Below are 57,671 nucleotides of genomic sequence, written 5' to 3' on the forward strand. Positions count from 1 at the left end.
GCATAACGATAAGGTGACCAACGCCTATTGACTTCTGCCTTCGGATCAATAACATTCCACCTGCCTATCTCAGCATCATAGAACCTCGCTCCGTAGTCGTACTGGTATTTACAAATTTTATCCGAAATTATTTTCTTATTCTTTTTGGAGTTTTCAACGGTAAAGAATCTTCATTGGTCTCATATATAATCTTAAGAATTTTTCCGTTATTTAAGCATTGTTCAATTTTAGATATTTCGGGCTTCAAATCAGAAATTTCAAATAATTTATATGCTTCCAGGCCGTATATCATAGGTAAATTACCATGATCAATATGTTCTAAATAATAAATTACTCTACAAATCTCTCGTCGGTGATTTTTTGCAAAGTCAGACATTGATATTTTAAATAGTTTCTTAAAATCCCGTTGAATATCATCTTTATCTGGAATAAAAAACGATGCTAGATACATTTTTATAGCTTTCTTATCTGAATTATTTCTTATTAGCCTGTCGCTAATTATTATATTAACATCTTTATCAATTTTATTATACTCAATGCCGATTTGCCCATCTGCATCTTTTAGTAAATACACTTCTTTTTGATTTTGCCATAATAAAATCAAAATACTACTTATTAAAATCAGGCTTTTCATCTCGTTTAATATATCTTATAAGTATAATATTACTTTTATTCGCTTCAGAATTATTTTTTACTCTTTCAGTGATATCAGAAACAAATCGATCCCTACCTTTATTCCCTTTATCGGCGCCAGACAAAGTACAGCATCCAAGAGACCCTACAACTCCACGTCGCCCTTCCGAATTTGTATATGTCCCGCCAACATGGACTTGGATATTACGCCTACCATCTACCTTATCATTATTTTTATTATTTCGATCTCTCAGTTCAAGGCGTCCCCCAGCTTTACCATCCGTCCTCATTACTCCTTGGTATTCGCCGACACTATTTTTTGGTTCAAATGCCAAATTGTCAACTCGATAGGCATTTTTATCATTACCAGCAAAAGTTCCCTCTGGATCTTGAGCAGCTTTTGGTGAATCGCGAGTTACCGAATATTCAGAAACGGTAGATGAAACATCATCAGCAATTGTCATTTGATATAAATTGATTTTTTGATTATAATCAAGCCCAAAGGATTCTGAAGCCACTATTCTAATATAATCTTTACCTATCTCATTCGATGTAATTGTAACTCGTACTGTATCTCCTCTCGGATCAACATTTATAATCGGATTATTAAGAACATAATTGTAAGGAGACCATCTTTTGTATTTTTCAGCCTTCGGATCCAACACGTTCCACCTGCCTATCTCCGCGTCATAGAACCGAGCACCATAATCCAGCTGTCCTTCCAAGACATAAGAACCTCCCAAGGCATGCGTACCCAGATTCAGATCACTCTGCATCTCCTTGCCATTATAAAGATACTTATTATTTACACTCGTTGCAATAGATCTGGTCTTGCCGAACGGATAATAATCCTGCTTCTGAACCACAGACGGAACGGTTGAACTTCCTTCCCGCTTGATCACAGAACGGACATTGCCCAGATGGTCAGCCAGATTATAATGGTAACTGTAAATACCTTCACTGTTCAGCAAAAATCCTTCTTCTGTAGCGATACGCTCGATCTTGGTTACTGCTGTCCCCACTTTACTGTATTCGATACCACCAACATAGTCCTGCTCGGTATCAATACCGTTTACACTGGCCTGCTTTTTCAGTTTAGTGCCTATTGCGTCATATTGGTAGCTGACGGAACGGCCTCCTCCTGTGGCTGTTTTGGGGAGATTGAGGTGATTATAGGTAAAAAGCATATCCGTACGGTCCTTGGTCGCATTGCCGTTCAGGTCATAAGTGAATGTTCCTGTAAGCCCGCCTGTAAGACTCAACAACCTATTGCTCTTATTGGTATTATTGTAGGTATAGGTGATCGGACTTCCGGTATCGCGGATCAGTGTTCTGATATTGCCCATATCATCATAGGTCAATGTCTCGCTCATCACCGTACCGGTACTGATTCCCTTCTTCAATCTGTTTAACCCATCATAAGTGTAGGTAAACGTACTATTTGTCGTAGCGGCATGGCCCCATAACTGCTGCGCAATATTACCGTTGTACTGCGCATTGGAAATGACAGCTGTGCCTGCACTGTTCAGGTTGTAGTTCAGCACATAGCTGAACTGGGGCGATGTGGCTTTGGTAGTCCAGCCACGCTCGTTGTAACCGTAAGCTACACTGCTCAGGAAATTGGTACCACCGTTTTCACTGTGGATACTTTTACTTTTCAGCTGCCCGATTTCGTTATAGGCCAATTTGCTCTGTAAAATCTCATCCTGTGTATTGACTCTTTTCTTAGTGGTCAACAGTCTGCCAACATGATCATAGCTATTGGTCGTCAGGATCGTAGTTACCTGTGCGGATCCATTGATTCGGTGCTGCTTTTTACTGCTCACCAGGTCTCCCGGGAAATTGTAGGTATTGGTCACCCTGTCAACTCCTCCCAAATGGTTGTCTGAAACTGTTTCCACAGCACGTCCACGCCTATCATAATAGTTCACCGTCAATAAGGGCAGTGTGCCGTCGTCCTTACGTACTCTTGATCCGGTCTGTAAACCTTTGACCATATAGGTACTGTCCAGACCGGTTGTAGCCGCCAGTACTGTAGTGGTTTTATAACTGTAGTCATCGTAGTAGTTGACCGTTAGCTCCAATAGCTGCGTAGCTGTACTGGGAAATGAACTATTGGTATATGAGGTACCGCTACGGGTCTCCCACTGCGGGGCAACGCCATCGGCTAAAGCCTGTACCTGTGCTCTTGTCGCTTGATCTGCTGCTGTATTGGTATAGATACCTGTACTCGTCACGCGCTCAAAGGGATCATACTTGACATAGCTCCACTTTTTGAGTGCGCGCTGCACGGCATCCTGGCTCAGGATAAGCTGGTCATTCTTGTTGTATACCAGATACTCCCAACCTTTGCCCGGGATCTTCTTTTCAATGAGCCTTCTTCTGCCATCATACCTGTACGCATAGAGCAGCTCGTTGAAGTCTGTACTGTTATCGGTAACTGCCGTGGCTGTATATCCGGGAGGGATCACATAGCGCAGATCGCCAAAGTCATCGTACACATAATGGGTCTCCAGCTTCTTGGTGCCGGTTTCCCAGATACGTTTTAACACAACACGGCCTTCAAAGTCTTTATATTCTTCTACACTACCCTGTTTTCCCGTGGTATTCACCCAGTTCTCGTCTTTGATAACGGTCTTATACAGTTTGCCCGCAGCATAGAAAGCTGATGTGGCTCCGGTACCGGCAGTGTTGATGTTCCACATCCTGACGTCGTCTGCTGCATTGGTACCATACTCGCTAACTACAGTATGGCCTGTCGTGGAAGTGGTCACAACTGCTGTTCTATCAGCTGCTGGCTGCCAGCCTAATCCGGGAGACCCCTGCTCGGTAATCCGATTTAAAGGGCTGTTTTCAAAGACTGTGACCGCGTAGGGATGATCTGTTTTTTTGACATGGACATCCCAGGTATTGGCCGCAGCATAGTAGGCCTGCTGGTCTGCACCGGCAGTGGTCTTGAATCCACCGTCCTTAACCGTGTTTTTTGCATACGGCAGATATTTCATGCTTTCTCTGCCAAATCCGTCATAGGCTATGTGCTGGACAAGGTCATTTTTTAACGGACTGCCCTGCCAGTCAACAATCTGCATGGGTCTGCCCAGACCGTCAAAGTAACTCACTTTGATATTCACACTGTCAACAGGCTTGCCTGTTAAGGCCGCTGTGGTTTTATAGTTTGGATTTCTGACGGTACGCTCAATGATATAGTTCTGCTCGGAACTGCCGATAGCTGCAGCAACAACCGCAAAGTTGATAACTTTGGTACTGGAGCCTGCGGCATTGTAGGCTGTGACCGTATAGTTCGTCGCTACTTTGGCTGCTGTAGGTATTCCGGAGATCTTACCTGTGCTCTGGTCAAAAACCAGACCTGCCGGAAGTGCGGGACTGATGCTGTAACCGATACCGGACCAGGATCCACGTAACAGATGATTTTGCGTATCGCCGATATATAACCGCGTGCCATAATAAAGAACACCTTCCGGTCCCTTAAATGTTGAGGATAACGGACTGCCGTTGTCGCTGCCAGCAGCTCCGGTCCCCGCATAAATGCTCACTGCTCCTGCTGGGGTGATCTTACGGACCACATTGCTGGCATCACTGACGTAGACATTGCCCGAACCGTCCACCGTAACACCCATCGGATTGGTGAAGCCCGTGGCAAAGGTCGTAACAACACCTGCCGGGGTGATCTTGCGGATATTGCCGATCACATATTCGGCAACATAGATATTCCCCGATGCGTCGATTGCCAACCCTTTCATCCCGTTGAAACTCGCTGCTGTACCGGTACCGTTGACCGTACCCTGGCTACCGCTGCCGGCAAAGGTAGTGACTACGCCTGCTGGGGTTATCTTACGAATACGTAGGTTTCCTTCATCGGAAACATAGATATTGCCAGAAGCATCCACGACCATCCCGGACAGCGCATTGAAACGCGCGGCAGTACCTGTTCCTTCAGCATAGGCTCGGATACCCACGCCCCCTGCAAGTGAGCTGACTACGCCTGCAGCGTTGATCTTGCGGACAACAAAATTACCCCGGTCACTGAAATAAAAATTACCAGATGCATCGCGGGCGATACCATTGGGGGTGTTGATCGAGGCTCCCTCGCCTGTGCCATTGACATGGGCAGCGGTACCGCTGCCAACGAAGGTGCTCACAACTCCTGCTGGGGTAATCTTACGGATACGGTGGTTATAATGGTCGCAGACATAGATATTGCCCGAAGCATCGGCAGCCATTCTCCCCGGAAGATTAAACCGAACTGCAGTTCCGCTACCATTGACGTAGCCACTGCTACCTGATAATCCGGCTACGGTGAACACATCTCCGTTGGCATATACAGCGCCTCCACTGTTACTAGGTACATAACTGATGCTCTGACCAACCGATATGCTCGGAGGAATGGTATAATTGATAGTGGGAAGTGCAGGCAGGGCCAGCGGCGCTACCATAAAATTTGCTGACTGGAGCATCAACGATTTTAAACGGATGCTATCGACCTGTGTACTGTCAATGTTTTGGGAATATGATCCCCCGACCTGAATCAGCGACAAAAAGAAGAGTAGGCTTTTGGTTATTCTTTTCATAACGGTTCTTGCTTAATTGGCACGGTAATGATAATCCATAGCTCTGGTAACATCCTTAAACTGATCTAACACTGCTTTTAAACGCTGCATGCCATCGTACTGATAATACTCAGTCACCCCTCTTGCATCGCTCTTGCTGGTCATACCGACCAACGGCTTATACGTGTAATTTGTAACCATAGCTTTGGAAAGATTTACATGGTTGCGAAGTTTTGTCGCTGCATTTTTGATCAACGTTTCCATAACAGCTTCGGTATGATTCGGATTATTCAGATTATCTATCTCAGCCTGAGTAAGTACAATCAGTATTTCGGAATAGGTAGCATTCGTAATCTCAAGAATAGGATATTGATGATTATAGCCCCATATATAAACTTTTATGGCACCATCTAAACTTTTTACTTCTCTTGGATTACCTAAGTTATCATAAGATAAAATCTCCATTAACTTATATATTGGGAAATTATAATTAGAGATATATTTTCTAAATGGGAGTGGTCTATTTGAAAATAATTTAAAGGTATTTCGTTCCAGATTTTTAAGGAGATTACTGCTATAGCTTACTATTTGAATTGGTGTTTCAACTTGATGATGATTAGCTTTATTTAATTTTTTAATACCTTCTAATTCTTGAGGCTCCAAATTTCCTCCAATTAAAACAAGACTATTTATATCATCTGGATAATAATAATTTGTTAAGTCGACACTACCATCACTATTATAAAATTTTACTGATGAGGGAGATATAACATAGCTACTGTTATAATTAAACTTAGTTCTTTTTACAATGTTATTATCTAAATTAAACTGTATTTCTGATATAGAATCTAATCTAGATGCACCACTTTCTAAATTATAATTAAATGCCCGAACTGAATTCCAAGGTAATCTCCAATCACTGTCATTCGTGCTACCTCCTTCAACTAACTCTTCCACATACTTTTGATATTGAGAATCTGACGTGACAATGCGTTGTCTACGATAATATGTGATTTGAGGTATCAACTCACGCTTTAAACCAATATACTCATTACTAACACTTTTAACAGGTTGATAGATATTAGAACTTTTAATGTAATCTGTCTTGTTTAATAACAAAGAGGTGCTGTAAAAATTTGGAATAAATGTATCAAAATTATATGTCTCATTAGTTCTATTATCGCTAAAATATTCATTACGGATTTCATATAAAGGTAAAGAATAGCTGTAAACTGTCTTACCAAGATTATTATCAGCAACATCTTTGATGTACTCGGTCACTTGACCATAATATACAGGTTGTCTGTAACCAATATTAATATAACCTTTGGGCTCTGAAAAAAATTCTCTATAACGATATCTTTTTGCTTCAGTTATAGTAGCCGATTGGTTTGCATACATAAGTATTCCATTAGGACTAGGTATTTCAGAGACTAGAAACGATACCATATAATCACTTTCTTGTGGTAGCCATAATAATGAACCTACACCGTTTTCTGTATAACCATATTTATACTCTTTAACAAAATGATTTGTACCATCACTATTGTTTATCGTTTTGATTCTCAAGCCTGGTCCGTACTTATTTGTGCCATAATGATTATAAACATTTGCCTCATATGTAAAATCTGAAAAACCACGACTTGGATATTCAATTCTTTTTAACATCCCTATCACTTTTTGTGAAAAATCAGGTTGTCTTCGAATATCACTACCTAAGGACACATAATTACTAACATTATAAGGATATTGAAAATGACTGATCTTGTTAATAGGAATAAGGTTACTATTAACATTTGTATTTGCATAACCCCAATAATCTTTACCATAACAATACTCCAGTAAACTATTTCCATTTGCATTACCACTATAATAATCAAATAAAAATCTTTCTGGATAATTATTTAAATTATCTCCAAAAAATGCAATCTCTTTTATTGAAATACCTTGATTATTTGGGACTGTAAAATTTTTTCCAATTACATCTTTATAAAAAATTTTTATTGATGAAATATTGTGATTTTGAATAGATTTCAAATTGATTTCAGATAAACTGTAATTATTTGTATTATAAATAAATTCTGCAGAACCATTGCTAAAGTCGATTGACGAGACATAGTAAACAAATGCAAAATCATTTTTAATTGTATTTGAAATTTTAAGAACATATTCGCTATTTGGCTGCGGGGACGAATTAGTTTGATTAACTCCGTACTCATACCAATAATCTCTTAAAGTAGCTGTAGTTCCATAGGATAAATTTCCTGCTAAAGAGCTATTATCCGAAGTTTTAACATTACCATATTTAAATCGTATATATTCTTTATTTGGCGTTTCTATTTTGGCTAGGTACCAAGACATAATACCATCATTAGTTCCTTGATAGTGCTGAGCAGCACCGAAAGTTAAATTTGATTCAACAATAGATCCAAAAGTATAACTAACCCCGTCCTGATCTATTATACTAAAAATATTATTTTGATATGTAACTTTGTAAGGAAAATAATTCAAAAAGGTTATGCTACCATTCGTTCTGATGACAAAAGATGTTGAAATGTTTTTAAAGTTTATATGGTAAATATCATATTCAGTATCTAATGTATTTCGATAAGGGTTCTCACCTGCTAATTGAAGACGTCTCTCAAATTTTTCTCCTCTAGTATACTGAGCATCGGAAGAAATTGGATTAAAATAATCTATATTTTCTTCCATAGCATCCGCAGATCGTTGTGGTTTTAAATCTGAGATACCTTTAATTTCTCTAGTAATTAAACCATAAGCATCTAATTGCCAATTCAGACCAATCTCGGAGAAATTCAGATCTACTTTTCTGCCCGAAGCATGATATTTTGCTGCGATAGGCAATTGATACTCTTTGAGATTAATGCTGATTAACGGGATACTTATTTCGGGCAAACCTGTACTATGATTAACAGGATATTCTCCAAATTTCATAAATGAGAAAGCTTGAGGAGATGGTGGAATATATTTAGAATATTGTGAAAATGTAGCTTTATTTATTAGAAATAAAAGAAAAATAAACAAATAATACTTAATATGTTTCATACTTTATACACATTTAAATAAAAGTTATATAATATAATTAACCAACCACATCATCAAAATGATAAGCAACTGAAAATAAATATTTAATCTAATCTTAGATTATTGGGAATGGCTTGATTAATAATTGGTTCTGAAAATCAAATATAAAAAAAGTATTTAAATTATTATCTAAGTTTATAATTATTTTTCCATTACCTCAATAATAATCAAGACTATATGTATCAATTAGATAAATCCTGAAAAGTTCTTAATTTACTTAAAGTCAAAATTGTCTTGATGATCAAGCATAGTAAGACGTATCCCCTAGTTCATAAAGTCCAGCCATAGAATTGGTATAGGTAAATCATAAGCTCATGGTTTATCACATCTTGCCATTTTTTGATACTTCAACTCCACTTTCAAGTTTCAGAATTTACAGCTATCAGTAATAATATTTCTTTATGTACATAAAATATTGATTTTCTAAGTTTTAAACCAAAGAGAATGGATCTGAGTAATTGCCGTTTGAAAACAGAATTAAATTTATATCAAATATTATATTCTCTTTATAAACAACTGGAAGTCAATTAATAAAATAGTTTGAGAAAAGCAACTTAAGCTGGTTATTACTTATTCAAACAAGAATCTGACAACCACTAATTTGATCTAAAAATTACATATATTTGCTTTATTAATTATATCCATATGAGAAGTATTATCTTGATCGTTACTGTATTCATGACCAGTTTTTTTTCCTGTTCGGAATTTGTTGACTACCCTTTGGAGAAAAAGAGTGTCAATCTTATCGGGCCTAAAAGTGATCTGATCACGTTGGATACAACACTAACTTTTCTTTGGGAGAAACATATCGATGCCACTTCTTACCGTTTGCAGATTGCTACGCCTAATTTTGAATCTATTGTACGCCTTCCTATTGATTCAGTTATAACAAAAGATTATGTTGAATTAACGCTTAAACCGGGCACGTACGAATGGCGCGTCCGCCCAGAAAATCGTGGTAGTGTCGGCATTTATATCTCTCGTAAGTTGGTCATTCTCGATAAAAAAGTTGATGAAAAGTAAAGCGACTACTTATATCTTAATAGCTGCTGTTTTGGGTGTCTGGGGGTTTATCTTGACGAAAATTTTCAGCTCCCTATCCGACAATTCGGATATGCCCGTTACGGCTAAAAAAACATTCAAGGAACAACCTGTGAATCTGTCTTTCTATAGCAGTAAAAAAACAGGAACCTTGCTTTTGGATTATGCTGACCCGATGTTGCACGATCTAGCTGTGCGTACAGCGGACCTCCCGATAGAGCCTTCCCGACAGAATTCAGTAACTGACTACATCCCTCCTGCACCAGTGGAGATGGAACCACAGATTGATGTGCAATACCTTGGTTTTATTGAGAACCTAGAGGATAAACGTCCGACAGCCATTGTCAATATACAGGGCATGCAGTACATGATGAATAAGGGTGAACAGCAGTCAGGTGTGCACTTGGTGAGCATTAATAAAGAATATTTAAAAATAAAAATTGGGGATAAGACCAAAACCATCTATAAAAATGAAAATTAAGTTACTCTTCTATACGCTATTACTTTCTTTCAGTAGTCCGGATGCTTATTCACAAAGTAAGGATCTTCCAATTTTTACACGCTTCACCATTATTAACGAGGATGGCACTAAACATGTCTTTCATGCGGATAATTTGAAGTACCGTGCCGTCAGCGAAAAGACCTATACCTGGTACTCCACGAATATGCTGCATACGACCATGGGTGGTTATTCAGGAAAGCTCCTCTATGGACAGTTTACAACTTTTTTCCCTAATAAAAGCTTATCTGAACGGGGAAATTATGCTTTTGGTATGAAAGATGGTATCTGGAAAAGCTGGTATGAAAACGGTAATTTAAAAAAGGAATCCCAATGGTTAGCGGGCATCGAAGAAGGTCCTTTTATCGAATATAATGAACAGGGAAAATGGCGCAAACGTGGTCACTTTAAAGATAACCGTTTACATGGTATTATTGAGGAGATCCAAAATGACAGCATCAGCCTAAGCTATTACGCTTATGGGAATGCCATTACGAAGGATGAATACCTTGATAACAATATCTTTCGGAAATCCGGAAAATTAATCGGTAATAAGATCAATCAGTGGTTCAGAAAGAAGGATAAGCAGGAAACCGCTCCTACAGCTAGCGAATAATTATGCTCCGTTCATCTGCCCTGTATCTTGTACTGGTTATCTCATTCATCGTTTCCTTAATTTTAGGAAGCATGATTTATATGGCTTATTTTTTTCGCGATCAGGAATCACGTTTCCATAGACAAGATATGCTCCGCCAACAGATCGATGCAGGATACCAACTCGCTTCTTCCCGGGATTTCCCATCTGTACGGGACAGCATGTTGAATCATGTGCTCATGGAGGGCGATGCAATCCAATTGTCGCGTTATGAATGGGGTCTTTACGATATTGTTTCTGTAAAATCACAGATACAGCAAGATAGTATGCAGCAGGTCGCTATGATTGGTCAGCTTCTTACCGATTCGACCGTTCTGTATATTGTTGATGAAGACCGACCTTTGTCAGTCAGCGGAAAAACAGTGATTAAAGGCAATACATTTTTACCAAAATCCGGTATCCGTCCTTCTTATGTTGACGGCGATTATTTTCAGGGCTATAAAGATATTATTGAGGGTAAGATGGGCGACAGTGACCGCAAGATGCCATCAGTGGTAGAAAACCGGTTACAATACATTCAAAGTCTGCTTGTGTTTGACAGCCTTCCCTATCCTGAACTTCCTGGGGGCACTATAAAAGCTGCTTTTTCCGCTGGAACGCAAACTTATCGTGTTTCAGGGTCATCCTTTATACAAGATAGTTTAACCGGCAATATTATTGTCGTATCCGATACAACCATTCGTATTTCATCATCCAGTCATCTGGATGATATTATCGTGATTGCTCCAAGTATCCGTATCGAAACCGGTTTTAAGGGAAATGCGCAATTTTTCGCCACAGATTCGATCGTCCTAGAGGAAAAAGTCAACCTGCTTTATCCATCAACAGTTGGATTAATTTCTGAGAAGGACAGCAATTCAAAAATCAGCATTGGTAAACAGTGTGAACTTTCAGGAACGGTTTTTCTTTATGAGAAAGAACGATCTGACATCCCTCCGATTGCCAGTTTTGGAAAAGACTGTCGCGTTGAAGGAGATCTCTTTATTACCGGTCTATTAGATTATGCCAAGGGTTTTCAGGTCTCAGGTAAGATCGCCTGTTATCGCTTTCTGTATAAGAGTCCTTCGTCTCTCTATGAGAATTTTTTGGTTGATGTGACTTTTGACCGATCAAAACGTTCGCCTTACTTCATCAGCTCGTATCTGCAAAATAACGATAAAGGGAAAGTGTTTAATAAACCGATTAAATGGTATCATGAAATTTAAACTGAACCATACCGTCCGTGCCTCCTCTCTGGTTGAAATCTTGATTTCAATGGTTATTCTCTTGCTTGTTTTCGGGATTGGAATGATGATCTTTACGAACCTCGTCCGTTCATCTAAAAGTAAACAGTCTAAAGTGATTGCCCATGAGATGGCTGTACTAACACATCAGGCGTTAGGGGAAGATCAGGAACAGCAATTTGAGAAAGCGGGTATTTATTATACGGTAGAGCAGGAAGATTTTTCGACCTATTCCGATCGTGTACGGATTAAAGTGACAGCACAATTATCCGACAACGGAAAGATAATTGATAGTTTGATAGTGATAAAGGAACTGGAACATGCAAACTAAAAAACTAAAGGCCTTTACACTTATGGAGCTCAGTATAGCGATGTTAATTGCGGCAATCTGTATCGGGATGGCATTTTATATGTTCCAGTTTTTCCAAAGGCTCTATTTAAGTCAGCAGCGGGAAAAGCAGGAACAATTCAGCTTCAGTCTATTCCAGCATTTGCTAAAAAAAGATATGGATCAGGCCCAAGCAGTTTTTTATTCGGAAAACGAACTGCAACTCTTGGACAGTGCTGGAACTGTACGTTATGTTTTCAGTGAAAATTACATCGCACGGGATCATTACCAACAACAAACGGATACTTTTAATTTCAAGACATTGGCTATTGATGGTCTATATCGCAATACCTCACGCCCAAGTCCAACCTGTATCGATGAATTTCAGGTAACGGTGATTTACGATAAAGAAGAGCATAGCTTTATCCTGGATAAAAAATATGCTGCTCAACAATTGATGCAGATTGCGAATACTAAACAAGATTAAAAACAAGTTGTTATGCCACAAATTGACATATCAAAATATAAAAAAAACAAAAAGACCCCAGCTTCTAGTTCTGGAGATCAGAAAGATTTTGATCTGATGGGTTTTCTGAACCGTGATATCTCTTTTGGGAACGGACAACTTTCCGATAAGAAAAAGGAAGAGTTTTATCTCGAGTTCAGTACATTACTGCTGTCGGGTGTAGATCTTAAAACGGCCTTTGATCTGCTTTTATTAGACCATAAAAACAACAAAGACGGCAAAACATTCCATGCCATCAAAGAAGCTGTTTTAAAAGGTGAAAGCTTATCTGAAGCGATCCAAAATAGCGGACGTTTCAGCAGCTATGAGTACTTCAGTATCCGAATCGGTGAGGAAACAGGAAAATTGGGTGAAGTGATGAAAGAATTAGGTTCTTTTTACAAAAGTAAGATCAGTCAACGTCGTAAGATTGTTTCTGCCCTCACCTATCCAGCGATCGTCATGACGACTTCATTGGGGGCTGTTTTCTTTATGCTAAAGTTTGTGGTGCCGATGTTTGCCGACGTTTTTACCCGCTTCGGAGGAGAGCTTCCTGCTATTACGGCACTTATTTTAAATATATCGCTATTTTTAGACCGTACGTTCTGGTGGGGTGTCCTTATTGTACTGGGGATATTTCTGTTTTTCTACGTCAATAGAAAGAAGTTATGGTACCGAAAATGGTCGTCCATCATTCAGCTGCGTTTACCATTATTTGGAGATATCATTCGCAAGATTCATCTTGCCCGATTTGCCAATACGATGCGCTTGCTGGTCAGTACCAATACACCATTGTTGCAATCTATCCAGCTTGTACAGCAGATGACCGATTTTTATCCGATTGCACACTCACTTCAGGAGACCGAGCAGTATATCTTACAGGGAGAATCGTTACATGCGTCACTCGCTAAATTCCCCTTTTATCCGGCCAAGACTGTTCAATTGATCCGTGTTGGAGAAGAAGTTAACCGACTTGATTTCTTTTTTGAGAAAATTTCTAGTCAATTGACTGAGGAGGTTGAATATAAGACATCAACCTTATCCAGTTTACTGGAACCCTTTATTATTATCTTTTTAGGCTTGGTTGTGGGATTGATTTTGATCGCTATGTATCTTCCAATGTTCCAAATGAGCAACAGCTTTTAGACTAAAAAAAACGACATAGAATCTTACTGGGCGCGCTTAAAAATATCCGAGATCGAAATGCTGGTTTTAAAATCTATTAAGTCATTTGCTGTTTATTAATTAGAAAATGTTAGGCTCGTCCCTTAGTGATTATTCACTAATGTTTTAAATCCTAGGTCCCCTTCTATAACTTTCTTTTGATCGGGGCTAACTTTCTTTGTGTCCATTTTAAGATTAACAGCAGATAGATATCCTAAGGTGGTTATTTTCTCCAGTTCACTGATAGACTGTACGATGGCACGATAATCTCCTTTTATGGTCAGCGTCTTATTTCGTACCGCAGTAGTATCGCTCTGCAGCTGTGCTCCTTTTGCTGGACGATTGTTGAAATAGACCTGTATTGCAGGACTGTTGACAGCACGGCTTGCGTTAGATAGAAAATTATCATTCCAGCTTGTCGAATCTGTTTGATATACCTTTGCCAGGCTATCCATTATTTTTGCTTTACTGACAAGTTGGTATTGCGCATTATGACTCACATCATTGCCGACCTGTGCGGACAATTGCTTGTTGATCTGATAGGCATTGTACGTTTTCTGAAAGGCAAGAATCCATCCCAAGAGCAACATCAGTACTACTCCTGCATAAAGCAATTTGTTCCGCTTTTTATAATCAATTTCCTTCCACTTGATCATTGTATTCTATTTTTAACGTAAAAGCTTCACTTGTTTCGCCTACCTGTTTACTCCCGTATTCTTCGATATTAACTTTCTCGATCCATTTATAGTCTTTTAGACCCCGAATCCATTCATTCAAAATATTTAAGGACAAACAGGTGCCTTTTATCAATAGCACCTGCGGATACTGTACAGTTTTGTTTCCACTTACTTTTTGCTGTGGATTAATCTGTATCTGTGTCAAATTGATCGAACTGAAATTACGCATTGAAGCGCCGATCTTATCTAATAGAAATGCTTTTGAGACACCTCCATTCCAGCCGATCTGCGTAATTAGTTCTTCATTTGTTTTAATCTCCTGTTCGATCTTACCTAAATCCTTAACCGTTGACTGCTGTGTACTGACCCGATTGCCCAGGCTCTCATTTTCTGTATAGTACATATTGAACAGCAACGCATTTACCATCAAAAGAAAAAAGAATACACCTATAAATATTAAGAGGTTTGTTTTAAACTTCTTTTTTTCTATTGCCGTTACAAAGGCATCTTTAACCGTCGGTTCTTCAAGACTATAATCCTGCAGATCTTTAGCCATTAAAGCGCTAAACGCGGCAGCATAGGCCATGACATATTCCTGCTTGATGGGCTGGTCACCAACTTTAATAGCGAATGTACTCGTATGTGTGTCACTGTAAGAATAGTGTTTCCACGTTTCTTTGTCAGTATCAATTTCGATAAAATGCTTGTCCAGTGTATAGCGATTTTCATAACTGTTGAGCTGGGCTAAAATATGATCCAAGATAAAGGGACCTATTGATACCGATATGATGGTAAAGCCTTCTTGTAGGAAACGCTGTATTAAGTTGCCGACATAGTCTTTCCTCACAAATGCGTACCAAGAGCGATCTTTGCCCTGCATCTCCTGCTTGAAAAAACGCTCAGCATCGTAACTTGGGAAAATATTCTTGATGGATTCGTCATCGACAATCTGACCTGTATATTCTTTGAAAAGTACCTGACGGCTATCAATATGTAAGGACACCGGAACAAGCTTATCTTTTACTGTGGACAACTTTTCCCAACCCAGATAAGTTACTGTATTTTCAATTTCCAGGCTATCTTTTGTGCGCTGTATGGTACAGCATCGGAAAATCTCCTGATCACCTTCCTGGCGATAGGATATTCCCAAATACTGCGATAACTGGTAAAATTGCTTCAGGCGCTCTAGCATGTTCTTGTTTAATAAATAATCGTAGCCTTAATAAACACAACCGAAACTACTTTTTTCGTTGTTTTCTCGCGGCTACTGAATAACCATTTCAGAATCGGAATGCGCGATAAAATTGGAATACCACGCCCGCTGTTGCCGTTTTCTGTCCGCTCAATACCACCCAAGACAATCATATCTTCATTACGTGCACGGATGATGGATTCAAATTTACTGTTCGAAGTTGGTGGCGGTTCATTTTTCGCTACTGTACCAATGAAATCTGATATATCGACATTAATTTTTAGCGTAATCTGATCATCTCCGGAAATGACAGGCCAAATATCAATTTTTAAATTTGCCTCCACAGATTTGAACTCGTCTGTGGTCACCGTTGTTGTTTGTAAGGAAGGAATTATATTTTGTGTTTGAACTTTGTAATATTGTTTGCTTCCTATACTCAGACTAGCGTGGTGGCCATTTAATGTTGAAAGCTTTGGTACCGACCGCAATTCCACATTTTTATTTTCTTCCAATGCCTGCAAACGGACATAAAAATTAGGTGTTACCTTTCCAATATTAAAGGAATTGTTCTTCCCTAATTGCGATAGAAACCGATTGATGGATCCGGAACCAAATACCATTCCATCAGCTATACTTCCGCCTACTTTTGGAATGGAATCTGCCACACCCATGCTGATCCCTGTTTTTAAAGTATTCCCTTTTTGAATATCCAGCATGGTGACTTCAATCAGTACCATCGGCACCATCTTATCCAGTTTTTTAATGTACTGTTCGATCTCTCGGATCTGTGGTCCAGAACCTGATAACAGAAGCATGTTTTGTTCCCTGAATTCTTTAATCTCGACATCTTTACGCCAGTCCATCGGAATCATGGTCATCATGGTGTCAAGGGAACGGTGCTGTAAATGGATAATCTTGTTTTCACGTAGCCCTTCATTACGACGATTACCAATCAGGTACATTCCGTCATCAACCTTATAGGTATAAGGTGTCCCTTGGAAGATCGAAGTTAAAAACTGGTCAAATGAAATATCTTTTACACTCGTCGTGATACTACCATCGATTTGGCTGTAGATAAAATAATTTACGTTTGCTTCTTCTGAGGCACGTTTAATCAATTCCAAAATTGGAGTATTGGATGCCTGAATAGTAAACAGTTTTCCTTTACCGTTTTGGTTTTTGCCATACATCGCATAGTTTCCGGGCTGACCGCCCATTTGCTGTCCCCCCTGCATACCATTCATATCTCCCATACCGTTGTTCATGCCATTAGCTCCATTGTTCACATTCCCTGGACGGAAACGAACATCTGTCTGCTGGTCATCATTGATGAACAATTCTTCGCCTGGGATCAGCGCTTCAAACACATATACCTCGTCATTTGTCTTCTTATACTTCAGACCGTTTACATAGGCCAATTTTTCCAATGCCGTTTCAAATGGCGCTTCCGACATGAAGCCTGTTATTGTCTTTTGCAACAAGTTGGTTGGTACAATAAGGTTTTTACCCGAAAATGCACTTATCCGTTGCGCTACTTTAGATAAAGTATCATTTTGAAGATCGTAGCTCAATCCATTATTTTGCGGATTGTACTGCACTTTCACTTCTTTGGCTAGATAAACCGGACGTGCGTTCGGTAATTTATTAATTGACATAATCGACCCTATCACATTAATATCCAATCCATATGTCTTTGCAAGGAAGAACAAAACATTCTTTGCTGTTTCACCTGTGAAGTTATTCGCAATGCTGAAATTAACACTTGGATCAATGTTAATATTCAGATCATTGGACTGCGCCAATGCTCTGAGGAATTCCTGTGCAGATACCCCCGATACCGACAATTTTACTTTTTTCTCTAGCCCCGGCACTGTCATGGCCAATGCATCAAGTCGCTGCTGTACACGTTGAAAATTTTCGTCAGCCGTCTGTGCCATTCCTTTTGTGAATGCACATAAACTAACCAAAATAGTGATTATAATAATTTTAAAATTCATGTTTAATAATTGAACAGAAGCGGATAGATTTCTTCTAATGTGGTTTGCTGCTGGGCGAATAATTCAAATGCATTTTCCCCCAAAGTTTTAATTTTTCTTTCTTTTAGCAACTCATCGACCTGCATATTTCCTTTTTTAATTTCGTCTACGAGACCTTGATCCATTGGGATAATTTCATATACGGCTTTACGTCCCTTAAATCCGGTATAGTAACAGCTCGGACAGCCTACGGCTACGGCCTGTTGCTCGACATGAAAATAAGGCTTAAATTGTTTTGGATACTGCGCTTCCAGCATCGGCTGTATCTCCTTACATAAAGGACAAAGCGTTCTTACGAGGCGCTGCGCAACAGTTGTATTTAATGTATTTGCTATTAAAAAATTAGGTATTCCCATATCAATCAACCGTGAAACTGTTCCCCAAGCGGAATTCGTGTGAATCGTTGATAACACCAAGTGACCTGTCAGGGCTGCTCTGATTGCCATATTAGCAGTATCAGGATCCCTGATCTCCCCGACCATAATGATGTCTGGATCCTGACGTAAGAAGGTACGGAGCGCTGCTCCGAATGATAATCCGATGTTTTCTTTCAGCTGCACCTGATTAACGCCTTCGAGTGTATACTCGATGGGGTCTTCGATGGTGAGAATATTATTGGTTGTTTTATTGAGATGCTTTAAGGTTGCGTACAAGGTTGTTGTTTTGCCCGATCCAGTAGGCCCGCTGATTAACAGAATTCCATTTGGTTTCTTGACACCGTGAAGATAATTTTCATAATCTTCATCGGACATGCCCAAAGCGTCCAGCTGAAGATTTGTTGCATTGTTATTCAACAGACGCAATACGACTTTTTCCCCATGGAGTGTCGGCAATACGGAAACCCGAATATCGAACTGATCCTGATTTCTATGATAATGGATACGTCCATCCTGAGGTAGTCTTTTTTCTGCAATATCAAGATTTGCCATGATTTTGATCTTGTTGATCAAAGCCGGGTAATCTTCTTTCTGAAGGACATAGCGTTCCACCATCATACCATCTATACGTACCCGTACGCGGCAACGGTTTTCATATGTTTCAATATGAATATCACTACTTTTTAACTGCTTGGCTTCGAATATCAGGTTATCGAGGAAATCAGTATTGAAAACCAGATTTTTAACAAAATCCTGCTGTTCGGTTACTTTTTCTCCAAAATAATATTTATTGAGCCAAAGTTCGATCTGTGTTCCTGGAGTTTCTAGTAAGAAAATCTTTTCGTCAAACATGATGGCGAGTTCATCTTCGAGTGCACGTTTATCTCCAGCCTCGTCCATATAAAAGTGAATTTCGTTCTCTTTTATATCATACGGTATGACACGGTAATGCCATGCGATATCCCGTGAGATGCTATGCAGTATTTCGGATGAAAATATAGGTTCTTTCCCCACTTTATAATTCAAGTCTTTGTATAAGTCTAATGCGATAATCTATAGCTATTTATAGCTCTAATTTTTCTATTCCATTGATCAATAAGGTTTCCCAATCCAGCACATTCAACTTTTCCAAGGCCAAGCAGATTCCAAAAAGCAATGCCTGACAGCCCGCCAATGGAATACCAATATTGCTTTTTCGCCAGTTGGGCAACGCTGCGGTCATACCTAGGATTATAATGAGGCTGACCACATAAAAGATAAAAAAAAGCAAAAAAGGGAGATATAATGCTATGCATAGTAAAAATGCAACATCTCCCCAGCCCATTTTTTTATCCATTATCCGCCCCCACACACCCGTTTTGATCTTAAAGTAAAGCTGTAACACCGCAAACTGGATAAGCAGAAAAAGCAAGTTTATTGCGATCTGTCCGTCTAAAAAGACAGGTCTTAACTCCAACATTTTTAAGCATAAAAGGCTTATTCCTAAAACAGGAAAAAGCCAGGTATACACTGCACGCATTTTAAAATCAAAAAAGGCTATCGCTAACAAACAGCTGTAGATGGTTGCTTGCACCAACATGTTAATCTGCTGTTACTTCCTTTAGATTTTTATCTTGATCTATTTCCCAAACATTAAAAACACCATCCCCATCGAAATCTACAACTGCAGTTGCTCTTCCTAAAAATGAGTTCTGATCTGCCTGTACAACTTCAATACGGTAATTAGCTTTACCATCATTTCCATCCGTGCTTAACTTTTCCTGTATGAAGCCGATGTCGTCCAGCGAAGTGCTATATTTAGATTTTTCATAAAAATAGTTTTTTTCTAGGGTCTGAAGATGCTGCAGCTGCAATTTAGCTTCTGTGTTTTTCGCCTTTGTAATCAACGGCATTAAGTTTGGTAATGCTAACAATACCAAAATACCGATAATGACCATTACGACCAGAATCTCGGTCAAACTATATGCTTTTAATCTCTTTTTAAGAATTCTTTTCACATCTGAATATTTAGGTACTGCTAATATAAAGCTTTTAGTCAAAAAGAAAAATTAATTACGGATTGCATTTTAAAGAAAAGTTCTTATTTGTCGCTAATAATTCCACAGTGCGCTTGTAAAGTCTAATATATTATCAGTTCCGTACTAAATAAACTTTAGGAGACGTTTTTCCATTGAAAAAACAGCTATTTTTAGATCATTTCAATTTTGACCCCATTTTTTAGTCTTAAAAGATCTGTAGCTGTCCATGTTCACCTATAACAGGTGCCCTGATAAAAATATCATATCCATTGCCAGATATTTATTTTCACGAAGATATTCATCCTGATAAACCCGGTCAAATTAGACAGATTCCAGTTGGAATAGCTACATCTGACAGGAGACTTTTTTAAGGAGATATATTAATTAAAATCGAGTGTATATACCATCATAAGTTTATCGACAGAGAAAGTGCAAAGTTAGAGGTGTTCAGGTACATCGAAGGATTTTACCATACCAAAAGGATACATTCTGCTATTGGGTATAAAACGCCAAATCAAATGGAATCGTTTTATCACTCAAAACAGAAATTAGCAGCATATAAAGTCTCCACTTTTAAGTTGCAATTCCATCGATACCATGCTCACAAAAAAGAAGTTCAAAGATTTTTTTAACAATAACATAGCCGCTCTATAGCGGTACAATATTATGGCAGAGACAATTAATATCGGAAGCAAGATCGGACGGATCAGGGAACTAAGAGGTATCAAACAGGAAGTACTTGCCGCAGAACTGGGCATCAGCCAGTCGGCCGTGTCCCATAATCGAGCAGAGTGAGTCCATTGACGAGGAAAAACTGCAGCGCATAGCAGAGGTACTGGGCGTCAGTGCAGAGGCCATCACAAACTTTATCGAAGAGGTGCTTGTATTCCATATCCAGAACATGCACGACAATGCCACTGCGTACGCCTATAACTTTAAGTGCAACTATAACCCGCTCGATAAAGTGGTTGAACTCTATGAGCGGCTGCTGGAAAACGAAAGGGAAAAGGCAAGATTGATGCCAAATGGTTGTCTGAAACTGTTTCCACAACACGTCCACGCCTATCATAATAGTTCACTGTCAATAAGGGCAGTGTGCCGTCGTCCTTACGTACTCTTGATCCAGTCTGTAAACCTTTGACCATACAGGTACTGTCGCCGAGGTAGCTGTTATAAAATTGTCGCTGATCAGTTTTACCATACAATTTGTTAACAAAATGATAACATTTTTAGTTTCCTTCAGTTTTAGGGGATTTACAATCTGTATCGTAAACAATGGTTTTTTAGACTTGCTGACCAACCATTGCATAATCCGTATCCATAGATAAACAAATGAAATTTTATATGAGAACCTGATTAATTACCTATTTTGGATCTGACGTAGATTATACTCCAAGCATCATTCTATAAAAATCATAATATGATTTACCTCCTGCCATATCGCCAAATTCTTCAGCCATTTGAATATTCAATTCTACATTCTCGTACAAATCCACTTCAACAGCCCTTTTTTCAAGAAAAAGTGCCGCATTAAAAATGGCTGATAAAAAGTACCTATCATTTTGTGCACAATTAAATAGCAGATCGTCAAATCCGGACTCCAATAAAACTACAGCATCGGTGATAATATCAATTGCTAGGTCATGTTCGTTAGCCTTTCCAAAATATATAAAATTGCCACTCTCTTCCGTTTTTGCAGCCAAGGTGACCATTCCAATTTCTAAATGTGAACAGTCGTAATTTTCGACCAATTCAACTATTGCGTACTGAGATTCGATACTTAGTGCCTTCGGCAAAATGATATATGCTCTTTTTATATCTTCAATAAACTCATCTGACACTCCCTGTTTTTTTAATAAACTAGCATCAATCTCAATACTTCTCAACTTTTCAACAAATTCGGCTGCTTCCATCTGTGTATTTAATGATTTTAATATAATTGTTGTAAATATTGTCTAGCTGCCTGCCCCTCATACTTTATTACTTCGTATGTATCAATCTTGTTAATACCTTCGTATTTTCCAGTAGATTTATTATACTGATAATCCTCATATGTTGTGTAAGTCGCCTTCTGACCTACAACATTCCCTTTTCCATCTTTCAAATTCGCTCTTCCTGTTACCTAAAAATATTGTTTCGAATCATTATCGAAATATAGAGTATTCATCTCATTACCAGCTGTAAATTGCATGCCTAATGCATGTGGATCGTCACTAAATATATCGAACATTGTCTGTGTTCTCTATTACAACAAACTTCTATATATTTGAACAAGTTCATGCTCATGTGCCCTTTTGATACTAATATGTAGGCATATACGTGCTTTGATTTTAATGACTTAAAGAAGCTCTCTGTATCTGGTCTAGTAGAAGGAGAATCTATCACATAAATCTCTCATAGAACCGATAATATAGGCACCAAATCTGAAATGTCCGCGTTACATATAAAATAGTGGAAGTATTCATTCTTGTTCATTCGATTTATAAGTTATACGTTTGACTAGTATAATTGCCTAGCATCAACTTTTTCATACTGGTCATACGTTTTTAACATATAATCTTTTCCAAAATTCCCTTTAAACACCTTCACCTCGGCAGTCATTTCTCCCGGAAAGTTCCCTTCCCATTCCATAAAAAACAGATTCATAAACCGCGAACCCCATTCCTCATTCTCGAACTCAGCATCATTAAATGAACCACCAGGGGTCATTAAAAGGAAAGGAACTGTTACCTTAGCCTTTTCCCATTTAACAAATTGCTTAGCATTAAAAATATTACCGAGAGACAATAGCCCATTAAAATAAATAGTTGAGAGTACAAACAAAATACTTATATAGAAAAATTTAGAACTTGACTTTAGCATATTATTTTTTTGGGTCATTATTAATTTAATATTGAAAGCCGAAATTACTCCTCCGATAAAGGCTCCCCAAGGAAGAAAATACCAATCATTTTTTAAGTGGACTTCGTCAAACATCATTAATGCAAAACACAAAACACACAAAATAAGAGGAATTATTAGTTCCAAAGGCATTGCCTGTTCATACTTCAGCCAAGTTCTAAAAAATAAGAACAACTGGATTCCAACCAAAATCCCATACACTAAGATGCTATATTGATTGAACAGGACAGAGCTAAGACAGTAGAAAATAATCGCTATAAAAAAGCTTAAAATCGTAAATATCACATAATTTCTGTCGGCAAACAGTTCCAGTTTTTCAAAAAAATTCATTTTGGTTATTAAAATTGATTATAACTCCAATTTAGCTAAAAATTAATTAAATAGCAAAAAAATGCACTATTCTATATTTCATCAGTATCGTCCTAAATAAATTTTAGACCCATAAAAATCCCTATCTACGGTTGTTTCCATGCAGATTTTGTTGTTACTCTCCGAATCACCCCTCTCTGTCCCTTTCAGAACAGGTTAAACTGTCCATTTTGATCTGGTAGTTTTCCCGAAATAAATGGGTCGTCAGCCCATTTCCACAGATCAATCTTCACGAAGATATTCAGTCGTATGAAATTCACCAGATTGGACAGGTTACAGCCATATTTCGCCCGCTTATGAATATATTTGAAGAGCAATATCCCGATCAGGGCTGTCCAAATATGGATGTAAACGGCATTCTCGGAGGTGCCTACAAAACTGGTGACCTTCAACCGCTGCTTGAGGTGTTTAAAAAACGTCTCGATCTCCCAGCGCTCTTTGTATATGATATTATTTTGTTCGCATGGCAGGCGATTGAATCACTTCCATCCTCAATAAATTTAGGATGAAAGTGATAAATTTTAAATCGAAAAAGCGGGCTGAGGTTCATTCACTATCTAATTTTTATCTGTGAATCCGTAAATCATCTTTAAAAATTTACATTTTTTTTGAACGGATTCGACTTAGCGTCGACTACGTGATACCTAAATATGAGGAAATGATTCCTAATGATACTCTTTTGATAATGTCTGGATGCCTTTCTAATAGGCGATTAAAACGGTTCTTAGCACTAAAGACCCTAAACTCATTTGCCTTTTTTTCGCTCTTAATGTAATACATCTCGGTTAATATCCTGCCAATAAAATTGAATTCCGGAAATGTATTATATAGAAACTGTAAATTGTCGTGACTTAATACAAGCAAAGAAGAATCCTCTAGCGTTTCAAGTACTTCAAAAGATTTTTGTTGGCTAAAGAAACTTAATACAGAAATAGCCAAGTCCCCTTCGAATAATACCCAAGACCTTATGTCTTTACCATTACTATAAGCATAATATGATCGTACACCCCCTTTAATTATGAAAAAAGATGACTTTTGAGTCTCACCAAGGTTGAGTAGAGCATGTTTTTTTTTAGCTGCAACATATAGCTGTTTTTTTAATTACAGAACTAAGTCCAACAAGCTGAGCTAATAAAAGCTGCCAAGACAATAGGTGAAAAATTTACATCATCCGATTTTTAAACTCCTATGCCCGCTGGAGTTACTCATGTAAAACATATTCGTAATTTTGAAGAAACTAAGTCAAATTTTTATGTAATACATCTTGGCTTAGGAAATAAATTGTTGCAAAAATCAATCAACTTGCAGATTCTGAAAATTATGTAGACCTGATACTACGTGGCTATGTGCAAATTCAGGGATAAAGACTAGCTTGGTTCCTGAAAAGAATATCGCTCGAAATAGAATAGTTATAAAAAATAAAGCCTTGGAAACTTCTAGTCTAACCTAAACTATATTATCGATTTATGACTAACTGTTAATGGAAGTAGTTGTATTGGCTAGGCAGAAGAAGATCCGTATTGAGATAGAGGAATTTAAACTCGATCAAGCAAATAAAGTTTAGGAGCGTATAAGAAGTGGAAAGACCAAAGGGAGAGCTGTCCTTTTGCCTTAAAGACTTTTCTTATCAGATCATAATAAAACCCAAATTTCGATTCGCATCTTAATGAGCGTTTCTTTCAATTAAACAGAGCGAGCAATAAACTTTCGTTTATTGCTCGCTGACAACCTTAATTAGAAAGATTGATCACATCTGCTATTTATACTTTACTTTACAATCACGCCGATTTCATTTATTTTCATTCCACTTTGATCGGCACCAATTACCGCGAGGGATTCCAATTTAATAAAGCGAGCCTGCTTTTTACTTGGGAACATCACCTGCTGTTTTACCGGATTATTATTGATATTTCCAAATACTTTATCTGTCAGGATACGATCCCAATCTTTTCCGTTCCTACTAACGTAAAAATTGTATTTTGTAACAGTTCCGCCCGTATTACCATTGTTAGCAGGTGTATAAGTAAATCCTGCGATTTCCATTTCCTTACCCATATCAATTGCGATTTCATAAATACCCGTAGATCCAGCAGGATTAGCTTCCCAACTAGTCCTACCGTTACCATCAAAGGCCCTGTTTATCTGCGATTCTTTTTTAGATTCACTTGCATGCAAGACTTTCCAATCGGCTGTCGAAAGATCAAAATCTGCGATCACCACATCGCTAAAATCTTTTCCGTTATTAATAAAAGCCTTTGCCTTTACAGTTCCTCCTTTTGTCAGCTCAAAGGGTTGATTGTAACGCATACTTCTCATATTGGGTTCACTACCGTCTAGCGTATAAGTAACAATCGGATCCGGACTATTCGTCTTAATAGATACTATTCCTTCCTTGGTTCTATTGATAACAGGTACATCAAGCATTTCTGGAGCTAAATAAACCTGAATTTCAGAAAGAACTGGCGCGGCATTAGCCTCCAATGTAATCCGAAGTTTATTCGTCGCTATTGTCGGAAAAGCAAGGATTCTTTTATACCCTATTGTGCTTTGCTTAACCAGTGCTACATATTTCTGACCGTTCCAATAGGCTACTTCAAAGGATCTTACCCGCTGTCCAAGCGGAATATTCTCCTGTAGAAGTAAACGATTTAACTTTGTTTTTGTTCCCAAATCAAGTGTCAAAACTGCTTTTTTAACGTTGCCTTCAGCTCCCCAATAAGTATCATAATTACCATCTGTGAGTTGAGGTGCGCGAGTAGTATTGATCGATACAGTTTTCCCTTTAGCTAAATTTGTCTTAAAAGTAGCATCCACAAGAGCTCTAAGCTCCATTAAGCGTGTCGAATCTGTCGGATGAATCTTTCCAGTACGGCTAACAGGAACATTGAGTAGCAAATTAGCATTACGTCCCACTGAAGTATAATAAATACCCAGCAATTGGCTCAAGGTCTTGACTTTATTATCTGTATCCGGGCTGTAAAACCATCCAGGTCTAATGGAGACATCTACCTCACCAGGTATCCAATATTTACCGTTTTCATCACCAGAATTTAAGATCGCTTGTTTTGGTGCATCCTTTCCCATTCCAAAACCATCCGTATTGAGCGTGCTCCAGTTGGTTTCTCCAGCAAAGCCAGACTCATTGCCGATCCAGCGAGCTCCTGGCCCAATGTCGCTAAATATAACCGCATGAGGCTGATGCTTATACACCACACTACGAAACAATGGCCAATCGTAAACTTGCTTTTTACCGTTTGGTCCCTCTCCATTTGCACCATCAAACCACATCTCATAGATATCACCATAATTGGTCAACACCTCTTCCAGCGTTTTGGCAAAGATATCGTTGTATTCAGGAGTTCCATATGAAGGATGATTTTGATCCCAAGGAGACAGATATACCCCAAACTTCAATCCGTATTCTTTACAAGCTTCAGAGAGATCTTTTAATACATCACCCTTGCCACCTTTCCATGGACTTTCACGTACCGTATGTGTACTGTATTTACTTGGCCATAAACAAAAACCATCGTGATGCTTAGCGGTTATGATAATAGCTTTCATACCTGCATCTTTAGCTGTTTTAGCCCATTGACGCGCATCGAGATCAGTTGGATTAAAAACCATAGGGCTTTCCTTGCCATCACCCCATTCCTTATCTGTAAAAGTATTCGGTCCGAAATGGATAAACATATAGTATCCTAATTTCTGCCATGAAACCTGGTCAGCACTTGGCAGCGCCCCATAGGGCGCTGGAGCGGCCTGCTGCGCATTGACATGCCATGTCGTAATAAGGGTTATTACTCCTAGCGCTAGACTTTTTTTGATATAATTCATTCCTTATTAATCTATCAGTTTATCCAATTATTCCCATCCCGGATTCTGCACATAAGCACCTGGCTTGCCTGCAGTAAGGCTTATTTGATTCAATGGTATTGGATTAAAATAGTATTTATCGTTCCATTTGCGACCATTACTGTAGTTCGTATTTACAATGATCAAAGCATTATTATCAGTCGCAATCTTACTCACATCATAACTATACTTTTTCCTCAAATCAGCATCCAGCTTCATTCCCCTCACCGTTTTTATACCTTCGATAAGTTTTCCGGCTTTCCATCTTTTTATATCATTCAATCGAAATCCCTCTCCCATGAGTTCGATGCGGCGCTCTCGACGTATTTCGTACAGTAAAGGAGTCACCACATATCCATAATCAACCGCACGTGGGTCTGCTGAAACCATTGCTGTTAAATGTGGCATACCTACACGGTCACGAAGTAAATTAATACTTTTATCCAGATCAGTTTGACTTAGCGTTTTATTAATTTCATACTTTGCCTCTGCATAATTCAGCAATACCTCTGCATATCTAAAAATAAAAGCATCAATATCCGATTGATTCGCGATCTCTTGAACAGGATCACTTGACCGCCCTTTGATTAACCAATATCCACTAGAAGTCTGAGACGTTCCGATCAAAGGAAGCCCATAAGCAAGTGGTGCAACCGTACTTGTACCTATCCGATAGATAAAACCCGGACTGGCAACCGTTTGCTTATATCGAGGATCTCTATTTTCCGCCTCTTTAGCAGGTTCGCTATCATCCGTTGGAAAAGAAGTCAAACCGCTAGGTTTTCCATCTTTGTACAAGTAAGCCTCCATCAGATCCTTACTGACACCTGTATTATTCTCATTTGCAGTACGCGTATAACCTTGCGTCAAGGTTCCAATAATATAAGCCCAATGCATAATCGACTCAGGGTTTGATTTCAGATCAGTCTGCGTAAATAAATCTTGATAATCTTTATCCACATTTCCTGTAGTATACAAACGGTACTTTCCACCATTTATCAAAGCCTCAGAAGCCGTTAAAGATGCCTGCAGTACAGGCAGGGGGTCGCCCGAGCCGTGATACTTACGAAAAGTTCCTTCCCATAAAGCGATTCGTGACAACAAAGCATTTGCAATATCCTTATTTAGGCGCCCCGTTTCTTCAGAACCTTTTTCAGGTAGATTACTCGCGGCATATGTTAAATCCAACAAAACCTGATCCATCACTTCATTACGCTTGACACGAGGTCCATACAATTCTGGAGAGGTCTCATCCAGATCCGATAGTACCAATGGAACATCACCAAAAGCCGTTACTTTTTGCCAATAGAAGAGTGCCCGAAAAAAACGCACTTCGGCAGCATAACGCTCCTTATTGGTCGATTGTACTTGTTCATAACGCTTAAGGAAGTAATTACATCTACGAATCGGAAGCCAGTCATCAGTAGCCCAACCTCCGCCAGCAGAAGGGACTGAAACTGTACCGCCCAACAAAGCATCTGAAGTCGCTGGAAGCATATTATCCGAATTATTATCAGCCGAATAATTGTTCACAAATGGTAAATTATTATAAAATAGATTGGCAAACAATTTTAAATCGTTTTCACTTTTAAAATATGTCACCTCACTAAATTCATTTTTAGGATAACGATCTAAAAATCCATCATCCTTACAGCTATTCAGACTAAAGAAAAGACCTGAAGCGAGCAATATATTCAAATATTTATGGTTGTATTTCATGGCTAGAATGTGATTTGAGCTCCAAAGGAGATATTTTTACTTAATGGATACGCAGTTCTGTCTAATTGCTCTGGATCAAAATTGTCAAACATCTTGGTAAAGGTGAACAAGTTTTCTCCAGAGAAGAATAAGCGGATCTTTTCAATTTTCGCTCGTTTCAAAATCAAACTTGGCACAGAATAACCGATCGTGATATTTTTGATGCGCATATAAGAAGCATCCTGCAGATAACGGGTCGAAGTCACCGTATTACCATTCCCTCCAAAACGGAGACGTGGAAAATACGCATCTTGATTTTCTGGCGTCCAGAAGTCCATTTGATTTTTAGTTGGCACATCCCATTCACCACCACCAAATGCATAAAAATAAGTACCACCTACTACCGCATCACGACGTCCTACACCTTGCAAGAATACCGATAAATCAAAGTTTTTATAATCAGCACCGAAACGCATACCATAAGAGTATCGAGCAGTTTGATTACCGATAATACGCATATCACCCGAATTACTTAACGTATTGCTACCGTTATCAATTTTTTTATCCCCATTCAAATCTTCAAAACGAACGTCACCACCAAGCCACGTTCCCGAAAAAAGTCGTTCTTTATTCAAGCCATCATTCGCTTCGGCATCACTCTGATATAATCCATTGGAAGTATAGCCCCATATTTCATCGATTTGCTTACCGACATAATGTGATGTTAACTCACCCGTTGGGTTAAGGTCATATTTGGTGATCTTAGCCTTATTATCACTCATATTAAAGCTGACAAAATAGTTGAAGTCATCGATCTTATTGTTGTATTTAACTTCAAACTCCCAGCCTGTTGTTTTCAGATCCGCCGCATTTCTATTAGGAGCACCAACACCCAGAATCGCTGGCAATGGCTGTCCACCCACCAACATATCACGGGTATCTCTGCGGTATAAATCAAATGAACCACTCAATTTATTGTCCAACAGGGCAAAATCTAAACCGATATTCTTAGAAGTCACTTTTTCCCAGGTAAACAACGTACTTACAAGTCCAGGAGCTGTAATATAGGATTGATTAGCATCTCCAAAGATATAATTGGTCGTACCATAAGGCATCGTCGCAATGTATGGGTATAGTGAACCATTAGTCGGATTGCTATTCAAATCAATGCTTTGATTAGGTAGTGTACCATAAGAAGCCCTGATTTTTAAATCGTTAAAAGTTGGTTTTAAGAAACTTAAATATTCTTCATTCGAAAGGCGCCATGCAATACTTGCCGAAGGGCTAAAGACATAGCGTTTATCTGCAGCAAAACGTGAAGAACCATCATGTCTACCGTTGATTTCTATTAGATAACGATTATCATATATATAATTAACGCGAAAAAACTGTCCCAAAAGCGCCCAATCCAACGGTAGAGAGCCTACGATAGGCTTATCGTCATTATTTAAATTGAGATATGGAAAATCTTGATTCAACAGGTTTTTAGCACGTGCACTAAAATTACTATAAATCTTCTCTTCCCTATTATATCCTGCCATAGCTTTTAGATAATGCTTTTCAGCGAAGGTATTTTCATACTCCGCATAAATATTGATCGCTGTATAACGATCCTTTGAGTTACTCTCCGAAACCCAAGGCACACGGTTATGTGGGTAAGGTCCTATCAGATAAGCATTGGCCGGATTTGTAGGATCTTGACCAGCAGGAACCGCTCCATATTCATCATATGATTTTGTGTTGATCTTATTGTTATAATTATAGCTATTCCAGGTCAAATCTCCTACCACTTTAAAGTTTTTAAGCGGATGAATATTGAATCCCCCCGTCAACCAGATATCATCGGACTGGTAAGTATCACGTCCATTATACTCGTTCATAGCAAATGGATTGGTCGTACTACCCTGGCCCGAGTAATGACCATCTGGATGTCTAATCGGAATATTAGGTCTTAGATCTGTAGCAATACGATCTCCAAAAATACCCTCAATAGCGGCAGATCGCGCGGGCTTGTCATCCTCCTTACGATTTAAACGAACCTTAGCATTCAGATCCAACCAAGAGGTTACCTTTGTCTCCAATCCCATATTGACATTATAACGCTTGTATTTTTGGTTCGCCGATTTAAACAAACCACCTTGATTTAAGTAACCCAGTGAAGTGTGGTATTTTATTTTCTCACTACCTCCAGTCAGACCCAAATTGTGTTCGCTCATAGGCGCCCATCCCGGAAACATTTCTTCCCACCAATCGGTATTACCAACATAACGGTAGCGTGTAGGATTACTTGGATCAATATAGACCGCATTTTCAGGAATTGGATTGGCCATGTATTCCTTCATTTTTTCAATATCAGTATCTGTCCAAACTTCCGATCCACGACCACCACCAGAAAGGTTACCCGTCAGGTCCGCATATTTATACATATCGACATATTCTAAAGAATTGACCGTCTTTGGAATAGTGGTCGGTCTGGAAAAACCTTGATTGAAAGAATAATTGACACGTGTCCCCGCATTATAGTTTCCATTTTTGGTCGTGATCAAAACAACTCCATATGCTGCACGTGCTCCATAAATAGCAGATGCTGCTGCATCTTTTAGAACCGTTACGTTCTGCACATCTTGCGGATTGAGCTGATTGGGATCCATCTGAACACCATCAACAAGAATAAGCGGTCCGCCACCATTCAACGAAGTATAGCCTCTTATATTAAAACTAGCACCAGAACCTGGGCGACCATTGGAAATTCCGATATTAAGGTTAGGAACAGCACCTTGTAAACCAGCACCTAGGCTCGTAATCATACGATTTTCAAGTACTTCAGAACCAACAGAACTGACAGCTCCAGTTAGGTTAATTTTTTTCTGCGTACCGTAACCAACCACAACCACCTCATCTAAACCACTCATAGTTTGGGTCATTGTAATGGTTAAATTTGCAGCTGTTGCACGAACTTCCTGAGTTTCATACCCCACAAATGAAACAATAAGTGTCGCACTCTTATCAGCAGTACGTAGTTGAAACCGACCGCCCTCACCACTCACCGCCGTTTGCGTACCACCCTTAATTTTAATCGTAGCACCCGTAATCGGCATTCCTTTGCTATCCACAACTTTACCCGATAGGTTATCCTGCACCGGTTTCTCAATTTCTTCAACTTCTGAGGTTACCGACTTACTACTAACAATGATCGAGCTATTTTTAATTTTAAAATTTAAATTCTGATGCTCAAAGATCTTAGTCAAAACTGTTGATACCTTTTCATTTTTAGCATTAATGGTAACCGGTTTAGCATTAATCAACATACTCTCAGTCACCAGAAAATCATAACCCGTCTGTTTTCTAACCTTTTCCAAGATATTTGCCAGCGGAGCATTTCGCTCCGACAATGTTACATTTTGAGCAAATGAGCTTCCATTCACCCTGAGTACCATGGCAATCATTAATACAACAATCAGTTTCATAACCAATAGGATTTTAGCTACGCCCATAGTAGAAGGCCGTAGATTTGGTCTTAAATTTTCATACATTTGTTAAGTTTGGTTATACGAATATCAATACATTGTCCAGATGGCTGATATTCGTGGTTTATAATACATTAGCAATAAATTAAATCGTCCAAACAAGACCAGGATTTTGATTAGCGTCAATCCTGGTTTTCTTTGATTACTATAGTGGTATAGCTATTCCATCACAGTAACCCTCCTTCCCTTGATCTTGAAATGCACCGTATTCGTCAATTCCAATATTTCCAATACCTGATCTATATCCTTATTTCGAGATACCGTACCATTAAATTTTTCTTTAGATATCACTCCTTGAAATGAAACATCGATATTGTACCATCGCGCAACTTTTCTCATGACACTTTCAATACTTTCATTATTGAATCTAAAATATCCCTCTTTCCAAGCCACTGCTTCCTCCAGATCAACTTCCAAGACATCAATTCCATCTTTCTCTTTGTTAATGCGAGACTGCTGCCCTACATTTAAAATTGAAACTGCATCGTCATTTTTAACCTTTACACGTCCTTCCAGTAAAGTTGTTTTTATATACTTTTCATTATCGTAAGCATTGATATTAAAATGAGTCCCCAATACTTCTACAGTCTGTTTTCCGCTGACAACGCTAAAAGGGACTTTTTTATTCGACGCTACTTCAAAATAAGCTTCACCTGTCAAGGTTACCTTTCGCTCCTTTTTATCAAAAACAACAGGATATTTTAAGGATGATCCAGCATTTAACCATACCAGCGTACCATCAGGAAGGTTGATGGTATAGGTTTCTCCGTTCATAGTTGCAACTGTATTTAATTTCATTCTTCCAGTAAATGTATGGTCAACCTCGTAAATCAAATTGCCATCTGCGGCTTTAGTAATCAGAGCACCATCTGCCTTTACCGTTTGACCAGTCTTGATATCGGATAATTTTATTTCCTTGCCGTCTGATAATGTAAGCGTTGCAGATTGCTTACCTGGTAATATGACAGTATCTACAGCCGCTTGTTTAAGATCACTTCCATTTACATTTCCATTGTTTTGGAAATAAAAAAACAAACCCATAATAAGGAGAGCTGCGGCCGCAATACTCCACCATTTCTTTGGATATTTTTTATTCTTTGGAAATTGTTCTGCAGTTATTCTATGCATAATTTTTTCATGCATACGATCGCGGATCATTTCCACATGTGGTACATAACCCTCAGGTAGTTCTAAGATATCATCCTTGTGTTCACGATACCAACGGTCAAAATAATCCTGTTCCTCAGGACTAGCTTGACCTAGTTTTAGCTTATAGGCTATCTTCAACAAAAGTTCTTTGTCGTATTCTTGAATCATAATTTGGGGTAATTTGAAGATATAGTACTGAAAAATCAGATCAACCCTTAGTCAAGATGAAAAAAAATTATTTTTCGAATAAATAGAATAACACAAGCGGAGAAATCGTGACCAGATCAGTACGCAAATCTTTTAAAGCTTTGGAGATATGTGCTTCAACTGTTTTTTCTGCAATACCTAATTCAACGGCGATCTGTTTATTAGGCATTCCTTCTTCACGGCTCAATTTGAAAACAATGCGACATTTATCTGGCAATCTATTGATAGCAGCAGAAATACGTTCAATCATTTCTTTTTCTAAAATGGATTCATCTGCCGATGGAAGATGAATCGATGAGGCATAATCGGAAATATACTTTTCTTTTCGTTCAGCCTTACGGTATTGGAGATCCAGCTGTTTAATTACCTGATATTTTACCGCTACAGAAAGATATGTCGCTAATGAGAATCGAAGAACCAATGTATGCCTACGGCTCCATAAACTACAGAATAGATCTTGTACACATTCCTCTGCTATCGTAATATCATCAAGCCGATGAGCCGCAACAACAAGCAATTTATTCCAATAACGGTGATAAAGCGCAGAAAGTGCCTGCTCATGATCTTTTTTCATAAGATCAAGCAATTCACTATCTGAATATTCATCATAACGCTTCATAAGTCGGTACAGATTCAATTCTTTGAAATTTGAATCAGAATTGGTTTGAATGATTTGATAAACTTACGAATATCACCGTAGATATAAAAACAATTCTGAAAGTTTACATCAGTACAAAAAATCATTTAAAAAATAGGTCTAAATCGAAACAGGTCAACCTTCAAGGAATAATTGCAAAATAAAGCTCAATCAACGAACTTTCCGCTATCAGTATGCGAGAGAACGGAGAAACAAAATCCAATCATATCACGTAGAGATTTTATTACCATAAATATAAGAGATCGCAGGTATGACCAATACAACAAGTAATAGCAATATAAATAAGGTTCAGTGATATTACAGAGAGGGAATTGCTTTTAGCCTAAATAAAGCTAAGACTATTATGATAATGGTGAACTGATAAAGAAAGTGGAGTTTCAATCTTTGGAACTTACCTAATTCAGGATAAAAAAAGATGGTTTTTGATTATTCGAAAAGTGTAAAAGAGATGGATAATCCTGTCTGACTATCCATCTCTCTTGCGTTTTATAAAAAGAACATATGGCGATAAAAAAGCAAACTAATTATTTAATTCTCCATAGAGTTACCTAAATAAAACCAGCTTGCTTCCTGAACGTGCTTTACTTTGGTCAATTCAAAAATCAGTTCTTCAATTTTATCGTCACTTTTACCAACTGTTGAAAGTTTTACATTTAATATGACCGTGTTTGCATTCTCGACAGACACATTGCGTAAGACAGATCGTAGCAAATATGTATGTCTATTCTCAATCTGACCAACAATATGACTCCGGATATCGGTTTCATCTTCAACTTTACAGGCGACTTTGATTAAATAAAAGGCTTCCTGTACTTTTCTGCTTTTATACGATTTTAATGCTCCTAACCAATCACTAAACGGCCCCATCGCAATATGAGTAAACAGGATCGCACCGGTCACAATAGTAGCTTCGATATATAAGGCCATACCACATAACGTGCCGACCGCGGCAGAACACCAAATCGTTGCGGCGGTATTGAGTCCACGTATCGTCAAGCCATCTTTCATGATAACACCTGCACCGAGAAATCCTATACCGGTCACAATCTGTGCTGCAATACGTCCTGGATCGCCACCATCGGCACCATATAGGTATACAGACAACAACATGTATGCTGCGGCTCCAATGGATACCAGCGCATTTGTACGTAGTCCTGCGCTCTTGTCCCGCCACTGACGTTCTGCTCCTATTGAAAGTCCTAAGGCAAATGCGATCGCAATTCGAGTAATAAAATCGACAGGATCTAAATAACCAGTTTGTATGAGTAAAAATTGAATGTTCATGCTTGTAAAATATCTTTTTAAAGTTAGTCTTTACTTCTTTAAGTAGATATGAAATCTTCACTTAAAAAGATCTGTATCCAATTATTAAGATTTTATTTTAATTTCTGCTTTCTATTGAGTGCGCTCGACATACTTCTGAAAGAATAAATGACCAATCCCATCGTCGCTACTTTGTATAAATTCGTTTATATTTTTTAAAGTAGCACTATTGCAATCAATTCGTATATACACAAAACTGTTTTTAAATCATTTTTATTAGATTTAAGGCATGAAGCTTATAATATTTGATTTAGACGGAACATTGTTAGATACGTTACAAGATCTTGGTGATAGTTGCAATGCGATCCTTGAGCAATATGGCTATCCAACTCATCCTCTTGAATCTTACAAAAAATTTGTGGGAAATGGTGTCCGAATGCTTATCGAAAGAGCACTGCCTCAAGATGCCAGCACAGACGATATTATAACCCACCTACTGTCAGCATTTAAGAAATATTACGAAGAAAAAGCCGGGAGCCATACTAAACCATATGCCGGTATTATTCAATTATTACAAGATCTGCAGTCGTCAGGTTATTTAATTTCGATTGCATCGAATAAATACCATGAGGCTGTCCTGCCATTGGTGGCAAAATATTTTTCGGAGTTTTCATTTGATCTGATATTGGGTCATCGAAATGGACACCCGGCTAAACCGGATCCTGATATTGTATTCGATACGCTCAATATACTGAATGTACAACCTGATGATTGTTTTTATGTCGGTGATTCATCTGTCGATATGGATACTGCCAACAATGCTGGTGTGCAAGCAATCGGCGTCTCATGGGGCTTTCGCGAAGTCGAAGAATTAAAGCGGCATGGTGCAACATTTATTATTGATGAACCAAAGCAACTGATGGACATTTTGACATCATCGTCACTATCGTTACAATAATTAAAACCATAAAAGCCACATCGCTACGTTGTATCACGAAGAGTTAGACTCTTTTTATTCACAGTCAACGCGATGTGGCTTTTCATAAGTGTATAAATAATTAGTCCTTTAAAACTATCTCTATTCATACACTATAATTCAATTTTTTCAATATTTCTTTAAGAGGCATCTCATTAAAAGATGATATCTTTTCTTCTGCTTTCAGGCATCACTTTTAAGAGTTCCATTTTCCCATTTTTATAAGTACCTTCAATAACAGTGTTTTTAAAAGCATGTACTTTAAAATTCACATCCCAGTCTTTTGGCCAAGCCGGCAACATATAAATCTTATCTCCGTCACATTGAACCACATTTCCTGTAAGGTATTCATCATATTGCCAACACCGTCATAATCTGGTTTCCAATCGTGCGGGCTATCCATGTATCCTTTAAATCGCAAACCTTTTAGATATGCACTGCTGCGGGCTTTAATATCTTTGCCAGCTTCTGTGGCAAGACCCAAACGAGCAGCAAAAATTCCTATTTGATACCAGCATACCCGACCTGGATAATTTATCCTCCTTGCCTGCCGCATATAGGACACCATCATCCATAAGATCTGCATATTGCTATTTTACTTTGCCCTTGATCTCATTCCAACGGCCTTTCCTAGTCAATTCGATCATTTTATTTTCCCTGTAGTTGTTTTGTAATTGAACGCTCTCCAGCTAGAATCGTTTCAAAAAGAATGTTATAAAATGTTAAATCATTATTTGTATTTAATCTAAATAAACTTATATTTGTCCCGAAATGAAAAACTTATTCTCCTATTACAGCTGCTTGGCAGAAGCATATTTAATGAAATATTGTAATCCTATATCACTCTAAAAACAAATTCATAACGCTGATAACATGTTAAAGTCAACCTACATTTTTTTTATATCGTTATTATACCTCAGCTCGCTAGCACAGGCTCAATCATCCCTTTCAGGATATGTTAAAGATACCTTTGGAAAAGGAATAGAAAGTGCTACGGTATCTGTCATCGGAACCGATACCCGAACCTCCACAGATGTAGACGGTTTTTATAAATTGAAGATAGCTTCCCAACAGAACCTTAAAATTGAAGTGACTTCTGTGGGGTATATTACACAAAGTATCCTGTTGAAAAGTAATGAAACATACAAAGACTTTCAGCTAAAAAATGACGAACGCATGCTTGAAGCTGTCAATGTGAAGGGACAAACCGAAAATCAACGACGGGTCAACGAAATACAACGGTCAGGATTTAACGTCAATGTTATTGACATGAATCGATATGCCAATCAAACCGCCAATGTGAGCCAGATTCTTCGTACAGCACCGGGTGTTACCTTTCGGGAAGATGGGGGATTAGGTTCAAATTTTGTTTTTCGGATCAATGGCCTGGCAGCTAAAATTTATATCGACGGCGTACCTATGGATGATTTTGGTCCCGCCATGTCGTTAAATAATATTCCTGTCAACTTAGTTGATCGCATTGAAATATATAAAGGTGTTGTTCCAGCATTTTTAGGTTCGGATGCATTAGGCGGCGCAGTCAACATTATTACTAAACAACGGAATAGACACTTTCTTGATTTAAGCTATAGCTATGGTTCTTTCAATACCCATCAGGCTTCACTAGTGGGCATGTATACCAACCCCAAAAATAAATTATCGGTACGTACCAATGCCTTCTACAACTATTCGGACAATGACTACAAGATGTATACAGAAGAAAAATACGGTGTAATTTTGGAAAAAGTAGTCAATAATAAATTCGTACCTATTGCTGAAGCGAGACGTTTCAGAGACCGCTATTATTCGAGCATGGGTCAAGTAGAAGTGGGCCTACGAGATAAAAGCTGGGCTGATCAGTTTTTTGTTGGTCTGACTTATTCGGGCAACAATAAACAAAATCAACTTGGTGCAACGATTAATAAGCCTTATGGGGGTAATTGGACCGAATCGGCTTATATTATGCCGACCATTAGCTACAAAAAGCAAAACTTTCTTGTAAATCGCCTATATGCCGATATCTATGCCAATTATGGCTTTGACATTACCCGCAACCGAGATACGGCGAAATATAACTATGAGTGGACTGGCAGTCCGATCACCAATGGAACAGGTAGTCAAGCTAACCCAGAGAAATACATAAAAGATAATACCAATAGCGTACTTGGAAGAATAAACTTGAACTACGATTTTGATGAGAGTCGCAACCAAAGTTTAAACCTCAATTATAATGTCAGCACCAATGACCGTCAAACCTATGATAAAATTTTAAATCACAATAGTTCCGGATTACCAAAGAATATGGTTAAACATATTGCCGGATTAGCATGGCAAAGTCAATGGTTTGACAAAAGATTGGTTGCCAACCTTGCTTTTAAATACTATGGCATCGATACCTACCAAAAGATTGATGAACGGAAATATGATGCTAACAATCAATACGTGAGTGGTGACATTGTTACGCAAACAAGATATTTGGGGTATACGGGCTATAGTGCAGCTGCCCGATATCGAATATTCAAAGATGGTGGCGTGAAGTTCTCTGCCGAACGTGCCTACAAGTTGCCCGAAATGACTGAAATATATGGCGATAATTTCAATATTCTTGCCAATTGGGATTTAAAGCCTGAGAATAGCGATAATCTCAACACTGGTTTTTACTACAATACATTCTTTAACGAAAACCATTTTATCAATGTTGATCTTTCCGGTTTTTATCGCCTGGCAAAAGACTATCAAAATGTACGTGTTGTAGCAGATAATGGACAGGACAAATTTCAGTACTATAATATTCCGGGGGTAAAGATCTACGGTGGAAGTTTTGAATTTCGCTACGGCTATAAAGATATCATCACAGCCGCATTAAATGGAAGTTATGACAGAGCCATCGACAATCAGAAATACACCGATGAGACAAACCAGCAAGTTAACTTGACCTATGGCTACCAAATTCCTAATCGTCCTTGGGTCTATGGTAACCTTGATCTGGGTTTTGCGCAAAACGACTGGTTCAGTAAAGGCAGCCGCACACAGATCAACTGGACGACGCAGTATACCAAATGGTTTTATTTAAGCGATAGCCATCTTGGTTCACTGGCATCCAAAAACTATATTCCAACGCAGCTCGTCCACTCTTTGTTGGTCAGCTATTCGTGGAACCGCAACCGTTATAATATTTCCGGTGAGGCCCGCAATATATTTGATGAACGTGCGTATGACAACTTTCGTCTCCAAAAGCCCGGAAGAGCATTTTTTGTAAAATTTAGAGTTTCAATATTATAATTAATCAAACATCATTAATAATCATGAAAAAAAATAGACTATTTGGCTATTGTACACTAGCTGCAGTGCTGATATCCTCATGTAAAGACAGCCCTAGTATTCCTGAAGTTACAGAAACAATACCATCCAAGTATTCGGTATGGGTTGCGACAGCAAATGGATCATATCTCCTGACAACAGATGAAATCATGAAAGACACTTTATTATCACCTGCAAATAATAAAGGGGTTGATATCACTGGTAACTTGCCTCAGGCCCGATACGCAGGTTATGCTTATGTTTTTAACGGTTCTTATTACCTATCCAATGATGGTACACGTTTTAGTAAGCATCAATTGACAGATGGCGGAGAGTTTAAAGAGGTTGATAACTACGCTTTTCCGAGCGATTTTTATCTTGGAAAAGTAGCAAGCCAATTCAGTACCACTGATGAAATCGTCTTTACATCTACAGGCGCCAGTGATGCAAATCTGGAGAAAAAAGTATTTGAAAAAGACATTTACTTTATGAATACTAAGGATATGACGCTCAATAAGACATTAAAAGCCCAGATTCCAACCTTAGATTATACGGTTTACAAACCAGATGGCAGTGTTGATCCAACCATATTGAACGTAACCAGTATGCGCATTAGTGGTGGCAAAGCATATTTCGGGTTCTTTTATTACAACGTCGATTATAAGCCTGTCAACACAAAAGCTTACGCTTATATCTGCGATTACCCGAGCATGGCAAATGGCCATATCATGAGCGACGATAGAGCGAGTTATGTTGCAGGTCACTGGCAAAGAGAAAACTATTCTTTCCTTGATGACGATAATAACCTATATCTTTTAACCAGAGGCAAGACAGATGGTACTTATGCGATTTTGCGTGTAAACAATGGCCAGACCGAATTTGACAAGAGCTATCTTTACGATCTTAAAGACTATGCTGTAAAGGGAGGCGATTTAGCTTGGTTAGGTGACGGCAAGGCTTATATCAGACCTTATGTGATAGATGTTGCCAACAAAAAGATCATCGCAAATTTAGCTGAAATGACTGGCGGAGATCCAACAACTACAATTAACCTGATCGAAAATGGCAATCTTTACACAGCCGTAAAAACGCCTGCATCAAAGTGGTTCATTTATGAGTACAATATTAAAAATAACAGTGTAAAAAAAGGTGCTGAAATAGATCCTGGCGTTACACAGGTTTATCATATCAATAAGTTGAAATAATTACAATCATAAAAGCCACATCGCTACGTTGTATCACTAAGAGTTAGACTCTTTTTATTCACAGTCAACGCGATGTGGCTTTTCATAAGTGTATAAATAATTAGTACTTTAAAACTATCTCTATTCATGCACTATGATTCGATTTTTTCAATATTTCTATAAGAGGCATCTCATTAAAAGATGATATCTTTTCTTCTACTTTCAGGCATCACTTTCAATAATTCCATTTTCCCATTTTTATAAGTACCTTCAATAACCGTGTTTTTAAAAGCATGTACTTTAAAATTCACATCCCAGTCTTTTGGCCAAGCCGGCAACATATAAATCTTATCTCCGTCACATTGAACCAACATTTCCTGTAAGGTATTCATCATATTGCCAACACCGTCATAATCTGGTTTCCAATCGTGCGGGCTATCCATGTATCCTTTAAATCGAAAACCTTTTAGATATGCACTGCTGCGTGCTTTAATATCTTTGCCAGCTTCTGTGGCAAGACCCAAACGAGCAGCAAAAATTCCTGTTTGATACCAGCATACCCGACCTGGATTGGGCATATTGAAATAGGCTCGCTCAACTTCTTTAATATTGGGTTTATGGATCCCATAAATCCGAAATGGAAATAAACAATATAAATCTGGTGCTTCATAATTTGTTCTTTGAGGATTATAAAAAGCGGCATTGTCCACCACAACATTCCCAAGACTATCCTTTTTCTTCGGCAGATCGGGAATAGTGGACAGCATAGTAGTCCAATTCTGTTTATCTTCAGGAGTTAATGTACTTTGAGGTAGTTTTAACAGTTCTTCTAATACATAATGAAGTCCTGCAATAGAAGGCATATCATTGACAACATCAGTCCAATATGTTTCTAATCCGTGGCTTGGAAAAATATGTAACTTGCCCTGCTCATCTTTCTTAAAACGTGTATTGTAAAACTGAAGTGCTTTTCGTGCCCAAGGCAACGCTTTTGTTTTTAAAAATGCTTCGTCACCGGTATAATGATAGTAATCGAGCATCATCACCGACATTTCTAAACATTGCTGCCATATATCTTTTGTATATTCTTCAGAATATACATCGGATTCCAATCCAAAATCGCCCATTCCCGGTAAGCCGAATGTACTGATACATTCCTGCATATAGATTCCTGATGCACCATAATATTTTTTTGATCTGGCTTCAAAAGTCTTCGCTTGCTTGATATAAAAATCAAAAAACGGTTTCATCATGTCAAAATTACCCTGTGCAAACTGTGGCAGGTATAAAAAGCGCACGTTCTGCCACCAGTAATTCACGCCATAAAATCGATAATCTGCCGAGTAATTCTTTTGACGTACATCAGGTCCATAATAGGCATACTTTGGATCTACATTAAAAATTCCTCCCTGAAATCGAGCAGGAAATTCATTTCGCATCTGACAGGCCATCTGATATTTAGACAGAATATAAGTCTGGGTGTACGTTGATAGACTATCAGAACCATTATTGATATCAATCCATCCTCTATTCCAAAAATTTGTCCACCACCTAGCGGTTTGTTCATAGGCTTTTTTAGGACTAGGAGACTGAGCAATCCATCCAGCAATTTCCTTTTCCCAAGTTGCCGGATCAGGCGTTTGCCGGGTATAGCCGGCTATCCGAATATCAATGTTTTTTAATGGTCTCTTGGTGTGTAAAACGCTATCAGAAAGACTTACTAAACCTGAAGCTTTGATATAACCTCCAAAAGTATTATCCTTCAAGGGATCAATAATCTGATTCGCATAGTCTTCCATTCCTTGTTTCTTAATGTGCACAGGCACACTGCTGTAAGCATTCCGATGATACCATACAAGGGCTTGTGGTTTTTTAAGAAACACATCTGCAGATTCCCAGGCTTCTGCCCCGTCCGGAACTCCGGTTCTATAGAGCCAGGTAGAAGCAAGTTCTTCCATATTGAGCTCATGTTTATTTTTTCTCCAGTTTTCCAAAGTCACCTTCACCTGAACTGGTTTTTCACTGTATCCAGAAATATACATTACAGGAGAGTTTGCATCAATAAAGATCTTTAAATTTAACTTCTCTCCTTTTTTCCCCGCTAGAATTTTTAATGTTCCCTCTTTCAGATTCAATTCCTGACGGAAGGGCTTCCCTTTAAAAAAAGGACTCTCTGAAAAGGAAATCCTGATCCTTCCTAACTTTAACAGCCGTTGTAATTCAGAATGTGAGTCATTACGTGACAGATATAGTAAAAGATCGCCATTCTCTTCTACCCAGACGTTACTGCCTAGACTGCCATTACCAATTGGAACATTACCAGTTTCGTTGATAGATGGCGTATTAAAAACGATTTTATAGTTATTCTTCTCTTGCTGCGGAAATGCTTCGAATATCAGCATTTGCACTATAAACAAGATGGTTAGTCGGAGTTTACTCATTTTTTTAAAATATTTTGAATACAAACTGCAGATAGCACAACTTTCATAAATTATAGGAGATTGATCAAATCAATGTGTCAATACGAATTGATAAATTAATAGATTGCCTAATCAACTTTTAAAATAAATAGATGCTAATAGCTGCAATTGGTTATTATTAAATTGTTTTTCTTCCTATAAAGCTATAGAGTAAAGTCATAAAGTATGCATTCAATATTAACATGAAATGCATGCATTATTAACTTCTTTTAGAAAAGGGCTAAATGACTTAGTAAATGATGTTTAATAATTTATCAAAGAGCCACCTAGGATTACTTTTATAATTTAAACTATCTTTGTAAGACAATCTCTTAACACTATCAAGATGGATTTTGAAATCTTATTGAAACAAATTGATTTTATAAAAGAAATCGATAAGGTCAAATACATACAACGGAAAACTAAATTGTTCAATAGTAACCGTAATGAAAATGATGCGGAACATAGCTGGCATCTGGCGATGATGGCATTGATTTTGGCTGAACATGCAAACGAACCAATTGATGTATTGAAAGTGGTAAAAATGGTTCTGATCCATGATATTGTTGAAATTGACGCTGGAGATACCTTCATCTACGATACGCAAAAAAATCATGTTAATACAGACCAAGAAAGACTGGCTGCTAATCGGATTTTTGGCCTGTTACCTCAAGAACAGTCGAAAGAATTTATTGCAGTATGGGAAGAATTTGAGGCAGGTCTAACTCCTGAAGCTAAGTTTGCGAGAACAATGGATCGACTGGAGCCTCTCTTGCAAAATACTTCAAATAATGGGGGAACCTGGAAAGAGTTTGATGTTGATTACAGTAAGGTATTCGAAAAAAAGAAAATCATTAATGAGGGATCTACTACGATATGGAAGTATGCTGAAGAACTCATCAAGGAAAGCGTGGAAAAGGGTATTTTAAGAAAAGATTAAACTGCAAATGGCTCATTTATTCTACTTGGTCGGTAGAACGTTTTAAGGTAAGAACTGTGATTTCGGGCCACACGCCCACCCTGCCTTTTAGACCATGATAACCGAAGCCTCTATTGACATATAAAAATTTTCCGTCTCGTTGGTACAGTCCTGCCCATTGTTTATAAAAGTACTGGATAGGACTCCATTTAAAACCAAAAAGCTCAATTCCAAATTGCATACCATGCGTATGACCGGCCAAGGTGAGATGAACATGTTTAGCGTGATCTACAGTAACTGCATCCCAGTGTGATGGATCATGAGACATTAGGATCTTAAAGGAATCGGAAGGTATGGCAGCTGTTGCTTGATTGAGATTGCCAAACTGATGGAAACCGCCTTTGCCCCAATTCTCCACCCCGACTAATGCAATACGTTGTCCATGCTTATGCAGTAAGACAGCTTCATTAAGTAATAATTTGAAACCCATCTCACTGTGTATTTCCTTCACACGCATCAGATTTGCCTCTTTAAGTGATGTACTGGACCATTTGGTATAATCACCATAGTCATGATTACCTAAAACAGAATACTTCCCATAAGGGGCTTTTAAGGTGGTAAAAAGATCAATCCATGGATCCATCTCGGAAGCCATGTTGTTGACGAGATCTCCTGTAAATAAGAGCAGATCACTGTTTTGGGCATTCGCAAGATCAATACCTTTCTGTACACCTTTTATGTTACTTAAACTACCAGAATGGATGTCGGACAATTGTGTAATGGTAAAACCATCGAAAGCTTCGGGTAAATCTGAAAAATGCAAGATCTCTTTTCTAACCCTATAAAAATGACGACCTCTAGTCAGCCCGAAAATAATCGCCAAAAAGACTATGCCAGCAAGTACTGCGACAAGTTCACTGACGTAAAAATTCCTGGGCGGAAAATTGCGGAATAGTCGACCAATGTCTTCCAATAATAGAATCGGAACAGAAAATAATTTTGGAATAAAGATAAGCAACATCGCTGTGATCAAACTCGATGCATAACGCTGAATATCGCTAATACGTTTCCGCAGAAATATAGTGACTATAATAGCACCCAGTACAACAATATCAATAAGCCAATAAATGACATGGATCAGCGGATTTGAAAAAAGTGTAATTATTGCCTGATAAAAATAAATATCTCCTATGAGGAATAGTAATAAAATTAAAATAAGTCTCTGTGCCATATTGTATATAGTAAGGCGAATGCCGTGCCAAAACATAAAATGAGTTACAGAACATTTATTCCTATTCGACAGGAATGCGTAAAATTACTAATGTACCGCCACCTTCTGGAATTTCTGTAATAGAGACGCTTGCCTTTTTACCCAATAATTGTATTCGCTCGTGACTGATCGTACCTGATAATGACCGGTGTCCAGAATCAAAATTACTTGTTTCAGTTTTACCACTATCTGCAATCTTTACTTGTAAGATATCTTGTTCTATCTCAAAATGAATACTAATATCTCCTAGACCGTCTTCCAGATCGATCCCGTGAAGTATCGCATTTTCTACATAAGGCTGTATAAGCATGGGCGGAACCATAATTGCTCCCAGATCATGTTCGATTGATTGTAATATAGTATACCTAAATGCATCTTCATAACGCATTTGCTGCAGGCTTAAGTAGTTCTCTAACGTTTCAATCTCCTCATCTAGAGGTACACGATTTTCGCGGCTGAGCTCTAAACTGCTACGCAATAATCGACTAAAACGGTTAAGGTATTTGATGGCAATTTCTTTTTTATCCAACCGCACAAAACTCTGTACAGCTGCTAATGTATTAAAGATAAAATGGGGTTCCATCTGTGTGCGTAACAATTGTTGCTGCAATAGTATTTTTTCTTTTTCTTGAAGAAAACGACGTTGACGAAAACTATAAAACAAAAACAATATGGTGACACCAAGGAGGATAATACCTAAAACAGATACGGCAAGCCATAAACGATTTTGTTGCAATTGCAGTTTATTAATTTTTATACCTTCATTTAATTTATGAATAGAGCGATCTTTAGTCTGCAACTGATGAAGAGCATTCATTTCTGCAACAGCTTGTGTATTTTCTGTCTGATAGATTCCTTTTTGTAATTCTGCTGTTTGAGTCAATACCGCTATGGCTTCATTTTTCTTTCCCTGTAAATTGTACAATGATGCCAAGCTTTGCTGATAAACGAGATCACTGTCTGCGAAAATTAGTCCTGTATGTTTTTCCTTTAGAAGTTTTGCTTTTTCAAGAAATTGTGAGGCTAATGTTGCATGTTTTTGAGCCGTATAAATAGCTGCAATATTGCAGTAATCGATAAAAAGATTATTAATTTCACTGGAAGTTGCCTCTTCATTGTACAGATATCCATCTGATTTAATTTTAAGCAGCTGATAATGAAGTAACGAATCAAGTTGCTTATGTTTTTCAAAATATTGAATTTTAGAATCGTATAGAAAACTAATATTATATTTATCAGGGTTCTGCGCATGTAACACTTCCAGTTTTTGAAGATAAAAAGACATACTATCTGCTGGTTTCTGGCGCTTATTCAGAGTCTGTATCATTTGTACCAGCACACGTTGTCGATTAATATGTCCTTGTGGCAATGAATCTGCCATAGGCAAAGCAGCACGGTTCATTTTTTCAGCTAAGTCATATTGAAAGCTTAGGAGGTTACTTTGTGCTGCAGATAGTAACATAGATGTTTTTGCTATAAATGACAGATCTACCGTTGAGTCTGCTAAAACAATTGCGGCTGCTTTGTTATAATAATAACTGGCTTCTTTCATCCGGGCTCCCATGCTCAAAACATTCCCCATCCCATTGTATATAAGTGCCTTATTCTTAAAACCACCATCTATAGGATCTATAAGTTCAAGTGCATCTTCAATAAGGACACGAGCAGAATCATTGCCCTTCATACTGTAAAGCCTTGCCAATTGATATTTAACGGTTGATGATTGTATGGTATCATTTTTCACAATGGGGTTTCGATCGAGTTTTCGCCAAACAGTAATCAATGAATCTCTATTGGTGAGATTAGCTCCTACTTTTTCCAAATCCTTTATCTGAACCGAAATGGCATCATCAGATTTTGCCAACAAATCTTTCTTGTTATTGTCTTTACAAGATGAAAAACCTATAACCATCCATAAATAAAAAATAAGTAGCTGTATACGTATCATTTTTTCAAAAAAAGTTGGGTTAATATCGTATTCTTCCGTCGTGTAGAGATTGGAATCTCTTCTTTATTTTTCAGAACAATATATTCGGATCGGTTAATGCCTGAGATATATTGCTGATTGACCAAATAAGACTGATGCGTGCGTAAGAAATGTGGAGCTGGCAAAAGTTCCTCGTAATACTTAAGAGGTCTTGAGATAAGCTCCTTATCACCATTACTTAAAATGAAAAGAGTATATGGACCATCACCTTTACAATAGACAATATCACTAACAGAAACAATGCGTGTGTTATTGATGGAATTCAAAACAATACTTTCTGGTAATTCACCTATCTGGATTGAGGTCTGTGCTAAAGACAATTGTTGCATCCATTGCGGATTATTTTCCCTTCGACGACGATATCGCTCTAATGCCTCCTGGAGCTCTACCTCATCAATAGGCTTGAGCAGATAATCGAGTGCTCCGTACTTGATGGCCTTTATAGCAAAATGATTATATGCAGTAATGAATATTATATTTTGTGGAATGGGCGTTAATTTTTTCAACAAATCGAATGCTGTTCCATCTTTGAGCTGAATATCCATAAATATTACATCTGGTTGCTTTTCTTCAAGCAACTTAATGGCTTTATGTACGCTGTCTGCCCAACCCACAAGTTCGGTATTGGTTTCTTGCTGTATCAGGTAAGCGATCTCTTTACGAACTGCAGGCTCGTCTTCTATTATGGCAACGGTTATCATCTTTTCACTTTTAGCTATTGTAAAGATAGTATATTGTAAGTGCTCTAAAATAAATTCATTTTTTAAATTTAACGATATAGCAATAAGAAATAAACATTTGGAAATAGTTTAAAGCTCAGCATCGAGATTGGAACGATCATTTTTTTAAGTTCTATTCTCATGAGATGATAATCGAATAACGTATTGAATAACAAAAGCGCCAGATCTTTATTAGATTGGCGCTTTTGTTATCTATTGAACTGGATACTTATGTTTCCTGACCAACAGCAGGACATACTTATTTCAATATTTTAAAAGATTTTGCTTGTTTCATTACTTTAAACAAAGCAAATGCACATAAAATCGACATTGTGGTAAAAAGCAAATCAATAAATAAGATATCATATGATTTTGTTTGAAATGTATTCCAGATCCAAAGGTTTGTGGTGATACCATTTACAATCGGTACTGCCAAACACAAAATGGTTGATAAAAATAGGGTATGCTTGTTTACTTTCGTTAGATCACGCAGTATTAATAAATAGATGATCATCACTAACCAACTATAAAAATAAAGACTGTAGATAAAACTCTGATTTACGACAGCTGAAAATTTTATGACAATAAAGGTAAATGCAGTAATAGGAAGCATACTCAATGACATGGATATGAAAAGATTGGCTGCCCAAAAATTAAACTTCCTTTTATATGCAGGAATATTAGGTTTTTCCCGTGCAACCAGCCAAATCATAATGCCTGAAATAATGACGACACAGCCCAGTAAACCCAAAACGAAATAAACGATACGCAAGGTTCTGCCTCCAAAATCTCCAAAATGAAGGTGATAAACCAAACTCTTAACCCAATCAACATATGTTGCATCTGTTGTAGGTGATTTCACTGATGAAGGTTTTCCTTCAGCGGCTTTCATAAGAACGTAACCAGATCCCGCAAAACTAGCGCTGGGTTTAGGTTTAGTTTCTAAAGCAATTTCCATACTTTTATCTCCAAAATTTCGGATATATAGTCTCGAAATATCCGATTCTGGCCATTCATTCATCCAGTGGTTTACGAATGCGTTGACATCTAATTCTTTGGATAAGGGCTGATAACTGTAAGTTGGTTCCATCGCTCTGTTATACTGAAGCTCCTGGTATAATTTATTCTGATCACCATTGTAAATTAATTTACTAAATGGTGAAATCAATACATAATTGACGATAAGAACAACTCCTGTAATGGCAAATATCAATTGAAATGGAAATCCAATAACTCCCAAAACAGTATGCATGTCGGTCCAGACTGTTTTCCATTTACTCCAGGGTCTAAATAAAAAGAAGTTATTTTTAATCTTATCCCAGTGAAGAAATAAACCTGTTATCAAAGCAAAAAGAAATAAGAATGAAACAATACCCGCTAGAAGGTAGCCGAAAGGTGTTCCGAGTTGGATTGGAATCTGATTGAGTGGAGCTAAGAAATGTAAGCGGTACAAAAACTCGCCCATATCATAGCCTTCATCATAAGAACTTTGTTTCTTATCAACAAATGAGTGTAAGAAATAGGCAGAATCTTCATTTTTTGCACCTCTTCTCTTTCGACCTTTTGATTTCTCTGTTTTTGGTTTTGGCTTACTAATCGTTGTATCTTGAGAGGTACTCATATTGACATAAGTTCCATGGCCTTGTCTCAATAAATAGAAATCGAAATTTCTACCTTGGAGATTATATTTTGTTCCCATAGAATCCAATATATAATTGAAGTCAGCGGGAGCTTCTACAGTGCTAAGTGATTTACCTTTTTGCCATGCGGCGATATCATCTTTAAAAAAAGAGAAAGAGCCTGCAAAAAAAATCACATAAAGCAGTGCTGCGATAACAATACCACTGATCGTGTGGGTATGAAAGTAAATATTATATTTTCTTTGATCCATGGTATAAACTTAATGATTGATAATATAAGGTAGCGAAAACAATAAAGTAAGACCAATATAAGTTAGTGCCAACCGCCACAATTTAGGTTCTAAAAATGCCCAGAATAATAAAAATGCCCAAAGTAAATATCCGGTAAAGAAGGCCGTAGCAATTACATTTTCTGGTGGAAATAATGCTGTTAATAATACATGAAAACTGATCATGACCGTATAACCACCTAGGGTTCCCAACAAAATACGACAAAGTCTTATCCAGGGAGATTTTGTTAAATATTTTTTATTAGCAGGCATAGATTAATGAATAAGTACTTCAATCAGAAATGAACATAAATAAACTCCTAATACTACACGATAACCAAAGTAGGAAAAAGGAAAGAAAAAGACTACTAGACAGCCCATACACATGAGGATAACAAAAAAAGTAAATATTCCACTGGCTATACCTACAGCATAAATCAAGCAGGCAGTAGCTATTAGGAACAGAACTATTGCTATTGTACGTGATTGTTTTTTTCGATCGGCAAGATAGGCCCAAAGTTTGGATTTATTCTTCCACGCAATACGTTTGGAAGTATTCATCCATAACATAAATGCAATAAACAATATTAAACATACTGTACTTATCATAATGAGAAAAGCAAATTAAAAGATAGAACTTGGGAATCTCTTTGAGATTCCCTTATGCTCTACCTGTTATTGATATGAAACAATTTTTTATACTAAATATTTATTGAATACGCGCGACGGCAGTTATTGATCCCTCCTCAATTTTCAAATCCAATGTTTCTACATCAATAGTCAATATTATTTTGCTATTTTGCATTGTCTTTTAATTGTAACACTTTTAGGGATATACTACATGCTTAACGTAGTAGTAAAGGCAGCCTAATTACCGTTAGACTACCTTTGGCGTCATACTAGAATTACCGCTCTAGATGACGCTTTTTATTTTACCTGAAAACTTGCGGTAAGTCCCTGCCAATTCTTATTGTAGGTTTTATCATTCCAAGTTCCTGATTGATCGGCCATATGACTGTTTTCGATTACGTAAGTACCAGCCCAGATAGCCTCTGCCTTAATTTTACCTTGACTATCAGTCTTATAGTTTTTGCTCCAACCGTTTGGAGACATCACCAAAACTTCTTTATCAGCAACTGGACTATTCCCGCGCAATAACTGAATTTCTACCAGATCATTTGTTTTAAAGATTTTGTTTTGGAAGATAAAGTGAGCGGCTAAAGGTATTGCTGCGTATCCAACGTCTTGACCTACTTGAATCTGGCTTTGCGCTAAAAATTCATATCGTGTGGTGCCTCCAAGTTCTTTGGCAGGGTGAGAAACAAAGATCTGATAAATGCCATCTTTAGCAGGTACAAAACTAGCTTCTAAATAATCTCCTTTATCAGTAAGTTTTAGCTCAACCTTATTCTCAGAATCAACAAGATTAAGTTTTAACTGATTCAAGTCAGAATACCAATCTTTTGTCTTTTCAATTTCTCCAGTTGCATATTCTCCATAGTAAACTCGGATGGTATGAGATTGATTTTTAATACCTACAGGATTACTTTCAATCCAAATCGCGTGAGCTTGAACTATTTGGTTACCGCCAAAAAGTACAATCATCGCAATTAATAGTTGCTTAACGTAGTACATTGTTATTTAGATTAATTAAAGATAATGGACAAATATACAAACATTGACAAAATATCCAAGTCCATTTTATAATTTCTATTAAATGAATTTATATCTGGAGTATAACTGGTTTAGGGGATTGGTAACCATAATTATATTTATCAAAAGAACTTTTAAGAAGTCCTAAATATCATTTCGTGAAAATCCATTACTTGTTTCAATCTCAGTAATTGCCTGTCAATAATCATCAAATCAGAGAAAACAAAAGAGGTTGTATCTGATGATACAACCTCTTTTGTAACGTTTAATAAAGATCTATGGAACCCCTTATAATGAAAGTATCCATTTAACAATTTCATTCGCATCCTCTTGCTTTAATGATGGATGAGCAGGCATGGCTACCTCACCCCAGACACCGCCTCCACCATTGATGATTTTCTTAGATAACAACGATAATGCGTCCTTATTATCTTTATAGTGTTTAGCAACTACTGTATATGCAGGACCAACTGATTTCTTATCGACACCATGACATGCCTGACAATCAGAGGCTAAAACTAAAGCTTTTCCTTTTGGTGTATCTGATCCTTCTTTATGCCCCAATGCTCCGTTTGCTTTATCTAAATCTTTATAAGTCGTATCACTTGGTGATTTTTTTGCCGAAACAGTTTTATTAACACGTTGTGAAGCTAATTCACCCGCATTATAATCGATTCTTGATATTGCTGCATCTGCATTTTTACTGAACCAACCGTTACCATATTCTAAAAGATATATTCTTCCATCAGGACCAACTTCCATATCAATCGCAGAAGCTAATTTTGTATGTGGCATAAATGGTTCCATTTTATCAAAGTCTCCATTTGGTAACATAGTGACTGCTTTGATCCATCCTCTAACCCAATCGTAAATAAATAGCTTGCCATCATAGTAATCTGGATACCTCGTTTCTTTTGGATAAAGATCCGAATAGTATACCGGCCCGGCCATCGCATTACGCCCTCCTGAACCCACCTGTGGAAAATCTGTTGATTCTGCATAAGGATACCATATAAAGGCCGGTTGTGCGGCCGGTAATTCTTTTATACCGGTGTTATTTCGTGAACTATTAATTGGTTTTTGCGGATCAAATGCCTGTCCACTAATTCCTGTTTCGTAATTATAAGGATTATATGCATAATTATTACCGACGAAAAATGGCCAGCCGAAGAAGCCTGCCTGACGGGCTTGATTCACTTCATCATACCCCCGTGGCCCTCTCCCCAAACTATCCGCATTAGCATCTGGTCCAACTTCTCCCCAATACAGAAAACCTGTTTTCTGATCAATAGAAATTCTGTATGGGTTTCTGTTTCCCATCACATAAATTTCAGGTTTTGTATTTGCCTGTCCCTCTGGAAATAAATTCCCTTTTGGAATCTGATATGAACCGTCTTCTGCTATTTTTATTCTCAAAATTTTACCACGGAGATCATTGCTATTTCCAGAGCTACGTGCGGCATCATACTGCTCATGGCCAGCCCTATCATCCCGCGGTGAATAACCATTGCTGACAAATTTTTGATCCTTTTCGTCAAATGGTGTTGAGTTGTCCCCTGTTGATAAATAAAGATTTCGGTCTTTATCAAATGCCAAAGAACCACCAGTATGACAGCAGATATCTCGTTGTGAATAAAACTGAAGCACAATCTTTTCGGTTCCGAGGTCTAACTTATTATTTTTGAACTCAAAACGTGACAAACGATTAACAGATGTATCCTTTGGACTATAAAAAGCATATATATAATGATTTTCTGCGAAATCTGGATCTATTGTTAACCCCATAAATCCTTCTTCTGCATTAACATTGGGTGTTTCAGTTTTGTGATAAACATCTAACAATCCCACTTGAGTTACTTTTTTTGTTTCTTGATTGTAATGAAGCAATTCTCCCCGACGTTGTGCTACTAGAATATCTAAATTAGGAAGTATGGCCATTTCAGTTGGTTCAAAAAATTCACCTACGGCCAAAGGAACTTTCGTAAATCGTTCCTCTTCTGGAACCCGCTTTGTTTTAGCCTTACCATAATCTAATTCATAATTATCTCCGATTGCATATTCGATAGCACCTAAGATATGCTTTAAGAATAGTGGGTCTGAATAATCTTCATCTTGATGACCTAAACCTGTATAAAAAGAACGGCCACCATCAAAATCATGATACCAGGCCATTGGCGTCTCGGCCATTTGTTCTGGATTTGCATATACCTCCTTATTGATATTCATTAACACATGGGTAGCTTCATAACGTTTTTTAAAGACATACCACTCATCTGTATGTACCCAAGTATCGGGAAGCGTTTTTGTTGCCGGATGTTTTTTATCAACCACCGTTAATTTTCCTTCTTTGACTTCAGGATGAGTAGCAAAGTATCCACCTACCAACCTTCCATACCAGCCCCAATCATACTCGGCATCGGCAGCTCCATGAATACCGACAAAGCCTCCCCCAGCTTGTATGTAACGCTCAAAATCGGCTTCCTGATAATTATTCAAAAGATCACCAGTCGTATTTAGGAATACCACAGCTGAATAATTTTTTAACGAATCTTCATTGAACCAATCTGCATTTGTTGTTGTATCAACATCAAAGTTATTTTCGAGTCCTAACTTCTGGAGGGCAATATTTCCTTTTTCAATAGAATTATGGTGGAAACCTGCAGTTTTACTGAAAACCAATACTCTTGGTTTTCCGGACCTCTTTTGGTGGCAAGAACTTAAAACTGATATAAAAATCAATAGTAAAGAAATCTTTGACAAAAGTGTTTTAATCATAATAAATTTTAATATTATCGGTTGTACTTACTTAAATTTGTATTCTTGACATAAAGATGCAACTATAACCCCACTCATACTAGCTTTATTTTAGCCAATATATATATTATTTTGCTGATCCTTTTTTAGAGGCTATTTTACCAGTAATATGAATATTTAGAAATCATAGGTTAATATTAACCGCAACAGTCAGTATATTCACTTTGTTACACAAAATCCTTTTAGCAAGCACAAAAATTACTATATTTAAATTTTTAAACCTAGTACTCCATATGAAATTAAACTATTTGAAGTTCGGAACAACCGGCTTATGCTGGTTATTTGGAACGACATTATTACTAGCCCAACAGCTAACCGATCAATCGGAAATTAAACTTAATGATCTTGCTGCTTTCAATGCTGTAGGAAAATCTTGGACTATTGCTGAAAAAGTAATCTCTGACCCAAGAAATGAGAATGAATTGAAAGCTACAAAAGGATCCGGTATCCTTGTTAACATCACTTCTAATAAAATGAAGGGGTCTGACTTGTTAACAAATGCAGTTCATGGTAATATAATTCTTGAACTGGATTACTTAATGGCAAAGAACTCAAATTCAGGAATCTACCTACAGGGGAATTATGAAGTCCAACTTAAAGATTCTTGGGGAGTGCTGCAACCCATGTCGTCTGACAATGGCGGTATATACGAACGTTGGGATGATGCTAGACCGGAAGGATCCAAAGGTTTTGAAGGTTATGCTCCTCGTCAAAATGCAAGCAAAGCACCAGGTCTATGGCAACATTTAAAAATTGCATTTCAAGCGCCTAAATTTGATGCTACAGGAAAAAAGACTGCAAATGCGAGAGTTTTAGCTGTGGAACTGAATGGTGTTTTAGTTCAGGATAATGTTGAATTGTTTGGTCCAACGGGCGGAGCGGCCGATAAAGAAAAGCCGTTAGGTCCACTGCGTCTTCAAGGCGATCATGGTTCAGTTGCTTTTCGAAATATTAAAATATCAAAACTTCCCGAAGAACAGATTAATGTAAACAATAGAGGCGGTGGTGATGCTGACCCTATTTATATAGATGCACCTTCTAATACCATGATTAGAAGTTTTGTGAATTATGCACCTAAGTTACTTGCTGTTCACGCAATATCTGTCGGCAGTCCATTAAAGACACATTACAGCTATGATTTGGACAATGGCCTATTGTTGCAGGGATGGCATGGCGAATTTATTGATGCCACTCCTATGTGGGACGGTAGAGGAAACGGTACTTCTAGAGCCCGTGGAGCAGTAACTTCTTTTGTAAAGAAAGCTACTCCTGCTTTAGCACAGCTCGCAACGGTTCAAACCACATGGCCTGCTGACAGTACTGGTAGTGGTTTTAAAACTAAAGGTTATATTATCGACAATGAGGATAGACCACAATTTAAATATAATATATATGGCGCTGAAGTCACCGATATCATCACAGTTTCAAATGATGGTAAAGGACTGAACAGATCCATAAACATAGACAAAACTGTCCCTAACTTGTATGTTTTACTGGCAAATGCAAGTTCAATTGAAGAACTAGCGAAAGGCTATTACCTCGTTGATGGTCAGTCTTATTACCTAGAACTTGACAAAGGTGCTCCTAAACCTATTATTCGAGATGCTAACGGAGGAAAAGAATTAATCATTCTCCTAGACAAACAATTAAATTATTCTATTTCATTCTAATTGAGAGAGTACAAATATTATATGAAACACACTTTTAGAATGCTAGCAATGCTAGCTTTGAGTTTTGGCTATACTGTTTCCCAAGCTCAAGAAACACCAAAAGAAGAAGATTTTTTTAAGATCATGAAAGTAAGAATGCCCGAAGGACCTGTTTTAGAGGTTGGTGGTCTGGTTACTTTACCTAATGGAGATCTAGGTATATCCACCCGTAGAGGTGATGTATTTATCGTTGAAAACCCCACCAGCAACAGACCGTACTTTCGAAAATTTGCAACGGGTCTTCACGAGATTTTAGGTCTTGCTTACAAAGATGGTGCGTTATATGTTGCACAAAGAGGTGAGCTAACGAAGTTAATTGACAAAAATATGGACGGCAAAGCTGATGTTTATGAAACTGTGTATGCTTGGCCTTTAAGCGGACATTATCATGAATATAGTTTTGGTCCTAAAATCGCATCTGACGGTTCTTTTTTCGTATCTGGAAATGTAGCTTTTGGTGATGAAGAATGGTGGCGCGCAGAAAGTCGTGTTCCTATGCGTGGATGGATTATGAACATTAGCGCAGATGGAAAAATGCAACCATGGGCTGCAGGTGTGCGTTCTCCAGCAGGAATAAATGTGATTGACGGTCAACTATACTATACAGAAAACCAAGGTGACTGGGTTGGTTCCGGAGGATTATGGAAGGTCAGTAAAGGAGATTTTATGGGACATCCAGCCAGTTTAGTATGGACAAAAAGACCTGATTCACCGTTAAAGTTATCATCTGAATCTTTCTATTCTAAAGTAGATGAACGTCGTATCAAAAATGCTGAAGGTCGCTACATCAAACCGGAAAATAGAGTCAACGAGAATTTCAAAACGGTATTTGAGATGAAAAAAGAAATTCCAGAGATTCGTTTACCGTCGGTATGGTTGCCACATGGTATTCTTGGTATTTCAAACTCTGAACCGGTCAAAATTCCGAAAGGCACATTTGGTCCATTTGAAGGACAATTACTCGTTGGTGACCAAGGTATGAGCATCATTTCACGTGTTTTCTTAGAGACGGTAAATGGTGAAGAACAAGGCGCCGCATTTTTGTTTAAGAGTGGTTTCCGTTCTGGTGTTTTGAGAATGGCGTGGGGACAGGATGGATCTTTATTTGTCGGTGAAACCAACCG

General features: G+C 37.9%; 44 protein-coding genes and 2 pseudogenes (1 of these 46 running past the window's edge). 15 read left to right on the forward strand and 31 right to left on the reverse strand.

Going from position 1 to position 57,671, the window contains the following annotated elements; genetic code table 11:
- Window positions 1-127: 127 nt before the first annotated feature.
- From EDF66_RS11135 to EDF66_RS11145, 4 genes and pseudogenes are all read right to left on the reverse strand, one after another.
- Entirely contained in the window at window positions 128-634 is a 507-nt protein-coding gene (locus EDF66_RS11135) for a hypothetical protein (RefSeq protein WP_132842688.1), read from the reverse strand.
- Window positions 609-4,610 carry a DUF6443 domain-containing protein gene (locus EDF66_RS11140; protein ID WP_243656030.1) on the reverse strand — a complete coding sequence of 1,334 codons (4,002 nt, stop codon included), beginning with the start codon at window positions 4,608-4,610 and terminating at the stop codon, window positions 609-611. Before EDF66_RS11140 ends, EDF66_RS11135 begins: the two co-directional genes overlap by 26 nt.
- Window positions 4,611-4,823: 213 nt before the next feature.
- A pseudogene (locus EDF66_RS26595) lies at window positions 4,824-5,222 on the reverse strand (hypothetical protein); the annotation flags it as partial.
- Between the two features lie 12 nt (window positions 5,223-5,234).
- Window positions 5,235-8,267, reverse strand: a complete 3,033-nt coding sequence (locus EDF66_RS11145; RefSeq protein WP_132842692.1) for a hypothetical protein — start codon at window positions 8,265-8,267, stop codon at window positions 5,235-5,237.
- A 684-nt stretch (window positions 8,268-8,951) separates the two neighbouring features.
- On the opposite strand from EDF66_RS11145, the gene EDF66_RS11150 reads away from it, so the two are divergent.
- The 7 genes from EDF66_RS11150 to EDF66_RS11180 are packed head-to-tail and all read left to right on the forward strand — an operon-like array spanning window position 8,952 to window position 13,703.
- Window positions 8,952-9,329 carry a hypothetical protein gene (locus tag EDF66_RS11150; protein WP_132842694.1) on the forward strand — a complete coding sequence of 126 codons (378 nt, stop codon included), beginning with the start codon at window positions 8,952-8,954 and terminating at the stop codon, window positions 9,327-9,329.
- Complete coding sequence (locus EDF66_RS11155) at window positions 9,319-9,828, forward strand: hypothetical protein (protein ID WP_132842696.1); 510 nt, start codon at window positions 9,319-9,321, stop codon at window positions 9,826-9,828. The genes EDF66_RS11150 and EDF66_RS11155 overlap by 11 nt, the downstream gene beginning before the upstream one ends.
- Entirely contained in the window at window positions 9,818-10,462 is a 645-nt protein-coding gene (locus EDF66_RS11160) for a toxin-antitoxin system YwqK family antitoxin (protein ID WP_132842697.1), read from the forward strand. The genes EDF66_RS11155 and EDF66_RS11160 overlap by 11 nt, the downstream gene beginning before the upstream one ends.
- Before the next feature lie 2 nt (window positions 10,463-10,464).
- Window positions 10,465-11,706, forward strand: coding sequence for a hypothetical protein (locus tag EDF66_RS11165; protein ID WP_132842699.1), 1,242 nt, complete (start codon window positions 10,465-10,467; stop codon window positions 11,704-11,706).
- Window positions 11,696-12,055 carry a hypothetical protein gene (locus EDF66_RS11170; protein WP_132842701.1) on the forward strand — a complete coding sequence of 120 codons (360 nt, stop codon included), beginning with the start codon at window positions 11,696-11,698 and terminating at the stop codon, window positions 12,053-12,055. Before EDF66_RS11165 ends, EDF66_RS11170 begins: the two co-directional genes overlap by 11 nt.
- Window positions 12,045-12,539, forward strand: a complete 495-nt coding sequence (locus EDF66_RS11175; protein WP_132842702.1) for a type II secretion system protein J — start codon at window positions 12,045-12,047, stop codon at window positions 12,537-12,539. Before EDF66_RS11170 ends, EDF66_RS11175 begins: the two co-directional genes overlap by 11 nt.
- 12 nt (window positions 12,540-12,551) lie before the next feature.
- On the forward strand, window positions 12,552-13,703 hold the full coding sequence (locus tag EDF66_RS11180) for a type II secretion system F family protein (protein ID WP_132842704.1): 1,152 nt from the start codon (window positions 12,552-12,554) through the stop codon (window positions 13,701-13,703).
- A 122-nt stretch (window positions 13,704-13,825) separates the two neighbouring features.
- Here the strand turns inward: EDF66_RS11180 and EDF66_RS11185 are convergent, their stop codons facing one another.
- The 6 genes from EDF66_RS11185 to EDF66_RS11210 are packed head-to-tail and all read right to left on the reverse strand — an operon-like array spanning window position 13,826 to window position 20,000.
- Entirely contained in the window at window positions 13,826-14,377 is a 552-nt protein-coding gene (locus EDF66_RS11185; RefSeq protein ID WP_132842705.1) for a hypothetical protein, read from the reverse strand.
- The gene (locus tag EDF66_RS11190) at window positions 14,355-15,590 is read right to left on the reverse strand and encodes a hypothetical protein (protein WP_132842707.1); all 1,236 of its coding nucleotides are present in this window, start codon (window positions 15,588-15,590) and stop codon (window positions 14,355-14,357) included. The genes EDF66_RS11185 and EDF66_RS11190 overlap by 23 nt, the downstream gene beginning before the upstream one ends.
- 8 nt (window positions 15,591-15,598) lie before the next feature.
- Entirely contained in the window at window positions 15,599-17,587 is a 1,989-nt protein-coding gene (locus EDF66_RS11195; RefSeq protein ID WP_243656031.1) for a secretin and TonB N-terminal domain-containing protein, read from the reverse strand.
- 2 nt (window positions 17,588-17,589) lie between these two features.
- The gene (locus EDF66_RS11200; protein ID WP_132842709.1) at window positions 17,590-19,029 is read right to left on the reverse strand and encodes a GspE/PulE family protein; all 1,440 of its coding nucleotides are present in this window, start codon (window positions 19,027-19,029) and stop codon (window positions 17,590-17,592) included.
- A 37-nt stretch (window positions 19,030-19,066) separates the two neighbouring features.
- Window positions 19,067-19,582, reverse strand: coding sequence for a hypothetical protein (locus EDF66_RS11205; protein WP_132842711.1), 516 nt, complete (start codon window positions 19,580-19,582; stop codon window positions 19,067-19,069).
- Window position 19,583: 1 nt separating this feature from the next.
- Window positions 19,584-20,000 (reverse strand): type IV pilin protein, encoded by a 417-nt coding sequence (locus tag EDF66_RS11210; RefSeq protein WP_132842713.1) that lies wholly within the window; start codon window positions 19,998-20,000, stop codon window positions 19,584-19,586.
- A 410-nt stretch (window positions 20,001-20,410) separates the two neighbouring features.
- On the opposite strand from EDF66_RS11210, the gene EDF66_RS26600 reads away from it, so the two are divergent.
- Window positions 20,411-20,653 (forward strand): IS3 family transposase, encoded by a 243-nt coding sequence (locus EDF66_RS26600; protein WP_410528407.1) that lies wholly within the window; start codon window positions 20,411-20,413, stop codon window positions 20,651-20,653.
- 34 nt (window positions 20,654-20,687) lie between these two features.
- The gene (locus EDF66_RS26325) at window positions 20,688-20,816 is read left to right on the forward strand and encodes a helix-turn-helix domain-containing protein (protein WP_243656032.1); all 129 of its coding nucleotides are present in this window, start codon (window positions 20,688-20,690) and stop codon (window positions 20,814-20,816) included.
- Between the two features lie 140 nt (window positions 20,817-20,956).
- Here the strand turns inward: EDF66_RS26325 and EDF66_RS26330 are convergent, their stop codons facing one another.
- From EDF66_RS26330 to EDF66_RS11270, 11 genes and pseudogenes are all read right to left on the reverse strand, one after another.
- Window positions 20,957-21,226, reverse strand: coding sequence for a hypothetical protein (locus tag EDF66_RS26330; RefSeq protein WP_243656033.1), 270 nt, complete (start codon window positions 21,224-21,226; stop codon window positions 20,957-20,959).
- A gap of 180 nt (window positions 21,227-21,406) precedes the next feature.
- On the reverse strand, window positions 21,407-21,934 hold the full coding sequence (locus EDF66_RS11225) for a hypothetical protein (RefSeq protein WP_132842715.1): 528 nt from the start codon (window positions 21,932-21,934) through the stop codon (window positions 21,407-21,409).
- A gap of 586 nt (window positions 21,935-22,520) precedes the next feature.
- Complete coding sequence (locus EDF66_RS11230; protein WP_132842717.1) at window positions 22,521-23,252, reverse strand: hypothetical protein; 732 nt, start codon at window positions 23,250-23,252, stop codon at window positions 22,521-22,523.
- 185 nt (window positions 23,253-23,437) lie between these two features.
- Entirely contained in the window at window positions 23,438-23,761 is a 324-nt protein-coding gene (locus tag EDF66_RS26605) for a transposase (protein WP_132843051.1), read from the reverse strand.
- A 163-nt stretch (window positions 23,762-23,924) separates the two neighbouring features.
- A pseudogene (locus tag EDF66_RS26610) lies at window positions 23,925-24,353 on the reverse strand (Crp/Fnr family transcriptional regulator); the annotation flags it as partial.
- Between the two features lie 705 nt (window positions 24,354-25,058).
- Window positions 25,059-27,128: an alpha-L-fucosidase gene (locus EDF66_RS11245; RefSeq protein WP_132842718.1), complete on the reverse strand. Its 2,070-nt coding sequence runs from the start codon at window positions 27,126-27,128 to the stop codon at window positions 25,059-25,061.
- A 27-nt stretch (window positions 27,129-27,155) separates the two neighbouring features.
- On the reverse strand, window positions 27,156-28,865 hold the full coding sequence (locus tag EDF66_RS11250; protein ID WP_132842720.1) for a RagB/SusD family nutrient uptake outer membrane protein: 1,710 nt from the start codon (window positions 28,863-28,865) through the stop codon (window positions 27,156-27,158).
- 2 nt (window positions 28,866-28,867) lie between these two features.
- Window positions 28,868-32,311 carry a SusC/RagA family TonB-linked outer membrane protein gene (locus EDF66_RS11255; protein WP_207898601.1) on the reverse strand — a complete coding sequence of 1,148 codons (3,444 nt, stop codon included), beginning with the start codon at window positions 32,309-32,311 and terminating at the stop codon, window positions 28,868-28,870.
- Between the two features lie 219 nt (window positions 32,312-32,530).
- Window positions 32,531-33,688: a FecR family protein gene (locus EDF66_RS11260; protein ID WP_132842722.1), complete on the reverse strand. Its 1,158-nt coding sequence runs from the start codon at window positions 33,686-33,688 to the stop codon at window positions 32,531-32,533.
- A 67-nt stretch (window positions 33,689-33,755) separates the two neighbouring features.
- On the reverse strand, window positions 33,756-34,346 hold the full coding sequence (locus EDF66_RS11265; RefSeq protein ID WP_132842723.1) for an RNA polymerase sigma-70 factor: 591 nt from the start codon (window positions 34,344-34,346) through the stop codon (window positions 33,756-33,758).
- Window positions 34,347-34,913: 567 nt separating this feature from the next.
- Window positions 34,914-35,669, reverse strand: a complete 756-nt coding sequence (locus EDF66_RS11270; RefSeq protein ID WP_132842725.1) for an MgtC/SapB family protein — start codon at window positions 35,667-35,669, stop codon at window positions 34,914-34,916.
- A gap of 268 nt (window positions 35,670-35,937) precedes the next feature.
- On the opposite strand from EDF66_RS11270, the gene EDF66_RS11275 reads away from it, so the two are divergent.
- Window positions 35,938-36,606 (forward strand): HAD family hydrolase, encoded by a 669-nt coding sequence (locus tag EDF66_RS11275; protein WP_132842726.1) that lies wholly within the window; start codon window positions 35,938-35,940, stop codon window positions 36,604-36,606.
- A gap of 286 nt (window positions 36,607-36,892) precedes the next feature.
- Here the strand turns inward: EDF66_RS11275 and EDF66_RS11280 are convergent, their stop codons facing one another.
- Entirely contained in the window at window positions 36,893-37,210 is a 318-nt protein-coding gene (locus tag EDF66_RS11280; RefSeq protein ID WP_132842728.1) for a hypothetical protein, read from the reverse strand.
- 287 nt (window positions 37,211-37,497) lie between these two features.
- On the opposite strand from EDF66_RS11280, the gene EDF66_RS11285 reads away from it, so the two are divergent.
- Window positions 37,498-39,906 (forward strand): TonB-dependent receptor, encoded by a 2,409-nt coding sequence (locus tag EDF66_RS11285; protein WP_132842730.1) that lies wholly within the window; start codon window positions 37,498-37,500, stop codon window positions 39,904-39,906.
- 23 nt (window positions 39,907-39,929) lie between these two features.
- Window positions 39,930-41,129 carry a hypothetical protein gene (locus tag EDF66_RS11290; RefSeq protein ID WP_132842732.1) on the forward strand — a complete coding sequence of 400 codons (1,200 nt, stop codon included), beginning with the start codon at window positions 39,930-39,932 and terminating at the stop codon, window positions 41,127-41,129.
- A gap of 173 nt (window positions 41,130-41,302) precedes the next feature.
- Here EDF66_RS11290 and EDF66_RS11295 read toward each other — a convergent pair whose 3' ends face one another.
- A complete protein-coding gene (locus EDF66_RS11295; RefSeq protein WP_132842734.1) occupies window positions 41,303-43,549 on the reverse strand; it encodes a DUF5703 domain-containing protein in 2,247 nt (748 codons plus the stop codon).
- A 364-nt stretch (window positions 43,550-43,913) separates the two neighbouring features.
- Here EDF66_RS11295 and EDF66_RS11300 point away from each other — a divergent pair, with 364 nt between their 5' ends.
- On the forward strand, window positions 43,914-44,507 hold the full coding sequence (locus tag EDF66_RS11300; protein ID WP_132842735.1) for an HD domain-containing protein: 594 nt from the start codon (window positions 43,914-43,916) through the stop codon (window positions 44,505-44,507).
- A gap of 16 nt (window positions 44,508-44,523) precedes the next feature.
- Here EDF66_RS11300 and EDF66_RS11305 read toward each other — a convergent pair whose 3' ends face one another.
- The 8 genes from EDF66_RS11305 to EDF66_RS11340 form a co-directional block, all read right to left on the reverse strand.
- A complete protein-coding gene (locus tag EDF66_RS11305; RefSeq protein ID WP_132842737.1) occupies window positions 44,524-45,717 on the reverse strand; it encodes a metallophosphoesterase in 1,194 nt (397 codons plus the stop codon).
- Window positions 45,718-45,778: 61 nt separating this feature from the next.
- Window positions 45,779-47,704 carry a sensor histidine kinase gene (locus EDF66_RS11310; protein WP_132842739.1) on the reverse strand — a complete coding sequence of 642 codons (1,926 nt, stop codon included), beginning with the start codon at window positions 47,702-47,704 and terminating at the stop codon, window positions 45,779-45,781.
- A complete protein-coding gene (locus EDF66_RS11315) occupies window positions 47,701-48,444 on the reverse strand; it encodes a LytR/AlgR family response regulator transcription factor (protein WP_132842741.1) in 744 nt (247 codons plus the stop codon). Before EDF66_RS11315 ends, EDF66_RS11310 begins: the two co-directional genes overlap by 4 nt.
- A gap of 277 nt (window positions 48,445-48,721) precedes the next feature.
- Window positions 48,722-50,353, reverse strand: a complete 1,632-nt coding sequence (locus tag EDF66_RS11320) for a PepSY-associated TM helix domain-containing protein (protein ID WP_132842742.1) — start codon at window positions 50,351-50,353, stop codon at window positions 48,722-48,724.
- A 9-nt stretch (window positions 50,354-50,362) separates the two neighbouring features.
- Entirely contained in the window at window positions 50,363-50,644 is a 282-nt protein-coding gene (locus tag EDF66_RS11325) for a hypothetical protein (protein ID WP_021189975.1), read from the reverse strand.
- A gap of 3 nt (window positions 50,645-50,647) precedes the next feature.
- Complete coding sequence (locus tag EDF66_RS11330; RefSeq protein WP_165902425.1) at window positions 50,648-50,932, reverse strand: hypothetical protein; 285 nt, start codon at window positions 50,930-50,932, stop codon at window positions 50,648-50,650.
- Between the two features lie 366 nt (window positions 50,933-51,298).
- Window positions 51,299-52,006 carry a hypothetical protein gene (locus EDF66_RS11335; RefSeq protein WP_132842746.1) on the reverse strand — a complete coding sequence of 236 codons (708 nt, stop codon included), beginning with the start codon at window positions 52,004-52,006 and terminating at the stop codon, window positions 51,299-51,301.
- A gap of 306 nt (window positions 52,007-52,312) precedes the next feature.
- Window positions 52,313-54,799 carry a ThuA domain-containing protein gene (locus EDF66_RS11340; RefSeq protein WP_132842748.1) on the reverse strand — a complete coding sequence of 829 codons (2,487 nt, stop codon included), beginning with the start codon at window positions 54,797-54,799 and terminating at the stop codon, window positions 52,313-52,315.
- Window positions 54,800-55,071: 272 nt separating this feature from the next.
- Between EDF66_RS11340 and EDF66_RS11345 the strand changes: the two genes are divergently transcribed.
- Entirely contained in the window at window positions 55,072-56,508 is a 1,437-nt protein-coding gene (locus tag EDF66_RS11345) for a DUF1080 domain-containing protein (protein ID WP_132842749.1), read from the forward strand.
- Between the two features lie 21 nt (window positions 56,509-56,529).
- Window positions 56,530-57,671 carry the 5' portion of a c-type cytochrome gene (locus EDF66_RS11350; protein WP_132842751.1) on the forward strand. The gene runs 871 nt beyond the window's last position, so 1,142 of the gene's 2,013 nt are visible here — the first part of the coding sequence; its start codon is at window positions 56,530-56,532; its stop codon lies beyond the right edge, outside the window.

Source organism: Sphingobacterium sp. JUb20 (assembly GCF_004342035.1).
In the GTDB taxonomy this organism is placed as follows: Bacteria; Bacteroidota; Bacteroidia; order Sphingobacteriales; family Sphingobacteriaceae; genus Sphingobacterium; species Sphingobacterium anhuiense.

Coding starts and splice junctions, on each gene's coding strand:
- EDF66_RS11290 (WP_132842732.1), top strand. CDS start 39,930: ATGAAAAAAAATAGACTATTTGGCTATTGTACACTAGCTGCAGTGCTG.
- EDF66_RS11255 (WP_207898601.1), bottom strand. CDS start 32,311: ATGAAACTGATTGTTGTATTAATGATTGCCATGGTACTCAGGGTGAAT.
- EDF66_RS11310 (WP_132842739.1), bottom strand. CDS start 47,704: ATGATACGTATACAGCTACTTATTTTTTATTTATGGATGGTTATAGGT.
- EDF66_RS11270 (WP_132842725.1), bottom strand. CDS start 35,669: ATGAACATTCAATTTTTACTCATACAAACTGGTTATTTAGATCCTGTC.
- EDF66_RS11340 (WP_132842748.1), bottom strand. CDS start 54,799: ATGATTAAAACACTTTTGTCAAAGATTTCTTTACTATTGATTTTTATA.
- EDF66_RS11300 (WP_132842735.1), top strand. CDS start 43,914: ATGGATTTTGAAATCTTATTGAAACAAATTGATTTTATAAAAGAAATC.
- EDF66_RS11195 (WP_243656031.1), bottom strand. CDS start 17,587: ATGAATTTTAAAATTATTATAATCACTATTTTGGTTAGTTTATGTGCA.
- EDF66_RS11285 (WP_132842730.1), top strand. CDS start 37,498: ATGTTAAAGTCAACCTACATTTTTTTTATATCGTTATTATACCTCAGC.
- EDF66_RS11250 (WP_132842720.1), bottom strand. CDS start 28,865: ATGAAATACAACCATAAATATTTGAATATATTGCTCGCTTCAGGTCTT.
- EDF66_RS11325 (WP_021189975.1), bottom strand. CDS start 50,644: ATGCCTGCTAATAAAAAATATTTAACAAAATCTCCCTGGATAAGACTT.
- EDF66_RS11160 (WP_132842697.1), top strand. CDS start 9,818: ATGAAAATTAAGTTACTCTTCTATACGCTATTACTTTCTTTCAGTAGT.
- EDF66_RS11175 (WP_132842702.1), top strand. CDS start 12,045: ATGCAAACTAAAAAACTAAAGGCCTTTACACTTATGGAGCTCAGTATA.
- EDF66_RS11275 (WP_132842726.1), top strand. CDS start 35,938: ATGAAGCTTATAATATTTGATTTAGACGGAACATTGTTAGATACGTTA.
- EDF66_RS11230 (WP_132842717.1), bottom strand. CDS start 23,252: ATGAATTTTTTTGAAAAACTGGAACTGTTTGCCGACAGAAATTATGTG.
- EDF66_RS11190 (WP_132842707.1), bottom strand. CDS start 15,590: ATGCTAGAGCGCCTGAAGCAATTTTACCAGTTATCGCAGTATTTGGGA.
- EDF66_RS11295 (WP_132842734.1), bottom strand. CDS start 43,549: ATGAGTAAACTCCGACTAACCATCTTGTTTATAGTGCAAATGCTGATA.
- EDF66_RS11320 (WP_132842742.1), bottom strand. CDS start 50,353: ATGGATCAAAGAAAATATAATATTTACTTTCATACCCACACGATCAGT.
- EDF66_RS11305 (WP_132842737.1), bottom strand. CDS start 45,717: ATGGCACAGAGACTTATTTTAATTTTATTACTATTCCTCATAGGAGAT.
- EDF66_RS26325 (WP_243656032.1), top strand. CDS start 20,688: ATGGCAGAGACAATTAATATCGGAAGCAAGATCGGACGGATCAGGGAA.
- EDF66_RS11265 (WP_132842723.1), bottom strand. CDS start 34,346: ATGAAGCGTTATGATGAATATTCAGATAGTGAATTGCTTGATCTTATG.
- EDF66_RS11205 (WP_132842711.1), bottom strand. CDS start 19,582: ATGTTGGTGCAAGCAACCATCTACAGCTGTTTGTTAGCGATAGCCTTT.
- EDF66_RS11245 (WP_132842718.1), bottom strand. CDS start 27,128: ATGAATTATATCAAAAAAAGTCTAGCGCTAGGAGTAATAACCCTTATT.
- EDF66_RS11345 (WP_132842749.1), top strand. CDS start 55,072: ATGAAATTAAACTATTTGAAGTTCGGAACAACCGGCTTATGCTGGTTA.
- EDF66_RS11155 (WP_132842696.1), top strand. CDS start 9,319: ATGAAAAGTAAAGCGACTACTTATATCTTAATAGCTGCTGTTTTGGGT.
- EDF66_RS11330 (WP_165902425.1), bottom strand. CDS start 50,932: ATGAATACTTCCAAACGTATTGCGTGGAAGAATAAATCCAAACTTTGG.
- EDF66_RS11315 (WP_132842741.1), bottom strand. CDS start 48,444: ATGATAACCGTTGCCATAATAGAAGACGAGCCTGCAGTTCGTAAAGAG.
- EDF66_RS11225 (WP_132842715.1), bottom strand. CDS start 21,934: ATGGAAGCAGCCGAATTTGTTGAAAAGTTGAGAAGTATTGAGATTGAT.
- EDF66_RS11135 (WP_132842688.1), bottom strand. CDS start 634: ATGAAAAGCCTGATTTTAATAAGTAGTATTTTGATTTTATTATGGCAA.
- EDF66_RS11145 (WP_132842692.1), bottom strand. CDS start 8,267: ATGAAACATATTAAGTATTATTTGTTTATTTTTCTTTTATTTCTAATA.
- EDF66_RS11260 (WP_132842722.1), bottom strand. CDS start 33,688: ATGATTCAAGAATACGACAAAGAACTTTTGTTGAAGATAGCCTATAAG.
- EDF66_RS11150 (WP_132842694.1), top strand. CDS start 8,952: ATGAGAAGTATTATCTTGATCGTTACTGTATTCATGACCAGTTTTTTT.
- EDF66_RS11280 (WP_132842728.1), bottom strand. CDS start 37,210: ATGCAGATCTTATGGATGATGGTGTCCTATATGCGGCAGGCAAGGAGG.
- EDF66_RS11170 (WP_132842701.1), top strand. CDS start 11,696: ATGAAATTTAAACTGAACCATACCGTCCGTGCCTCCTCTCTGGTTGAA.
- EDF66_RS11335 (WP_132842746.1), bottom strand. CDS start 52,006: ATGTACTACGTTAAGCAACTATTAATTGCGATGATTGTACTTTTTGGC.
- EDF66_RS11185 (WP_132842705.1), bottom strand. CDS start 14,377: ATGATCAAGTGGAAGGAAATTGATTATAAAAAGCGGAACAAATTGCTT.
- EDF66_RS11165 (WP_132842699.1), top strand. CDS start 10,465: ATGCTCCGTTCATCTGCCCTGTATCTTGTACTGGTTATCTCATTCATC.
- EDF66_RS11180 (WP_132842704.1), top strand. CDS start 12,552: ATGCCACAAATTGACATATCAAAATATAAAAAAAACAAAAAGACCCCA.